At 67.2% G+C, this 56,049-nt stretch carries 52 protein-coding genes and 2 pseudogenes (1 of these 54 only partly in view); 42 read left to right on the forward strand and 12 right to left on the reverse strand.

Annotation, left to right across the window (positions count from 1 at the left end):
• The first annotated feature begins 243 nt into the window (after positions 1 to 243).
• From pyrH to DIE22_RS20295, 14 genes are all read left to right on the forward strand, one after another.
• Positions 244 to 957, forward strand: a complete 714-nt coding sequence (gene pyrH / locus DIE22_RS20230) for a UMP kinase (RefSeq protein WP_124500030.1) — start codon at positions 244 to 246, stop codon at positions 955 to 957.
• 102 nt (positions 958 to 1,059) lie between these two features.
• The gene (gene frr / locus DIE22_RS20235; RefSeq protein ID WP_124500031.1) at positions 1,060 to 1,620 is read left to right on the forward strand and encodes a ribosome recycling factor; all 561 of its coding nucleotides are present in this window, start codon (positions 1,060 to 1,062) and stop codon (positions 1,618 to 1,620) included.
• A 49-nt stretch (positions 1,621 to 1,669) separates the two neighbouring features.
• Complete coding sequence (uppS, locus tag DIE22_RS20240; protein WP_124500032.1) at positions 1,670 to 2,452, forward strand: polyprenyl diphosphate synthase; 783 nt, start codon at positions 1,670 to 1,672, stop codon at positions 2,450 to 2,452.
• Positions 2,446 to 3,267, forward strand: a complete 822-nt coding sequence (locus DIE22_RS20245) for a phosphatidate cytidylyltransferase (RefSeq protein WP_124500033.1) — start codon at positions 2,446 to 2,448, stop codon at positions 3,265 to 3,267. Before uppS ends, DIE22_RS20245 begins: the two co-directional genes overlap by 7 nt.
• A gap of 15 nt (positions 3,268 to 3,282) precedes the next feature.
• The gene (locus DIE22_RS20250) at positions 3,283 to 4,479 is read left to right on the forward strand and encodes a 1-deoxy-D-xylulose-5-phosphate reductoisomerase (RefSeq protein WP_124500034.1); all 1,197 of its coding nucleotides are present in this window, start codon (positions 3,283 to 3,285) and stop codon (positions 4,477 to 4,479) included.
• Positions 4,480 to 4,490: 11 nt separating this feature from the next.
• Positions 4,491 to 5,879 carry an RIP metalloprotease RseP gene (gene rseP / locus DIE22_RS20255; protein ID WP_124605973.1) on the forward strand — a complete coding sequence of 463 codons (1,389 nt, stop codon included), beginning with the start codon at positions 4,491 to 4,493 and terminating at the stop codon, positions 5,877 to 5,879.
• A gap of 64 nt (positions 5,880 to 5,943) precedes the next feature.
• Complete coding sequence (gene bamA / locus DIE22_RS20260; protein WP_059599928.1) at positions 5,944 to 8,250, forward strand: outer membrane protein assembly factor BamA; 2,307 nt, start codon at positions 5,944 to 5,946, stop codon at positions 8,248 to 8,250.
• A 64-nt stretch (positions 8,251 to 8,314) separates the two neighbouring features.
• Positions 8,315 to 8,812: an OmpH family outer membrane protein gene (locus tag DIE22_RS20265; RefSeq protein ID WP_185640656.1), complete on the forward strand. Its 498-nt coding sequence runs from the start codon at positions 8,315 to 8,317 to the stop codon at positions 8,810 to 8,812.
• Between the two features lie 16 nt (positions 8,813 to 8,828).
• Entirely contained in the window at positions 8,829 to 9,923 is a 1,095-nt protein-coding gene (gene lpxD / locus DIE22_RS20270; RefSeq protein ID WP_124605974.1) for a UDP-3-O-(3-hydroxymyristoyl)glucosamine N-acyltransferase, read from the forward strand.
• A gap of 130 nt (positions 9,924 to 10,053) precedes the next feature.
• Complete coding sequence (gene fabZ, locus DIE22_RS20275) at positions 10,054 to 10,521, forward strand: 3-hydroxyacyl-ACP dehydratase FabZ (protein WP_006495559.1); 468 nt, start codon at positions 10,054 to 10,056, stop codon at positions 10,519 to 10,521.
• 67 nt (positions 10,522 to 10,588) lie between these two features.
• The gene (gene lpxA, locus DIE22_RS20280; RefSeq protein WP_124500038.1) at positions 10,589 to 11,377 is read left to right on the forward strand and encodes an acyl-ACP--UDP-N-acetylglucosamine O-acyltransferase; all 789 of its coding nucleotides are present in this window, start codon (positions 10,589 to 10,591) and stop codon (positions 11,375 to 11,377) included.
• A 3-nt stretch (positions 11,378 to 11,380) separates the two neighbouring features.
• Positions 11,381 to 12,550, forward strand: a complete 1,170-nt coding sequence (gene lpxB, locus DIE22_RS20285; RefSeq protein ID WP_124500039.1) for a lipid-A-disaccharide synthase — start codon at positions 11,381 to 11,383, stop codon at positions 12,548 to 12,550.
• Positions 12,547 to 13,200, forward strand: coding sequence for a ribonuclease HII (rnhB, locus tag DIE22_RS20290; RefSeq protein ID WP_124605975.1), 654 nt, complete (start codon positions 12,547 to 12,549; stop codon positions 13,198 to 13,200). Before lpxB ends, rnhB begins: the two co-directional genes overlap by 4 nt.
• 274 nt (positions 13,201 to 13,474) lie before the next feature.
• Entirely contained in the window at positions 13,475 to 14,257 is a 783-nt protein-coding gene (locus DIE22_RS20295) for a TrmH family RNA methyltransferase (RefSeq protein WP_124605976.1), read from the forward strand.
• Positions 14,258 to 14,378: 121 nt separating this feature from the next.
• Here DIE22_RS20295 and DIE22_RS20300 read toward each other — a convergent pair whose 3' ends face one another.
• Positions 14,379 to 15,194 carry a pyruvate, water dikinase regulatory protein gene (locus DIE22_RS20300; protein WP_059450011.1) on the reverse strand — a complete coding sequence of 272 codons (816 nt, stop codon included), beginning with the start codon at positions 15,192 to 15,194 and terminating at the stop codon, positions 14,379 to 14,381.
• A 376-nt stretch (positions 15,195 to 15,570) separates the two neighbouring features.
• Between DIE22_RS20300 and ppsA the strand changes: the two genes are divergently transcribed.
• From ppsA to DIE22_RS20320, 3 genes are all read left to right on the forward strand, one after another.
• On the forward strand, positions 15,571 to 17,970 hold the full coding sequence (gene ppsA / locus DIE22_RS20310; RefSeq protein ID WP_124605977.1) for a phosphoenolpyruvate synthase: 2,400 nt from the start codon (positions 15,571 to 15,573) through the stop codon (positions 17,968 to 17,970).
• Positions 17,971 to 18,093: 123 nt separating this feature from the next.
• Positions 18,094 to 18,528 carry an NfeD family protein gene (locus DIE22_RS20315; RefSeq protein ID WP_124500043.1) on the forward strand — a complete coding sequence of 145 codons (435 nt, stop codon included), beginning with the start codon at positions 18,094 to 18,096 and terminating at the stop codon, positions 18,526 to 18,528.
• A 33-nt stretch (positions 18,529 to 18,561) separates the two neighbouring features.
• Positions 18,562 to 19,497, forward strand: a complete 936-nt coding sequence (locus DIE22_RS20320; RefSeq protein WP_124500044.1) for an SPFH domain-containing protein — start codon at positions 18,562 to 18,564, stop codon at positions 19,495 to 19,497.
• 222 nt (positions 19,498 to 19,719) lie between these two features.
• Here the strand turns inward: DIE22_RS20320 and smpB are convergent, their stop codons facing one another.
• A complete protein-coding gene (smpB, locus tag DIE22_RS20325) occupies positions 19,720 to 20,166 on the reverse strand; it encodes an SsrA-binding protein SmpB (RefSeq protein WP_006478511.1) in 447 nt (148 codons plus the stop codon).
• Between the two features lie 98 nt (positions 20,167 to 20,264).
• On the opposite strand from smpB, the gene DIE22_RS20335 reads away from it, so the two are divergent.
• Positions 20,265 to 20,702, forward strand: a complete 438-nt coding sequence (locus DIE22_RS20335; RefSeq protein ID WP_124500045.1) for a type II toxin-antitoxin system RatA family toxin — start codon at positions 20,265 to 20,267, stop codon at positions 20,700 to 20,702.
• 4 nt (positions 20,703 to 20,706) lie between these two features.
• On the forward strand, positions 20,707 to 21,030 hold the full coding sequence (locus tag DIE22_RS20340) for an RnfH family protein (RefSeq protein ID WP_124500046.1): 324 nt from the start codon (positions 20,707 to 20,709) through the stop codon (positions 21,028 to 21,030).
• A 52-nt stretch (positions 21,031 to 21,082) separates the two neighbouring features.
• Here DIE22_RS20340 and DIE22_RS20345 read toward each other — a convergent pair whose 3' ends face one another.
• The 3 genes from DIE22_RS20345 to DIE22_RS20355 form a co-directional block, all read right to left on the reverse strand.
• Entirely contained in the window at positions 21,083 to 22,066 is a 984-nt protein-coding gene (locus DIE22_RS20345) for a DMT family transporter (protein ID WP_124500047.1), read from the reverse strand.
• 180 nt (positions 22,067 to 22,246) lie between these two features.
• Entirely contained in the window at positions 22,247 to 22,930 is a 684-nt protein-coding gene (locus DIE22_RS20350; RefSeq protein ID WP_124605978.1) for a glutaminyl-peptide cyclotransferase, read from the reverse strand.
• A 30-nt stretch (positions 22,931 to 22,960) separates the two neighbouring features.
• Entirely contained in the window at positions 22,961 to 24,181 is a 1,221-nt protein-coding gene (locus tag DIE22_RS20355; RefSeq protein ID WP_124605979.1) for a helix-turn-helix domain-containing protein, read from the reverse strand.
• Between the two features lie 113 nt (positions 24,182 to 24,294).
• Here DIE22_RS20355 and DIE22_RS20360 point away from each other — a divergent pair, with 113 nt between their 5' ends.
• The 7 genes and pseudogenes from DIE22_RS20360 to DIE22_RS20390 all read left to right on the forward strand — a co-directional run bounded on the left by DIE22_RS20360 (position 24,295) and on the right by DIE22_RS20390 (position 32,392).
• Entirely contained in the window at positions 24,295 to 25,059 is a 765-nt protein-coding gene (locus DIE22_RS20360; protein WP_124500050.1) for a DUF899 domain-containing protein, read from the forward strand.
• A 13-nt stretch (positions 25,060 to 25,072) separates the two neighbouring features.
• A pseudogene (locus DIE22_RS20365) lies at positions 25,073 to 25,847 on the forward strand (DUF2182 domain-containing protein).
• 276 nt (positions 25,848 to 26,123) lie between these two features.
• A complete protein-coding gene (guaB, locus tag DIE22_RS20370; RefSeq protein WP_124500051.1) occupies positions 26,124 to 27,584 on the forward strand; it encodes an IMP dehydrogenase in 1,461 nt (486 codons plus the stop codon).
• Between the two features lie 6 nt (positions 27,585 to 27,590).
• Positions 27,591 to 28,190, forward strand: coding sequence for a hypothetical protein (locus DIE22_RS20375; protein WP_124605980.1), 600 nt, complete (start codon positions 27,591 to 27,593; stop codon positions 28,188 to 28,190).
• 106 nt (positions 28,191 to 28,296) lie between these two features.
• Positions 28,297 to 29,916, forward strand: coding sequence for a glutamine-hydrolyzing GMP synthase (guaA, locus tag DIE22_RS20380; protein WP_124500053.1), 1,620 nt, complete (start codon positions 28,297 to 28,299; stop codon positions 29,914 to 29,916).
• Positions 29,917 to 30,236: 320 nt separating this feature from the next.
• Positions 30,237 to 30,914, forward strand: a complete 678-nt coding sequence (locus DIE22_RS20385; protein ID WP_124605981.1) for a heavy metal response regulator transcription factor — start codon at positions 30,237 to 30,239, stop codon at positions 30,912 to 30,914.
• Positions 30,911 to 32,392: a heavy metal sensor histidine kinase gene (locus DIE22_RS20390; RefSeq protein ID WP_124605982.1), complete on the forward strand. Its 1,482-nt coding sequence runs from the start codon at positions 30,911 to 30,913 to the stop codon at positions 32,390 to 32,392. Before DIE22_RS20385 ends, DIE22_RS20390 begins: the two co-directional genes overlap by 4 nt.
• Here DIE22_RS20390 and DIE22_RS20395 read toward each other — a convergent pair.
• From DIE22_RS20395 to DIE22_RS20405, 3 genes are read right to left on the reverse strand one after another with little or no spacing between them, the layout of a single operon-like run.
• Positions 32,373 to 33,866 carry an efflux transporter outer membrane subunit gene (locus tag DIE22_RS20395; protein WP_124605983.1) on the reverse strand — a complete coding sequence of 498 codons (1,494 nt, stop codon included), beginning with the start codon at positions 33,864 to 33,866 and terminating at the stop codon, positions 32,373 to 32,375. The genes DIE22_RS20390 and DIE22_RS20395 overlap by 20 nt on opposite strands.
• Before the next feature lie 31 nt (positions 33,867 to 33,897).
• Positions 33,898 to 35,253: an efflux RND transporter periplasmic adaptor subunit gene (locus DIE22_RS20400; protein WP_124606005.1), complete on the reverse strand. Its 1,356-nt coding sequence runs from the start codon at positions 35,251 to 35,253 to the stop codon at positions 33,898 to 33,900.
• Positions 35,254 to 35,302: 49 nt separating this feature from the next.
• Positions 35,303 to 38,533 carry an efflux RND transporter permease subunit gene (locus DIE22_RS20405; RefSeq protein WP_124605984.1) on the reverse strand — a complete coding sequence of 1,077 codons (3,231 nt, stop codon included), beginning with the start codon at positions 38,531 to 38,533 and terminating at the stop codon, positions 35,303 to 35,305.
• Between the two features lie 270 nt (positions 38,534 to 38,803).
• On the opposite strand from DIE22_RS20405, the gene DIE22_RS20410 reads away from it, so the two are divergent.
• Positions 38,804 to 39,085: a DUF4148 domain-containing protein gene (locus DIE22_RS20410; protein WP_124500110.1), complete on the forward strand. Its 282-nt coding sequence runs from the start codon at positions 38,804 to 38,806 to the stop codon at positions 39,083 to 39,085.
• 14 nt (positions 39,086 to 39,099) lie between these two features.
• On the forward strand, positions 39,100 to 39,327 hold the full coding sequence (locus tag DIE22_RS20415; protein WP_124605985.1) for a hypothetical protein: 228 nt from the start codon (positions 39,100 to 39,102) through the stop codon (positions 39,325 to 39,327).
• A 491-nt stretch (positions 39,328 to 39,818) separates the two neighbouring features.
• Here DIE22_RS20415 and DIE22_RS20420 read toward each other — a convergent pair.
• Positions 39,819 to 40,026 (reverse strand): annotated as a pseudogene (locus tag DIE22_RS20420) (IS30 family transposase); the annotation flags it as partial.
• Positions 40,027 to 40,326: 300 nt separating this feature from the next.
• On the opposite strand from DIE22_RS20420, the gene DIE22_RS20425 reads away from it, so the two are divergent.
• The 11 genes from DIE22_RS20425 to DIE22_RS20475 all read left to right on the forward strand — a co-directional run bounded on the left by DIE22_RS20425 (position 40,327) and on the right by DIE22_RS20475 (position 50,546).
• On the forward strand, positions 40,327 to 41,547 hold the full coding sequence (locus DIE22_RS20425) for an MFS transporter (protein ID WP_124605986.1): 1,221 nt from the start codon (positions 40,327 to 40,329) through the stop codon (positions 41,545 to 41,547).
• Positions 41,548 to 41,819: 272 nt separating this feature from the next.
• On the forward strand, positions 41,820 to 42,221 hold the full coding sequence (locus tag DIE22_RS20430; protein ID WP_057925390.1) for a DnaJ family domain-containing protein: 402 nt from the start codon (positions 41,820 to 41,822) through the stop codon (positions 42,219 to 42,221).
• Positions 42,218 to 42,799, forward strand: a complete 582-nt coding sequence (gene tadA, locus DIE22_RS20435) for a tRNA adenosine(34) deaminase TadA (protein WP_124605987.1) — start codon at positions 42,218 to 42,220, stop codon at positions 42,797 to 42,799. Before DIE22_RS20430 ends, tadA begins: the two co-directional genes overlap by 4 nt.
• A 108-nt stretch (positions 42,800 to 42,907) precedes the next feature.
• Positions 42,908 to 43,846: a muramoyltetrapeptide carboxypeptidase gene (gene ldcA / locus DIE22_RS20440; RefSeq protein WP_124500061.1), complete on the forward strand. Its 939-nt coding sequence runs from the start codon at positions 42,908 to 42,910 to the stop codon at positions 43,844 to 43,846.
• A gap of 307 nt (positions 43,847 to 44,153) precedes the next feature.
• Complete coding sequence (locus tag DIE22_RS20445) at positions 44,154 to 44,858, forward strand: GntR family transcriptional regulator (protein WP_124500062.1); 705 nt, start codon at positions 44,154 to 44,156, stop codon at positions 44,856 to 44,858.
• Between the two features lie 149 nt (positions 44,859 to 45,007).
• The gene (locus tag DIE22_RS20450; RefSeq protein ID WP_124500063.1) at positions 45,008 to 46,492 is read left to right on the forward strand and encodes an NCS1 family nucleobase:cation symporter-1; all 1,485 of its coding nucleotides are present in this window, start codon (positions 45,008 to 45,010) and stop codon (positions 46,490 to 46,492) included.
• A 10-nt stretch (positions 46,493 to 46,502) separates the two neighbouring features.
• Positions 46,503 to 47,339 carry an aspartate/glutamate racemase family protein gene (locus DIE22_RS20455; RefSeq protein WP_124605988.1) on the forward strand — a complete coding sequence of 279 codons (837 nt, stop codon included), beginning with the start codon at positions 46,503 to 46,505 and terminating at the stop codon, positions 47,337 to 47,339.
• Between the two features lie 150 nt (positions 47,340 to 47,489).
• Entirely contained in the window at positions 47,490 to 48,443 is a 954-nt protein-coding gene (puuE, locus tag DIE22_RS20460; RefSeq protein ID WP_124605989.1) for an allantoinase PuuE, read from the forward strand.
• The gene (gene uraD / locus DIE22_RS20465; protein WP_124500065.1) at positions 48,440 to 48,961 is read left to right on the forward strand and encodes a 2-oxo-4-hydroxy-4-carboxy-5-ureidoimidazoline decarboxylase; all 522 of its coding nucleotides are present in this window, start codon (positions 48,440 to 48,442) and stop codon (positions 48,959 to 48,961) included. Before puuE ends, uraD begins: the two co-directional genes overlap by 4 nt.
• A 62-nt stretch (positions 48,962 to 49,023) precedes the next feature.
• The gene (gene alc / locus DIE22_RS20470) at positions 49,024 to 50,037 is read left to right on the forward strand and encodes an allantoicase (protein ID WP_124605990.1); all 1,014 of its coding nucleotides are present in this window, start codon (positions 49,024 to 49,026) and stop codon (positions 50,035 to 50,037) included.
• Positions 50,034 to 50,546, forward strand: coding sequence for an ureidoglycolate lyase (locus DIE22_RS20475; RefSeq protein ID WP_124605991.1), 513 nt, complete (start codon positions 50,034 to 50,036; stop codon positions 50,544 to 50,546). Before alc ends, DIE22_RS20475 begins: the two co-directional genes overlap by 4 nt.
• A gap of 62 nt (positions 50,547 to 50,608) precedes the next feature.
• Here DIE22_RS20475 and DIE22_RS20480 read toward each other — a convergent pair whose 3' ends face one another.
• A complete protein-coding gene (locus tag DIE22_RS20480; RefSeq protein WP_124500068.1) occupies positions 50,609 to 51,601 on the reverse strand; it encodes a LysR family transcriptional regulator in 993 nt (330 codons plus the stop codon).
• Between the two features lie 151 nt (positions 51,602 to 51,752).
• Here DIE22_RS20480 and DIE22_RS20485 point away from each other — a divergent pair, with 151 nt between their 5' ends.
• Positions 51,753 to 52,157, forward strand: a complete 405-nt coding sequence (locus DIE22_RS20485; protein ID WP_124500069.1) for a RidA family protein — start codon at positions 51,753 to 51,755, stop codon at positions 52,155 to 52,157.
• A gap of 244 nt (positions 52,158 to 52,401) precedes the next feature.
• Complete coding sequence (locus tag DIE22_RS20495) at positions 52,402 to 52,812, forward strand: ACT domain-containing protein (protein WP_124500070.1); 411 nt, start codon at positions 52,402 to 52,404, stop codon at positions 52,810 to 52,812.
• Positions 52,813 to 52,897: 85 nt separating this feature from the next.
• Here the strand turns inward: DIE22_RS20495 and DIE22_RS20500 are convergent, their stop codons facing one another.
• Both DIE22_RS20500 and uraH read right to left on the reverse strand, forming a co-directional pair.
• On the reverse strand, positions 52,898 to 54,091 hold the full coding sequence (locus DIE22_RS20500) for a urate hydroxylase PuuD (RefSeq protein WP_124500071.1): 1,194 nt from the start codon (positions 54,089 to 54,091) through the stop codon (positions 52,898 to 52,900).
• Between the two features lie 52 nt (positions 54,092 to 54,143).
• On the reverse strand, positions 54,144 to 54,497 hold the full coding sequence (gene uraH, locus DIE22_RS20505; RefSeq protein WP_124500072.1) for a hydroxyisourate hydrolase: 354 nt from the start codon (positions 54,495 to 54,497) through the stop codon (positions 54,144 to 54,146).
• A gap of 511 nt (positions 54,498 to 55,008) precedes the next feature.
• On the opposite strand from uraH, the gene DIE22_RS20515 reads away from it, so the two are divergent.
• Positions 55,009 to 56,049 carry the 5' portion of an 8-oxoguanine deaminase gene (locus tag DIE22_RS20515; protein WP_124500074.1) on the forward strand. The gene runs 372 nt beyond the window's last position, so the window shows 1,041 of its 1,413 coding nt (coding positions 1–1,041); it begins with the start codon at positions 55,009 to 55,011; its stop codon lies beyond the right edge, outside the window.

The following is a 56,049-nucleotide window of genomic DNA, read 5'->3' on the forward strand; positions in this document are numbered from 1 at the left end:
GCGCCCACGGCAGAGCCACCCCCCTGCCCCCCTCCCGCCCCTTTGTGCCCCCCAATGTCCCCCCCCAAAACCTTCATAACCCCTAACCCCGCCCGCCATCCCCCGCGGGGGGGGCCCCCCCCCCGGCGCCCGGCGGCGCCGCCGGCCGGCCGGGAAACCCGGTCCGACCGTCGGCGCTTGCCCGAATCAGTATTTCGCCCCTACAGTTCGTGGTTGTCATCCTCTCGTCGCTCGGAAGCCCCTATGTCCAATGCCTATAAACGCGTCCTCCTCAAACTCTCCGGCGAAGCGCTGATGGGCGACGATGCCTTCGGCATCAATCGCGCGACGATCGAACGGATGGTGGCCGATATCGCCGAAGTCGTGCGTCTCGGTACGCAGCTCGCGGTCGTGATCGGCGGCGGTAACATTTTCCGCGGTGTCGCGGGCGGTGCGGCCGGCATGGACCGCGCGACGGCCGACTACATGGGGATGCTGGCGACGATGATGAACGCGCTGGCGCTGCAGGATGCGATGCGCCACGCCGGCATCGTCGCGCGCGTGCAGTCCGCGCTGCGCATGGACCAGGTCGTCGAGCCGTACATCCGGCCCCGCGCGATCCGCCAGCTCGAGGAAGGCAAGGTCGTGATCTTCGCGGCCGGCACGGGCAACCCGTTCTTCACGACGGACACGGCCGCCGCGCTGCGCGGTTCGGAAGTGGGCGCCGAGGTCGTGCTGAAGGCGACCAAGGTCGATGGCGTATATTCTGCCGATCCGAAGAAGGATCCGTCGGCCACGCGCTACACGACGATCAGCTTCGACGAGGCGATCAGCCGCAATCTGCAGGTGATGGACGCGACGGCCTTCGCGCTGTGCCGCGACCAGAAGCTGCCGATTCGCGTGTTTTCGATCAACAAGCCGGGCGCGCTCAAGCGTATCGTGCTGGGCGAGGACGAAGGTACGCTCGTCCACGTGTAAACTCCCGCGGATGCGGGCAAGCGGCGTGGGTCGTCGGCCGCGGCGCGTGGCGCGCCGGGCGGGGCCCGCGTTCTTTGAAGGTTTGAAGGTTCGGAGGTTGAAATGAGTGTCGCTGATGTCAAGAAGGGCGTAGAGCAGAAGATGCAGCGCTCGATCGAAGCGTTCAAGAACGATCTGGCGAAGATCCGCACGGGCCGTGCGCATACCGGTCTGCTCGATCACGTGCAGGTCGACTACTACGGCTCGATGGTGCCGATCTCGCAGGTTGCGAACCTGACGCTCGTCGACGCACGCACGATCGGCGTGCAGCCGTGGGAAAAGAACATGGTCGCGAAGGTCGAGAAGGCCATCCGCGAAGCCGATCTCGGCCTGAACCCGGCAACGGCCGGCGACCTGATCCGCGTGCCGATGCCGGCGCTGACGGAAGAGCGCCGCCGCGAGCTGACCAAGGTGGTCAAGAGCGAAGGCGAAACGGCCAAGGTCGCGATCCGCAACCTGCGCCGCGACGCGAACGAAGCGCTGAAGAAGCTCGTGAAGGACAAGGAAATCTCGGAAGACGACGAGCGCCGTGCGAGCGACGAGGTGCAGAAGCTGACGGACAAGCACGTTGCCGAGGTCGACAAGCTCGTGCAGAGCAAGGAAGCCGAGATCATGACGGTCTGACGACCGTCCTCGCGCGCCGCCTTCTTCCCGCATTACTGTCTCAACGGCCATGACCTATACCAGCTCTACCGTTCGCGTGCCTGACGTCGGCGCCGTGCCGCGTCATATCGCGATCATCATGGACGGCAACGGCCGTTGGGCGACCGAACGCCGCTTGCCGCGCGTCGCGGGGCACACCCGCGGCGTGGATGCCGTGCGGGCAGTGGTCGAAGGTTGCGCGCGCGCCGGCGTCGAATACCTGACGCTGTTCGCGTTCAGTTCGGAAAACTGGCGCCGGCCGAACGACGAAGTGTCGTTCCTGATGCGGCTGTTCATCACCGCGCTCGAGCGCGAGATCGGCAAGCTGCATGCGAACGGAATCCGCCTGCGGGTGATCGGCGATCTCGAGCGCTTCGAGCCGCGCATCCGCGAACTGATCCGCCGCGCCGAAACCAAGACGGCGCGCAACACCCGCCTGACCCTGACGATCGCCGCGAACTACGGCGGCCGCTGGGACATCCTGCAGGCGACGAAGAAACTCGTCGAGCAGGCCGTGCGCGAGGGCCGCGAGGTCGACGTGACCGAAGACGCGTTCGCGCCGCACCTGGCGATGGCCTACGCGCCGGAGCCCGATCTGTTCATCCGCACCGGCGGCGAGCAGCGCGTCAGCAATTTCCTGCTGTGGCAGCTCGCGTACGCCGAATTCTATTTCACCGACAAATACTGGCCGGACTTCGACGGCGCGGCGCTGGCCGACGCGATCGCATCGTATACCGAGCGCGAGCGCCGTTTCGGGCGCACCAGCGCGCAGCTCGAGCCTCAATCGCAGAACGTCGATTCCCTTTCATGCTGAAGACCCGTGTGATCACGGCGGTCGCGATGCTGGCAGTGTTGCTGCCGGTGACGCTGTTCGCGCCGCTTGGCGGCTTCGGCGCGCTGATCGGCGTCGTGCTCGTGTTCGCCGCATGGGAATGGGCGCGCCTGCTGAAGCTCGGCACGGCCGGCTCCGTCGTCTATGCAATCGTCGCAGCGCTGGCGCTCGCGGCGACCGCGCCGCTCGGCATCGACGCAACTTCATCCCGCCCCCTTTTCATGGCGGCCGGCGTGTTCTGGCTGCTGGTCGGCCCGTTTTCGCTGCAGCGCAAGCCGGAACTCGCGGGCGGCGTATGGCGGCCGTTCCTGCTCGCGGCCGGGCTGGTGGTGTTCGCGGCCTGCTGGCACGCGGTCGTCGCGGCGCGTGCGCAGGGTGTTCCGTTCGTGCTGTCGCTGCTTCTGGTCGTCTGGCTGGCCGATATCGGCGCATACTTCGCGGGCAAGGCCTTCGGAAAGCGTAAACTGGCCATTACGATCAGCCCCGGCAAGAGCTGGGAAGGCGCGATCGGCGGCTGGCTCGCGGTGATGGCGGTCGCGGGTGTCGCGATGGCCGCGCACTGGTTCGAGCCGACCCTGTTTTCCGCATTCGCGACCCGCTACGGGATGCCCGGCGCGTGGGCCGCGCTGACGCTGCTGGTGGCCTACAGCGTGATCGGCGACCTGTTCGAGTCGCTGCTCAAGCGTCAGGCGGGCGTGAAGGATTCCAGCGGCCTGCTGCCCGGTCACGGTGGCGTGCTCGACCGCGTCGACGCGCTGCTGCCCGTGCTGCCGCTCGCAATGCTGCTGCTTGGTTAAACCACTATTTCTGTTATGCAAAAACGTCTGACACTGCTCGGTTCCACGGGCTCGATCGGAGACAGCACGCTCGACGTGGTCGCCCGCCATCCCGAGCGTTTCTCGGTCTACGCGTTGACCGCGCACCGCAACGGCGACAAGCTCGTCGAGCAGTGCCTGCGCTTCGCACCCGAAGTCGCGGTGGTCGGCGATGCGAACACGGCTGCACACGTCGAGGCCAAGCTGCGCGCGGCGGGCAGCAAGACCACGGTGCTGTACGGGCCGCAGGCGCTCGTCGACGTGTCGAAGAGCGACGGCTGCGACACGGTCGTCGCGGCGATCGTCGGCGCGGCCGGCCTCGCGCCGAGCCTCGCGGCCGCGCGCGCCGGCAAGCGCATCCTGCTCGCGAACAAGGAATCGCTCGTGATGTCGGGCGCGATCTTCATGGACGCCGTGCGCGACCATGGCGCGATCCTGCTGCCGGTCGACAGCGAACACAACGCGATCTTCCAGTGCATGCCGCGCGACGCGAACGAGCACGGCGGGATCTCGAAGATCATCCTGACCGCGTCGGGCGGCCCGTTCCGCACGCGCGAGCCGGCCACGCTCGTCGACGTGACGCCGGACGAGGCCTGCAAGCACCCGAACTGGGTGATGGGCCGCAAGATTTCCGTCGATTCCGCGACGATGATGAACAAGGGCCTCGAGGTGATCGAGGCGCACTGGATCTTCGGCTTGGCCGGCGACCGGATCGATGTGCTGATCCACCCGCAGAGCGTGATTCATTCGCTCGTGTCGTATCGCGATGGCTCGGTGCTCGCGCAGCTCGGCAACCCGGACATGCGCACGCCGATCGCGCACGCGCTGGCGTTCCCGGAGCGCGTCGACGCGGGTGTCGACCCGCTCGACCTCGCGCAGATCGCGCAGCTGTCGTTCGAGAAACCCGATTACACGCGTTTCCCGTGCCTCGCGCTCGCGCTGAAGGCGCTTGAAGAGGGCGGCATCGCGAGTGCGGCGTTGAACGCGGCGAACGAAATCGCGGTCGAAGCGTTTCTCGAGCGCCGGATCGGCTTCATGGCGATCGCGGCGACGGTCGATGCGGTGCTCAACGCACTGCCGAACCGCAACCCGAACGGGCTCGACGACGTCCTTGCGGCGGACGCCGAGGCACGCCGCCTCGCCGCCGAGATCATTGCGAAAGCGCCTGCGCCACGCGTGGAGCGCATTGTCTGAATGAGGTGCTCATGAACGTGCTGGTCGAACTGGTCGCGTTTGCGGTGGCGATCGGGGTGCTGGTCGTCGTGCATGAGTACGGACATTATCGCGTCGCGCGCTGGTGCGGCGTGAAGGTGCTGCGTTTCTCGATCGGCTTCGGCCAGCCCGTCGCACGCTGGGTCAGCCGCAGGACCGGCACCGAATGGACGCTCTCCGCGCTGCCGCTCGGCGGTTACGTGAAGATGCTCGACGAGCGCGAGCCGGGGCCGGGCGTGAAGCCCGAGGAGCTCGGCCAGGCGTTCAACCGGCAATCGGTGTTCAAGCGCATCGCGATCGTCGCCGCCGGCCCGATCGCGAACTTCCTGTTGGCAATCGTCCTGTTTTCCGCCGTATTCGCAACCGGCGTGACCGAACCGGTCGCGGTGCTCGCGCCGCCCGCCGCCGGCACGGTGGCGGCGCGCGCGGGCTTCGACGGCAGCGAGACGATCGTATCGATCCGCGACGTACGCGCAGGCGATGCCGAGGGCGGCGAGGCCGTGCCGGTGCGCTCGTGGTCGGACCTGCGCTGGAAGCTGCTGTCCGCCGCGTTCGATCATCGCGAGGTCGTGCTCGGCGCGCGCGACGGCGGCGCGTCGACGTTCGACTTCCGCGTCGACCTGCGCAACGTGCCCGAAAGCGAGCTCGACGACGATTTCATGACGCGCCTGGGCTTCGAGACCGGCGGCGGCACGCTGTCGGTGGCGTCGGTGCAACCCGGCAGCGCGGCCGAGCAGGCCGGCCTGAAGGCCGGCGACAAGCTGCTCGCGCTCGACGGCAAGCCCATCGGCGGCGCATCGCGCTTCATCGACGCGGTGAAGCACCACGCAGGCCAGGCGCTTGATCTGCGGGTCGAGCGCGGTGGCGCCACGCAGACGGTGTCGATCGTGCCGCAGGCGCAGCGCGACGACGAAACGGGGCAGCAGGTCGGCCGTATCGGTGCGGCGCTGTCGATGCATACGCCGTCGGTCGACGTGCGCTACGGGCCGATCGAGAGCCTGCAGCTCGGTGCGCACCGCACATGGGACATCGCCGTGTATTCGCTGAGGATGTTCGGGCGGATGATCACGGGCAACGCGTCGCTGAAGAACCTGTCCGGCCCGGTGACGATCGCCGACTATGCGGGCAAGAGCGCGCGGCTTGGTCCGTCGGCCTTCCTGTCGTTCCTCGCCCTTGTCAGCATTAGCCTCGGGGTGCTGAACTTGCTGCCGATTCCCGTTTTGGACGGGGGGCATCTGTTATATTATCTGGTTGAAGCCGCGACCGGGAAAGCCGTCTCGGAGCGCTGGCAGCTGATTCTGCAAAGAGCCGGGTTGATCTGCATCGTCGCATTGTCGGCGATCGCGCTGTTCAACGACCTGGCTCGGTTAATCCATTTCTGAAGCGTCAGGCGGCGGCCAGTCGGCCGCCGCCTGATTTGATGCAGCTAAATATTGGGGATGCACGTTGTTCAAACCTCATCGCTTTGTACCTAAGACAGTTGCAGCGGCCGCGCTCGCCGCGCACGGCCTCGCGGCGCATGCAGCGGCACCGTTCGTGGTGCAAGACATCAAGATCGAGGGGTTGCAGCGCGTCGAAGCGGGTTCGGTGTTCGCCTACCTGCCGATCAAGCAGGGCGATACCTTCACCGACGACAAGGCATCCGAAGCAATCCGCGCGCTGTACGCGACGGGCTTCTTCAACGACGTGCGCATCGCCACCCAGGGCAACGTCGTGATCGTGCAGGTGCAGGAGCGTCCGGCCATCGCGTCGATCGACTTCACCGGCACGAAGGAATTCGACAAGGACAACCTGACGAAGGCGCTGCGCGCGGTCGGTCTGGCCGACGGCCGCTACTACGACAAGGCGCTCGTCGACAAGGCGGAGCAGGAGCTCAAGCGCCAGTACCTGACGCGCGGCTTCTACGCGGCCGAGGTCAAGACGACGATCACGCCGGTCGACGCGAACCGCGTGTCGATCCTGTTCGCGGTCGCCGAAGGCCCGAGCGCGAAGATCCGCCAGATCAACTTCATCGGCAACAAGGCGTTCAGCACCAGCACGCTGCGCGACGAGATGCAGCTGTCGACGCCGAACTGGTTCTCCTGGTACACGAAGAACGACCTGTACTCGAAGGAAAAGCTGACGGGCGACCTCGAGGCCGTGCGCTCGTACTACCTGAACCGCGGCTACCTCGAGTTCAACATCGAGTCGACCCAGGTGTCGATCTCGCCGGACAAGAAGGACATGTACCTGACGGTCACGCTGCACGAAGGCGAGCCGTACACGGTGTCGGGCATCAAGCTGTCGGGCAATCTGCTCGATCGCGAAGCCGAACTGAACAAGCTGATCAAGATCAAGCCGGGCGATCGCTTCTCGGCCGAAAAGCTGCAGCAAACGACCAAGTCGATCGTCGACAAGCTCGGCGAATACGGCTACGCATTCGCGACCGTCAACGCGCAGCCGGACATCGACCAGGCGAACCACAAGGTGAACCTGAACCTCGTCGTCGATCCGAGCCGCCGTGTGTACGTGCGCCGCATCAACGTGGTCGGCAACACGCGTACGCGCGACGAAGTCGTGCGCCGCGAAATGCGCCAGCTCGAAAGCTCGTGGTTCGATTCGAACCGCCTCGCGCTGTCGAAGGACCGCGTGAACCGTCTCGGCTACTTCACCAACGTCGACGTGACGACGGTGCCGGTCGAGGGCACGAACGACCAGGTCGACGTGAACGTGAAGGTCGACGAAAAGCCGACCGGCGCGATCACGCTGGGCGCGGGCTTCTCGTCGACGGACAAGGTGGTGCTGTCGGCCGGCGTGTCGCAGGACAACGTGTTCGGCTCGGGCACGAGCCTGTCGGTGAACGTCAACACCGCGAAGAGCTACCGCACGCTGACCGTCACGCAGGTCGACCCGTACTTCACGGTCGACGGCATCAAGCGGATCACGGACGTCTACTACCGCACGTACCAGCCGCTCTACTATTCGACGAGCTCGAGCTTCCGGATCATCAGCGCGGGCGGCAACCTGAAATTCGGCATTCCGTTCTCGGAAGTCGACACCGTCTACTTCGGCGCGGGCTTCGAGCAGAACCGTCTCGACGTCGACTCGAACACGCCGCAGAGCTACCAGGATTACGTGAACGAGTTCGGCCGCGTGTCGAACACGGTGCCGCTGACCGTCGCGTGGTCGCGCGACGCGCGTGACAGCGCGCTGATCCCGAGCCGCGGCTACTTCACACAGGCGAACGTCGAATACGGCGTGCCGGTCGGCAAGATCCAGTACTACAAGGCCGACCTGCAGGCGCAGTACTACTATTCGTTCTCGCGCGGCTTCATCCTGGGCCTGAACCTGCAAGGCGGCTACGGTAACGGCATCGGCAACCCGTACCCGATCTTCAAGAACTACTACGCGGGCGGTATCGGCTCCGTGCGTGGCTACGAGCCGAGCTCGCTGGGCCCGCGCGACACGAAGACGAACGACCCGATCGGCGGTTCGAAGATGTTGGTCGGCAACATCGAGCTGACGTTCCCGCTGCCGGGCACCGGTTACGACCGCACGCTGCGCGTGTTCACCTTCCTCGACGGCGGTAACGTATGGGGCAACGCGCCGGGCGGCACGAGTACCGGCGCGAACGGCCTGCGTTACGGCTACGGTGTGGGTCTCGCGTGGATCTCGCCGATCGGCCCGCTGAAGCTGAGCCTCGGCTTCCCGCTGCAGAAGCATGAAGGCGACCAGTACCAGAAATTCCAGTTCCAGATCGGGACGGCGTTCTGACCGAACGCATGACAACAGCAACGAGAGGGTAATTTTGCTAACCGGTAAGTTTTCGAAACGAGTGATGTGTGCGCTGACCGTTGCGCTGGCCTTGGGCGCGGCGACGGCACATGCTCAGGACGTCGCCCGCATCGCGGCGGTCAATTCGGATCGGATCCTGCGCGAGTCGGCGCCTGCCAAGGTGGCGCAGACGAAGCTCGAAGCCGAGTTCGCGAAGCGCGACAAGGATCTGCAGGACCTCGCGGCGCGCCTGAAGTCGATGTCCGATTCGCTGGACAAGAACGGTGCGTCGCTGTCGGCGGCCGACCGCGCGCAGAAGCAGCGCGATCTCGCGCAGCTCGATACCGACTTCCAGCGCAAGCAGCGCGAGTTTCGCGAAGACCTGAACCAGCGCCGCAACGAGGAGCTCGCGGCAGTGCTGGAGCGTGCGAACAAGGTCATCAAGCAGATCGCCGAGCAGCAGAATTACGACCTGATCGTGCAGGAAGCCGTGTACGTCAGCCCGCGCATCGACATCACCGACAAGGTGCTCAAGGCGCTCGCGTCCGGCTCGACGAACTGAACGGAGCAGACGACGAATGGCATTGACGCTCGAGGCACTCGTAAAGCGGTTCGGCGGCGAGATCGCCGGCGACGCCCAGTGCAAGGTGAGCGGCCTCGCGCCGCTCGACCAGGCAGGCCCCCAGCAACTCGCGTTTCTCGCGAATCCGAAGTACCTGTCGCAGGTCGAGACGACCCGCGCCGGCGCGGTGCTGATCGCGCCGAAGGATCTCGAAAAGCTGGGCGCGGCCGCTAGTGGCCGGATGGCCGGCCCCCGCAACTTCATCGTGACGCCGAATCCGTACGCGTATTTCGCGCGCGTCGCGCAGATGTTCATCGATCTCGCCACGCCGCCGCGCGCGGCCGGTGTCCATCCGAGCGCGACGATCGATCCGGCCGCGCAGGTCGCCGCGAGCGCGGTGATCGGTCCGCACGTGACGGTCGAAGCCGGCGCGGTGATCGAGGACGGCGTGCAGCTCGACGCGAACGTGTTCGTCGGGCGCGGCACGACCATTGGCGCGGGTTCGCACCTGTATCCGAACGCATCGGTGTACCACGGCTGCAAGATCGGCCCGCGCGCGATCATCCACTCGGGCGCCGTGATCGGCTCCGACGGGTTCGGCTTCGCGCCGGATTTCGTCGGCGACGGCGATACGCGCACCGGCAGCTGGGTCAAGATTCCGCAGGTCGGCGGCGTATCGGTCGGCCCGGACGTCGAGATCGGCGCGAACACGACGATCGATCGCGGCGCGATGGCGGACACCGTCATCGAGGAATGCGTGAAGATCGACAACCAGGTCCAGATCGGCCACAACTGCCGGATCGGCGCCTATACGGTGATCGCCGGCAGCGCGGGCATCGCGGGCAGCACGACGATCGGCCGCCACTGCATGATCGGCGGCGCGGCGGGCATCGCCGGCCACGTGACGCTCGGCGACTATGTCATCATCACCGCGAAGTCGGGCGTGTCGAAGTCGCTGCCGAAGGCCGGCATCTACACGAGTGCGTTCCCGGCCGTCGACCACGGCGAATGGAACCGGAGCGCCGCGCTCGTGCGCAACCTCGACAAGCTGCGCGACCGCATCAAGGCGCTCGAAACCGCGCTGGCCGCCCAGGGCGGCACGGACGCCTGACCGACACCATGCGAGACCACGAACCGGGCACGGCCAGCGCATCCGGCCCGGTTCGCCAGACTGGGCCGCGCGGCGGCCCGCTTCAGCCTTTGCATCACCACCGCGCAGCCTTTGCGTGAGACGAACCATCATGAGCACTGAAAAAATCAATCTCGACATCCACAAGATCCTCACGCTGCTGCCGCATCGCTACCCGATTCTGCTCGTCGATCGCGTGCTCGAACTCGAGCCCCACAAGGGAATCAAAGCGCTGAAGAACGTGTCGATCAACGAGCCGTTCTTCCAGGGGCACTTCCCGAAGCGGCCGGTGATGCCGGGCGTGCTGATCCTCGAGGCGCTCGCTCAGGCGGCCGCGCTGCTGACGTTCGCGGAAGAGCAGCCGAAGGATCCGGAAAACACGCTGTACTACTTCGTCGGGATCGACGGCGCGCGCTTCAAGCGCGTGGTCGAACCGGGCGACCAGCTGATTCTGAACGTGACGTTCGAACGCTACATCCGCGGCATCTGGAAGTTCAAGGCGGTGGCGGAAGTGGACGGCAAGGTGGCGGCGGAAGCCGAACTGATGTGCACGGTCAAGACGGCCGACGCGGCGCCCTGAGCGACGCGGCACGCATGGGTAACGTAACGCGAGCAACGCGACACATCACATCGAGAGGCAACGGCGCATGACCAGGATTCATCCTACCGCGATCGTCGAACCGGGCGCGCAGATCGACGAGTCCGTCGAGATCGGGCCGTACGCGATCGTCGGGCCGCACGTCACGATCGGCGCGCGTACGACGATCGGCTCGCACAGCGTGATCGAAGGTCACACGACGCTCGGCGAGGACAACCGCATCGGCCATTACGCGTCGGTCGGCGGTCGTCCGCAGGACATGAAGTACAAGGACGAGCCGACCCGGCTCGTGATCGGCAACCGCAATACGATCCGCGAATTCACGACGATCCACACCGGCACCGTGCAGGATGTCGGCGTGACGACGCTCGGCGACGACAACTGGATCATGGCCTATGTGCACATCGGTCATGACTGCCGTATCGGCAACAACGTGGTCCTGTCGAGCAACGCGCAGATGGCCGGTCACGTCGAGATCGGCGACTGGGCGATCGTCGGCGGGATGTCGGGCGTGCACCAGTTCGTGCGCATCGGCGCGCACTCGATGCTGGGCGGCGCCTCGGCGCTCGTGCAGGACGTGCCGCCGTTCGTGATCGCGGCCGGCAACAAGGCCGAGCCGCACGGCATCAACGTCGAAGGCATGCGCCGGCGCGGTTTTTCACCCGACGCGATCTCGGCGCTGCGCAGCGCGTACCGCCTGCTGTACAAGAACGGCCTGTCGCTCGAGGAAGCGAAGGTGCAGTTGCGCGAGCTGGCGGCCGCGGGCGGTGAAGGCGACGCGGCGGTTACCGCGCTCGTCGAGTTCATCGACGCGTCCCAACGCGGCATCATCCGCTAAGCGATGTCGCTCCCGACCAATCAGCTCCGGCTCGCGATGGTGGCCGGCGAGCCGTCGGGCGATCTGCTCGCGGCGTCGCTGCTCGGCGGGCTTCAAGAGCGGTTGCCCGCGTCGACCCGGTATTACGGGATCGGCGGGCAGCGGATGCTCGCGCACGGCTTCGACTCGCACTGGCAGATGGACAAGCTGACGGTGCGCGGCTACGTCGAGGCGCTGGGCCAGATCCCCGAGATCCTGCGGATTCGCGGCGAGTTGAAGCGGCAGCTGCTCGCGGAGCGGCCCGACGCGTTCATCGGCGTCGACGCGCCCGATTTCAATTTCAACGTGGAGCAGGCCGCGCGCGACGCGGGCATCCCGTCGATCCACTTCGTGTGCCCGTCGATCTGGGCGTGGCGCGGCGGGCGGATCAAGAAGATCGCGAAGTCCGTCGACCACATGCTGTGCCTGTTCCCGTTCGAACCGGCGATCCTCGACAAGGCGGGCGTCGCGTCGACGTATGTCGGCCATCCGCTGGCCGACGAGATTCCGCTCGAGCCCGACACGCACGGCGCGCGCATCGCGCTCGGCCTGCCGGCAGACGGCCCGGTGATCGCGGTGCTGCCGGGCAGCCGGCGCTCGGAGATCGGACTGATCGGCCCAACGTTCTTCGCGGCGATGGCGCTGATGCAGCAGCGCGAGCCCGGCGTGCGGTTCGTGATGCCGGCGGCGACGCCTGCGCTGCGCGAACTGCTGCGGCCGCTCGTCGAAGCGCATCCGCAACTGGCGCTGACGATCACCGACGGCCGCTCGCAGGTCGCGATGACGGCCGCCGACGCGATCCTCGTGAAGAGCGGCACCGTCACGCTGGAAGCCGCGCTGCTGAAGAAGCCGATGGTGATCTCGTACAAGGTGCCCTGGCTGACCGGGCAGATCATGCGCCGGCAGGGCTATCTGCCGTACGTCGGCTTGCCGAACATCCTGGCGGGGCGCTTCGTCGTGCCCGAGCTGCTGCAGCATTTCGCGACGCCCGAGGCGCTCGCCGATGCGACGCTCACGCAACTGCGCGACGACGCGAACCGCCGCACGCTGACCGAAGTCTTTACCGAAATGCATCTTTCGCTGCGGCAGAACACGGCCGCGAAGGCCGCCGAAGCGGTCGTGCGCGTACTCGAGCAACGCAAGGGGCGCGCATGACGGCAGCCCGTGCACCACGCCGCCGCGCGTCGACCGACGTGCAGGACGGTTTCGACTTCAGCCGGCCCGACGAGATCGTCTGCGGCGTCGACGAAGCGGGCCGCGGCCCGCTCGCGGGGCCGGTCGTGGCAGCCGCGGTGATCCTCGATCCCGCGCAGCCGATCGACGGGCTCGACGATTCGAAGGCGCTGTCCGCGAAAAAGCGCGATGCGCTGTACGACCTGATCGTCGCGCGTTCGCGCGCGTATTGCGTCGCGTCGGCGAGCGTCGACGAGATCGACACGCTCAACATCCTGCACGCGACGATGCTCGCGATGAAGCGGGCCGTCGAAGGCCTGTCGGTGCTGCCGACGCTGGCGCAGATCGACGGCAACCGCTGTCCGAAACTGATGGTGCGTGCCGAGGCGATCGTCAGCGGCGACGCGCTCGTGCCGAGCATCTCGGCCGCGTCGATTCTCGCGAAGGTCACGCGCGACCGCATGCTGGTCGACCTGCATGAACGCTTCCCGGTGTACGGCTTCAACGTGCACGCGGGCTACGGCACCGCGAAACATCTTGCCGCGCTGCGCGAGCACGGCCCATGCGAAGCGCATCGGCGCTCGTTTGCCCCCGTGCGCGCGGCGCTCGACCTGAGGGCCTGTTCCCGCTAATAACGGGCTTGCGCTGGCCGCCAGAAGGGCCGAGCGCAAGGAATGGGCCGCGGCGAATACCTGGCGTATTCGCAAGGAGCATGACGCCGCGATCGGCCCTTCTGGCGACCAGCCCCTGGAAAGGGATTTTTTAGTTTCGGGAACGTGTCTTGCCGGCCGCATTGCGGCGTCGCGCGTCACTTGTTTGGCTCGGCCAAACGGCGCTCCTTGCTTCTTGCACTGCGACCGGCAAGGCACGTTCGCAAGCCCGTTATTAGCGGGAACAGGCCCTTTGATGAAAAGCATTACTTCCCGCGACAACCCGCTGTACAAGCGCCTGAAGGCGCTCGCGGGCTCGACGTCCCAGCAGCGCCGCGGCGGCCAGGCGCTGCTCGAAGGTTTCCATCTCGCCAGCGCGTATCTCGATACGGGTGCGGTGCCCGAGCTGTGCGTCGCGACCGAAGGCGCGCTCGCGCATGCCGAAGCGCAGGCGATCATCGCGCGCGTCGATTCGCAGCGGGTCGTCACGCTGCCCGACGCGCTGTTCGGGCAACTGTCGAACGTAGTCAGCGGCGTCGGTTTCCTGCTGCTCGTCGACCGTCCGGCGCAGCCGCTGCCCGAGCGCGTCACGCATACGTCGGTCGTGCTCGACGGCGTGCAGGACGCCGGCAACGTCGGCTCGATCCTGCGCAGCGCGGCGGCGGCCGGCGTGCGGCACGTGTTCTGCGCGCCGGGCACCGCCTATGCGTGGTCGTCGAAGGTGCTGCGTTCGGGGATGGGTGCGCATTTCCTGCTGTCGATTCACGAGGACGTTGACGCCGCCACGCTCGCCGAACGCCTCGACGTGCCGGTCGCGCTGACCGATTCGCACGGCGCGCAGGCGATCTACGACTGCGACCTGGCCGGGCCCGTCGCATGGGTGTTCGGCAACGAGGGCGCCGGCGTGTCGGCGTTCTGGCGCGACGCGGCCACGCATCGCGTGACGATCCCGCAGCCGGGTGGCATGGAGTCGCTGAACGTCGCGGCGGCGGCGGCGGTGTGCCTGTTCGAGCAGGTGCGGCAGCAGCGACGCGCGTGACAGACTACGTGACGCACGGCGTCGACCGCGCGTCGTATCCCGCACCATGAAAAAAGGCCGCGTTCGACGCGGCCTTTTTGCTTCTGGCGGCGGCCTGGCGGCCGGCCCGGCGGGCAAATCGTCAGTACGACTGCCGGTCGAGTCGGATTTCCTGCAGGATCGTCGTCGCGATTTCCTCGATCGACTTGTGCGTCGACGACAGCCACTTGATCCCTTCGCGGCGCATCATCGCCTCGGCCTCGTTGATCTCGTAGCGGCAGTTCTCCGGCGCCGCGTACTTGCTGCCCGGGCGGCGCTCGTTGCGGATCTCCGACAGGCGCTGCGGGTCGATCGACAGCCCGAACAGCTTGTCGCGATGCGGCGACAGCGCCGACGGCAGCTTGCCGCGCTCGAAGTCTTCCGGAATCAGCGGATAGTTGGCCGCCTTCACGCCGTACTGCATCGCGAGATACAGGCTCGTCGGCGTCTTGCCGCTGCGCGACACGCCAACCAGGATCACGTCGGCTTCCGACAGGTTGCGGTTCGACTGGCCGTCGTCGTGCGCGAGCGAGAAGTTGATCGCCTCGATCCGCGTCTTGTATTCCTCGGTATCGGCGTTCTGGTGGCCGCGGCCCATCGCGTGGCTCGACTTCAGCTCCAGTTCCTGCTCGAGCGGCTCGACGAAGCGCTGGAACATGTCCAGCACGAGCGCGTTCGAGCGCTTGACGATGTCGTTCGACTCGCTGTCGACGAGCGTCGTGAACACGATCGCGCGGCGGCCGTCGTGCACGGCGGCCTCGTTGATTTTCTCGACGGTCGCAAAGGCCTTGTCGAGCGAGTCGACGAACGGCAGGCGCACGAGGCGGAACTTCTGGTCGAACTGGGAGAGGATCGAGTGCGCGAAGGTTTCGGCAGTGATCCCGGTGCCGTCGGAGACGATGAAAACGGTAGGCAGCATGAATCTGGGCGTCGAGCGTGAAGGGCGGTTGCGCGGGCGGCTGGAGGTTCGCCTCCAGACGCAGTGACAAGGTCGCGCCACATCCGGCAGCCGGCACGGTAGAATAGCGGCAACCTGTTGGATAAGCAATTGCGGGGGCAGGGGTGCGGACGGCATCCCGGGTTTGGCCGTTCGATCGAAAATTCCCGGCAAGTTCGGCGATTCGTCTGAGTATATCGCCCTTCTGCCGGGATTTTTGCAAGTCGGGTCGGAAGATTTTCCGCCGCTGCGATTGTTTTTCCAACAGGTTGCGCAAGACGCGCCGCGCCTTTTTGCAAGCGCCCGCGTCCGAGCCCACTTGCGCAATCGAGCATTTTTTTCACACTTAGGGGCTTGTATGACTAACGCAGCAAACGTCGCAAAGGACCAGGCGTATGTAATCCCGTTCGAGCAGTTGCGGATGACCGATGTGGAGATCGTGGGCGGCAAGAATGCGTCGCTCGGCGAGATGATCAGCCAGCTTTCCGAAGCAGGCGTTCGCGTACCCACCGGTTTCGCCACGACCGCGCTCGCTTTCCGCGATTTCCTCAAGCACAACGATCTGACCGATCGCATCGCCAAGCGTCTCGAGTCGCTCGACATCGACGACGTGAAGGCGCTCGCCGAAGCCGGTGCCGAAATCCGCAAGTGGATCGTCGACGCGCCGATGCAGGCACGTCTCGAGGAGGAAATCCGTGCACAGTTCGAAATCCTGAAGAACGGCTCGCCGGGCGAACTGTCGTTCGCCGTGCGCTCGTCCGCGACCGCGGAAGACTTGCCCGATGCTTCGTTCGCCGGCCAGCAGGAGTCGTATCTGAACGTCGTCGGCATCGACGACGTGCTCGACCGCATGAAGCACGTGTTCGCGTCGCTGTACAACGACCGCGCGATCTCGTACCGCGTGCACAAGGGCTTCACGCACGCCGAGGTCGCGCTGTCGGCCGGCGTGCAGCGCATGGTCCGCTCGGACGTCGGCGCGGCCGGCGTGATGTTCACGATCGACACCGAATCGGGCTTCAAGGACGCCGTGTTCATCACGTCGAGCTACGGCCTGGGCGAAACCGTCGTGCAGGGCGCCGTGAACCCGGACGAGTTCTACGTGTTCAAGACGACGCTCGCACAGGACAAGTACCCGATCATCCGCCGCTCGATCGGCTCGAAGCTGATCAAGATGGAATTCACGCAGCCGGGCGAGCCGGGCCGCGTGAAGACGGTCGACGTGCCGCACGAGCAGCGCAACCGCTACTCGATCACCGACGAAGACGTGATCGAGCTCGCGAAGTACGCGGTCATCATCGAGAAGCACTACCAGCGTCCGATGGACATCGAGTGGGGCAAGGACGGCCGCGACGGCAAGATCTTCATCCTGCAGGCACGTCCGGAAACGGTGAAGAGCCAGGCGAACGGCAAGGCCGAGCAGCGCTTCAAGCTGAAGGGCCAGTCGCAGGTGCTGGCGACGGGCCGTGCGATCGGCCAGAAGATCGGCGCGGGCCCCGTGCGCGTGATCCAGGATCCGTCGGAAATGGAACGCGTGCAGCCGGGCGACGTGCTGGTGGCGGACATGACCGACCCGAACTGGGAGCCGGTGATGAAGCGTGCGGCGGCGATCGTCACGAACCGTGGCGGCCGGACCTGCCACGCGGCGATCATCGCGCGTGAGCTCGGCGTGCCGGCAGTCGTCGGCTGCGGCGACGCGACCGACGTGCTGAAGGACGGCGCGCTCGTCACCGTGTCGTGCGCGGAAGGCGACGAAGGCAAGATCTACGACGGGCTGCTCGAGACGGAAGTCACGGAAGTGCAGCGCGGCGAGCTGCCGGAAATCCCGGTCAAGATCATGATGAACGTCGGCAACCCGCAGCTCGCGTTCGACTTCTCGCAACTGCCGAACGGCGGTGTTGGCCTCGCGCGTCTCGAGTTCATCATCAACAACAACATCGGCGTGCACCCGAAGGCGATCCTCGAGTACCCGAACATCGACCAGGACCTGAAGAAGGCGGTCGAGAGCGTCGCGCGCGGCCACGCGTCGCCGCGCCAGTTCTACGTCGACAAGCTGACGGAAGGCGTCGCGACGATCGCCGCGGCGTTCTATCCGAAGCCCGTGATCGTGCGCCTGTCCGACTTCAAGTCGAACGAGTACAAGAAGCTGATCGGCGGTTCGCGCTACGAGCCGGACGAGGAAAACCCGATGCTGGGCTTCCGCGGCGCGTCGCGCTACATCGCCGAAGACTTCGCGCAGGCGTTCGAGATGGAATGCCGCGCACTGAAGCGCGTGCGCGACGAGATGGGCCTGACCAACGTCGAGATCATGGTGCCGTTCGTGCGGACCGTGAAGCAGGCGGCGCGTGTCGTCGGCCTGCTCGAGAAGTTCGGCCTGAAGCGCGGCGAGAACGGCCTGCGCCTCGTGATGATGTGTGAAGTTCCGACCAACGCGATCCTGGCCGAAGAGTTCCTCGAGCACTTCGACGGTTTCTCGATCGGTTCGAACGACCTCACGCAGCTCACGCTCGGCCTCGACCGCGACTCGGGCATGGAACTGCTGGCCGTCGACTTCGACGAACGCGACCCGGCCGTCAAGTTCCTGCTCAAGCGCGCGATCGACACCTGCCGCAAGATGGGCAAGTACGTCGGCATCTGCGGCCAGGGCCCGTCCGATCACCCGGACTTCGCGCAATGGCTGGCCGACGAAGGCATCGTGTCGATCTCGCTGAACCCGGACACGATCATCGATACGTGGCAGGCGCTCGCCAACCGGAAGTAACGGCCGGTAATGCAACTTCGACGAAAGGGCGGCCCGCCGCTCTTTCGCTGAAGGCAAAATGCAAGGTTCATGCTATAAACACCCCGGTAGGCACCGGGGTGTTTTTGTTTGCAGGAGACCACAATGATGTCGGGGCATCTGTTCTGGTGGGTCGGGGTTGGCGTGCTGGTCGTGGCCGAATTGCTGACCGGCACGTTCTATCTGCTGATGATCGCGCTCGGCTTTCTCGCGGGCGCGCTGCTGCAGCTCGCGGGCTTTGCGCCGCACGTGCAGATCGGCGCGGCCGCCGCGGTCGCGATCACGGCGATGATCGTGCTGCGGCGCTCGGGGCTCGGGCGCAAGCAGAAGCGCGACACGTCGACGAATCCGGACGTCAATCTCGATATCGGCGCGACCGTCACGGTCGACGCGTGGCATGACGGCCGCGCACGCGTGCAGTATCGCGGCGCCGACTGGGACGTCGAGCTCGCGGCCGGCGAGCGCGACGATGCGCGCGTGTATCAGGTGAGAGCCGTGCGCGGCAACTGTCTGGTCGTCGTGGCGAAACCCGCTGGCTGATCGTCCACCGATAAAACAAGGAGGGAATACTTCATGGATTCGCTGATCATCTGGGTCGTCCTGCTCGTCATCGCCATCGTGATCGTATCGAAGACGGTGAAGATCGTGCCGCAGCAGCATGCGTGGGTGCTCGAGCGCTTCGGGCGCTATCACGCGACGCTGTCGCCCGGTCTCAATATCGTGCTGCCGTTCGTCGACCGGATCGCCTACCGGCACGTGCTGAAGGAAATTCCGCTCGACGTGCCGAGCCAGGTCTGCATCACGCGCGACAACACGCAGCTGCAGGTCGACGGCGTGCTGTACTTCCAGGTGACCGACCCGATGAAGGCGTCGTACGGGGCGAGCAACTTCGTGCTCGCGATCACGCAGCTTGCGCAGACGACGCTGCGCTCGGTGGTCGGCAAGCTCGAACTCGACAAGACCTTCGAGGAGCGCGACTTCATCAACCACAACATCGTGTCGGCGCTCGACCAGGCCGCCGCGAACTGGGGCGTGAAAGTGCTGCGTTACGAGATCAAGGACCTGACGCCGCCGAAGGAGATCCTGCATGCGATGCAGGCGCAGATCACCGCCGAGCGGGAAAAGCGCGCGCTGATCGCCGCGTCGGAAGGCCGCAAGCAGGAGCAGATCAACCTCGCGTCGGGCGCGCGCGAGGCCGCGATCCAGAAGTCCGAAGGCGAGCGGCAGGCCGCGATCAACCAGGCGCAGGGCGAGGCGGCCGCGATTCTCGCCGTGGCCGAAGCGAACGCGCAGGCGATCCAGAAGATCGCGAACGCGATCCAGTCGCAGGGCGGGATGGATGCCGTGAACCTGAAGGTCGCCGAACAGTATGTCGGCGCGTTCTCGAACCTCGCGAAACAGGGCAATACGCTGATCGTGCCGGCGAATCTGTCGGATCTCGGCACCGCGATTGCGTCGGCGCTGACGATCGTCAAGAACGCGGCGCCGGCCGCGGGCGGGAAGGGCTGAGCGAACGCGCGGTTGGCCGCGTCGGCGGCCGTTGCGTGCGCCCGGCATGCGGCGAATCGTCGCGCCACGGAATCGCGCCCCGTTTGCATCGCGACGGGCGGCGCAGGGTTTCATCCGGGACAGTGAGCGGCTGCTCGATCGGCGCTCGCGCAAATCAAGCTGTTTAAAGCGACACGGCCCGCTTCGAGCGGGCCGTGTCGTTTGCGATGCGGGGCGTGCGTGTCAGGTGCCGGCGCGCATGATGCGGGCCTTTTCGCGTTCCCAGTCGCGCTTCTTCTCGGTTTCACGCTTGTCGTGCAGCTTCTTGCCCTTCGCGAGCGCGATGTCGCATTTCACGCGACCGCCCTTGTAGTGGAAGTTCAGCGGCACGAGCGTGTAGCCGCGCTGCTCGACCTTGCCGATCAGTTTCTTGATTTCCTCGCGGTGCAGCAGCAGCTTGCGCGTGCGGACCGGATCGGGCTTGATGTGCGTCGAGGCTTCGGGCAGCGGGCTGATGTGGGTGCCGATCAGGAAGATCTCGGCGTTCTTGACCACGACATAGCCTTCCTTGATCTGGCCGCGCCCGGCGCGCAGCGCCTTGACTTCCCAGCCCTCAAGCACGAGCCCCGCCTCGTAGCGTTCCTCGATGTGATAATCGAAGTGCGCTTTCCTGTTGTCGATGATGCTCATGAAAGGATTGGGCCAACTCGTTTAAAATCACGATTTTAGCAAAGCGGGGCGGGAATCGCCCGGCTTGCGTTCTCACCTCGAGCGATGCCGCGCGATTTATGGCAGATGTCCAGAAAACCGTATTGATCCGTCATTCGGCGGAACAGATGTTCGACCTCGTCACCGACGTGGCCGACTACCCCAATTTCCTGCCCTGGTGCGGCGGCGTCGAGATTCGCCGTCAGGACGACAGCGGGATGGAAGCGCGCATCGACATCAACTTCAAGGGCATCAAGCAGCATTTCGCGACGCGCAACACGCAGCAGCGCCCGACGCGGATCGACATGGAGTTCGCGGACGGCCCGTTCAGGAAGTTCACGGGCTCGTGGCGCTTCATTGCGCTGCGCGCCGATGCGTGCAAGATCGAATTCGCGCTGCACTACGAGTTCTCGAGCATCCTGCTCGAGAAGATCATCGGGCCGGTGTTCAGCCATATCGCGAACACGTTCGTCGATTCGTTCGTCAAGCGCGCCGACCAGCGCTACGGGAAGGGGTGACGCCATGCTGTCGATCGAAGTCTGCTACGCGCTGCCGGATCGCCAGACGCTGATTCCGGTGTCGCTGCCCGAAGGCGCGACCGTGCGCTCGGCCATCGACGCGAGCGGCGTGCTTGCGCTGCACCCGGAGATCGATCTCGCGCAGGCGAAAACCGGGGTGTTCGGCAAGCTCGCGCCGCTCGACGCGGTGCTCGCCGATCACGACCGTGTCGAGATCTATCGTCCGTTGATCGTCGATCCGAAGCTCGCGCGCCAGCGGCGCGTCGACAAGACTCGCCGCGAAGGCTCCATCGAGGGCCGCAAGTGGATGCACAAGGACGCGCGCTGACGCGTCGCTCCAGCGCTTCCGGCCCGATTCGTCGGACCAGGCACAGCCGCGTTCAGTGAGTCGTGACGTTCGCGCTCGCGGCCGCGCTGCCGGGGGTATCGCCGCCCGCGTGCGTGTCGCCGTGCCGGCGCACCGCCCCGTAGACGCCCGCCAGCAGCAGCGCGAGCGCCGCGATCTCGAGCACGCGCGGCATCCGGTGGTCGTAGACGAACGCGTAGAGCATCGCGAACACGGTTTCGAACACGATCAGCTGGCCCGACAGCGTGAGCGGCAGCCGCTTCGACGCCGCATTCCACAGTCCGTTGCCGAGCCACGACGCGCCGATCGCGAGCACGAGGTTCAGCAGCCAGAACAGCTGCCAGCGCGATGCCGGGAGGGCCGCCTGCACCGTGCCGGCCGGCAGTGCGAGGATCGCGAGCCAGCAGAGCCCGCCGATTAGCCCCGTCACGACACCCCACAGCACCGACCACTCGTTGCCGCCGAAATGGTGGTGGCGCTGCAGGTAGCGCGCGTTCGCGACCGCGTACCAGGTCCAGTTGGCGAGCGCGCCGCTTGCGCAGGCGATGCCGGCCAGCTTCTGGCCGAGCGTCGTCGCATGCGCGGCTTCCGACGTGAAGAGGTCGACGTTGATGCAGACGATGCCGGCGATCACCAGTGCGAGCGGGGCGGCGAGGCGCCGCAGCGGCACTGCGCCGCGGTCGCCGAGGCCTGCGAGCGTGACGGTCACGGGCAGCACGCCGACGATCAGCGAGCTGGGCGCGATGCCGATCAGGTGCACGGCGCCCGACAGCAGCATGTAGTACGCGACGTTGCCGATCAGCGCGAGCTGCGCGAGCGCGACCAGGTCCTCGCGGGTCAGCCGCGCGAGCAGCGAGCGGGCGGCCGGCAGTGCCGCCGCCAGCGACACGAGGCCGTACATCGCGTAGCGGCCTGCGCTCAGCAGCAGCGGCGAGAAGTCGGACATCAGCCGCGGCACGAGAAAGACCATGCCCCACAACGCGCCTGCGAGGACGCCATACACCACACCGCGCTGCATCGACTGCTCCGGGCGAAAGACTGACGAGCGCGCATCTTAGCGACGGCGGCGCGACCGCGTCTTGTTCATTCCTGCACTCGGGAGCGGGCGGGATTCGGGATCGGCCGCGAGAGCCGCCGCGATCCGTTCCTGTTTACCGGGGATCGCGGCGGGCCGGACCGCCCTTCGACGATCAGCGGATCAGCCCTCGACCGGTTCGGCCGCCGCCGCACTGTCGCCCGCCGCGGCTGACCGCGCGGGGCGGCGCACGGCGCGCAGCTTGCCGCTGTTGCCGCCGCCGCAGTAGAACGTGTCGCGACCGTCGGACTCCAGCCCCGACACGCCGACGCCCGGCGGCATGTCGACCTGCTCGAGCACCTGCCCGGTGCGCGGGTCGATCCGCCGCAGTTCGCTCTCGTCCGCTTCCCAGGTGCCGTGCCACAGCTCGCCGTCGACCCACGTGACGCCGGTGACGAAGCGGTTCGATTCGATCGTGCGCAGCACGGCACCCGATTGAGGATCCACCTGATGAATCTTGCGCTCGCGGTACTGGCCGACCCACAGCGTGCCTTCGGCCCAGGCGAGCCCGGAATCGGCGCCGCCGCCTGGCGCGGGGATCGTCGCAAGCACGCGGCCCGATTCCGGATCGATCTTCTCGATGCGGTCCTCGACGATCTGGAACAGGTGCCGCCCGTCGAACGCGGTGCCCGCGTGCGCGGCGACGTCGAGTGTGCGCACGGTCGTGCCGCGTTCCGGGTCGAGCGCGTTCAGCTTGTCGCCGGATGCGAACCACACGTGCTGCCCGTCGAACGTGACGCCGTGCACGCCGTCGCCGCCCGGAAACGGGCCGTATTCGCGGAGAATGTCTGCGGTGGAGCGTTTCATGTCTGTCGCCTCGTGGTTGGTATCCCCATCCTAGTCGCCCGGCAGCGGCGCGGGGAGTAACAAGGTCGTCGCGAATCCGGGCAGCGGCGGCGTCATCCAGCGGCGCGCGCGGCCGCGGCCGAGCGCCTGCACCTTGTCCGCTTCGGCGAGCGTGTCGAGCGCCCGCTGCACGGTGCGCTGGCTCGCGCCGAGCGCGAGGGCCAGTGCGGAGCTCGACCATGCCTCGCCGTCCGCGAGCAGCGCGAGCACGGCCGCGTGACGGTCGTCGACGGGCCGCGCGAGCACGACGGTTTCGCGCGGGCCGAGCGGTTCGAGCGCGAAGCCGCGCGGCGTCGCGGTAATGTTCGCGAGCGGCCGCAGCATCGCGCGCAAGCGGCCGATCTCGACCCGCAGGCGGGCGCGATGCGATTCGTCCGCATGCTTCGCGCGAAACGCCGCGGCGACGAGCGCGTTTCTCGACACGTCGGCGGGCCAGGCCTCGCCGAGCATGCGGGCGAGCGCGAACAGCACCGGGCGGCGCGCGAGCGACACGGTCGTGCGCGCGTCGCGCACTGCGTGGCGGCACGCATCGACGACCAGCGTGTTCGATTCGAGCAGCGCCTCGACCTCGTCGAGCAGCACCAGCCGCGACGCACCGCGCGCGACGAGTCGCGCGGCCGGCGTATCGAGCACGCGCGCGGCCGTGTCGACTTCGGCCGTCAGCGCGGCGATGCCGGCGTCTTGCGCGGCCGCGCGCGCGCGGGCGACGGCCAGGCGCGCCGCGTGCGGCCGGATGCGGCGCATTGCGATGCCGGCCGCGATCAGTTCGTGGGCCGCGCGCGATGCGGCCGGCAGCGGCGCGGGGTCGAGGCTTGCGAGCCGCCGCTCGGCGTCGTCGACGTGCCCGATCAGCAGCAGGCGGCGCACGCCGAGGTAGCGCGCATGCGCGGCGTTCGCGCGGTCGCCGTGCGCGTCGAGCGTCGCGCAGGCGGCGTCGAGTGCGCGCGACGGCCAGCCGAGGTCGCGCGACGCCAGCGCGATCTCGGCTTCCGCGACGACGCAGCGCGCCCGCGCGACGGCTTCCCTTGCGCCGAATGCGCGTGCCGCACCGCGCACGAGCGCCCGCGCGCGCTCGAAATCGCCGAGCTGCGCCATCGCGATGCCGCGCAACGCGAGCGCCGGTGCGTCGTCGCGCAGCGCGACGCGGTTCAGCGCGCCGAGCGGGTCGCCCGCCGCGAGCGCGCGTGCCGCGGCCGTGATCAGCGAATCCATCCGAATCCCGACACAGTTGTCACTCCCTCCGGTCCGATGCCCGGCCCTAATCTAGCACCACGCACACGGCAGAGGCGCCGTGCCCGGATCCCTGACGAAAGGAGGAACCCGCAATGACGAACCATCTCACCGGAACCCGCGACGAATGGCTGGCTGCGCGCCGCGCGCTGCTCGACGCGGAAAAGACGCTGACACGGCAGAGCGACGAGCTCGCGCGGCGGCGCCAGGCGCTGCCGTGGGTGCGCGTCGACAAGGCCTACCGGTTCGATACCGAGGACGGTCCGGCGACGCTCGACGATCTGTTCGGCGGCCGCTCGCAGCTACTCGTCTATCACTTCATGTTCGGCCCCGACTACCAGGCCGGCTGCCCGTCGTGCTCGGCGCTCGCCGACGGCTTCGACGGCTTTGCGGTCCACCTCGCGAACCACGACGTGACGCTCGCGGCGGTGTCGCGCGCGCCGCTCGCGAAACTGCTCGCGTACCGGCAGCGGATGGGCTGGCACTTTCCGTGGGCGTCGTCGGACGGCGGCGCGTTCAATTTCGACTTCAACGTGTCGTTCACCGAAGCGCAGCAGCGCAGCGGCGACGTCGAATACAACTATGCGCGGGCCGGCCACGCGATGGACATGGACCCGCCGCCGGCCGCCGTCGCGCAGTTCGCGGCGACCTGCGGCACCGACGCCGCCACGTACGCGCGCGACCGGCCGGGGATGAGCGCGTTCGTGCGCGAGGACGGCGTCGTCTATCACACGTATTCGACCTATGCGCGCGGGCTCGACGGGCTGTGGGGGATGTACCAGTGGCTCGATCGCGCGCCGCTCGGGCGCAACGAGACGGGCGTGTGGTGGCGCCGTCATGACGAATACGCGCGCGGTTGAGTGCGGGCCGGCGATGAGCGTCGCGACGAAACCTGCCGCGACCGGCGCCGCGGGCGGCGGCCGGCGGGCGTTCGGCGCCGCGCTTGTCGCGGTGTTCGCCGCCGCCTTGTGGGCGACGCTCATGCAGCACGCATCGATGGACGCGATGGGCGGCATGCCGATGGCGGGCAGGGCGCGCGTTCACCGCGTTCGCCGGCATGTGGGGCGCGATGACGGTGACGATGATGATGCCGGTGCTGGCGCCGGTGCTGTGGCGATATCGGCAGAGCCTCCGCCCGGTGGGCGGCGCGCGTGCGGCATGGCTCGTCGCGATTGCGGGCGCCGGGTATTTCTCGGTGTGGATGGCGGTCGGCGCGGCAGCGTTTCCCGCCGGCGGTGCGTTGGCGGCGGCCGCGACGCGGCTGCCCGCGCTCGCTGCCGCGATGCCGTTTGCCGCCGGCGCGGTCATGCTTGGCGCCGGCATGCTGCAGTTTTCCGGCTGGAAGATGCGCCGGCTTGCCTGCTGCCGGCACGCGCCGGACGACGAAGGTGCGCGGCGCTCGGGTGCCGGCGCCGCGTGGCGGCACGGCGCGCGGGCCGCCACGCGTTGCGGCGCCTGCTGCGGGAACCTGATGGCCATTGCATTGGCGGCCGGCGTGATGGATCTGCGGGTGATGGCCGTCGTGACGATGGCCATTGCCGCCGAGCGGCTGGTTCCGGCCGGCGAACGCGTCGCGCGGATCGTCGGGGGCGTCGCGATCGGCGCCGGCGCAGCGATGATCGCGTGCGCCGCGGCCAGGCTGGCCTAGCGGCGCTCGAGGCTGCCGGCACGGATTGAACGGGGCCGGCGGAGGCGCCGCCGTCCGGTCCCGCATGGTACGGCAACGACGTGCGATCGGCCTGCTTCCGGCCGGCTGCGCGAACGGGGCGATGCCGGGGTGAAACGAAAGGCGATCGAAAACGAACCGAACCGCGAACCGAACGATTCGGCCCCCGAACGCTTGAAAACGGCTAACCCGTTGTTCGTGTTGTGAAAATTCGCGGCGCTTCGCGTATAATTCGCTTTTGCGCCCATAGGATTTGCCATGCGTCTGATCCAAAAAGCACTCACTTTCGATGACGTGCTCCTCGTTCCCGCCTTCTCCGACGTTCTCCCGCGCGACACCAGCCTGAAGACCAAGCTGACCCGCAACATCTCCCTGAACATGCCGCTCGTGTCCGCCGCGATGGACACGGTCACCGAAGGTCGCCTCGCAATCGCGATGGCGCAGCAGGGTGGTGTGGGTATTGTCCACAAGAACCTCACGCCGGCCGAGCAGGCCCGCGAGGTCGCGAAGGTCAAGCGTTTCGAATCGGGCGTCGTGCGCGACCCGATCACGGTCCCGCCGCAGATGAAGGTGCGCGACGTGATCGCGCTGTCGCGCCAGCATGGCATCTCGGGCTTCCCGGTCGTCGAAGGCCCGCAGCTCGTCGGCATCGTCACGAACCGCGACCTGCGTTTCGAATCGCGTCTCGACGAACCGGTCAAGTCGATCATGACACCGCGCGAGCGCCTCGTCACGGTCAAGGAAGGCACGCCGCTCGCCGAAGCGAAGGCGCTGATGCACAGCCACCGCCTCGAGCGCGTGCTGGTCGTCAACGACGCGTTCGAACTGCGCGGCCTGATGACCGTCAAGGACATCACGAAGCAGACCGAACACCCGGATGCATGCAAGGACGAACACGGCAAGCTGCGCGCAGGCGCGGCGGTCGGTGTCGGCCCCGACAACGAAGAGCGCGTCGAGCTGCTGGTGCAGGCCGGCGTCGACGTGATCGTCGTCGATACCGCGCACGGCCACAGCAAGGGCGTGCTCGAGCGCGTGCGCTGGGTCAAGCAGAACTTCCCGCACGTCGAGGTGATCGGCGGCAACATCGCGACCGCAGCCGCCGCGAAGGCGCTCGTCGAATACGGCGCGGACGCGGTCAAGGTCGGCATCGGCCCGGGCTCGATCTGCACGACGCGGATCGTCGCGGGCGTCGGCGTGCCGCAGATCAGCGCGATCGCGAACGTCGCGGAAGCGCTGAAGGGCACCGGCGTGCCGTGCATCGCCGACGGCGGCGTGCGTTTCTCGGGCGACGTGTCGAAGGCCCTCGCGGCCGGCGCGAACGCGGTGATGATGGGCAGCATGTTCGCGGGCACCGAAGAGTCGCCGGGCGACGTGTTCCTGTACCAGGGCCGCCAGTACAAGTCGTACCGCGGCATGGGCTCGGTCGGCGCGATGAAGGACGGCGCGGCGGACCGCTACTTCCAGGACAACTCCGCGAACATCGACAAACTCGTGCCGGAAGGCATCGAAGGCCGCGTCGCGTACAAGGGCTCGGTCAACGCGATCCTGTTCCAGCTGGTCGGCGGCGTGCGTGCGAGCATGGGCTACTGCGGCTGCCGCACGATCGACGAGCTGCACGACAAGGCCGAATTCGTCCAGATCACCGCGGCGGGCATGCGCGAGTCGCACGTGCACGACGTGCAGATCACGAAGGAAGCACCGAACTACCACGTGGACTGATCGCCGATGAAACCGCTGCTGCGAGCCGTGCTGATCGTCGACGCCGTGCTGTTGCTGGCGTTCGGCGTGCTGTTCGTGCTGACACCCTGGCAGGCGCTGTTCAATGCGCTGCAACTGGCGAACATCCAGCCGGCGATGCTCGGCCAGGCGTTCGGCATCGCGCTGCTCGGGCTCGCATGGCTCGCGTTCCATGCGGCGGTCAACGGCGATCTCACGGCGCCCGTTGCACGTGCGGTCGGCCATGTGAACTGGCTGATCGGCGTGTTGGCGGTCGTGTGGTCGTTGGGCACCGGCAACGGTCCCGCGCTCGCGGCCGCCGGCCGGGTGCTGTCGGCGATGGCCGGGGTCGCGCTGATCGTGCTCGGTCTCGGTGGCGTGCGGCTTGCATCGGCCGTGCGGCGGCGCGAGAAGGCACAGGCGCTCGAGGCCCGGGACGTGCAGCGTCCGGCCGAACCGGCGCCGGCCTCCGCCACGCCGCAGCGGGTCGAGCCGGTCGTCGGCCGTCCGGCGGCGCCTTCGGCGCCGGCCGCGGCAGTCGCGCCGGCTGTATCCGATCGCGTGTCAGGCAGCGTCGCATTCGACGCGCGCCCGCCGTCGCAGGATTGACCGGCGTGCGTCGCGCGAGCCGCCTGCCGCCCGACGCCGTTGTCCATGCTATTGACGCAGCGCTTCATGCGCTGCTTTTCTTATTCTCTTCATCCCGTCCGCAGCCATGCACGACAAAATCCTGATTCTCGACTTCGGTTCGCAAGTCACCCAACTGATCGCGCGGCGCGTGCGCGAAGCGCACGTCTACTGCGAAATCCACCCGAACGACGTGTCCGACGACTTCGTCCGCGAGTTCGCGCCGAAGGCGGTGATCCTGTCGGGCAGCCACGCGAGCACGTACGAAGACCACCAGCTGCGCGCGCCGCAGGCCGTGTGGGATCTCGGCGTGCCGGTGCTCGGCATCTGCTACGGCATGCAGACGATGGCCGTGCAGCTCGGCGGCAAGGTCGAGTGGAGCGACCATCGCGAATTCGGCTACGCGGAAATGCGCGCGCACGGCCACACGCGCCTGCTCGACGGCATCGAGGATTTCAAGACGACCGAAGGCCACGGCATGCTGAAGGTCTGGATGAGCCACGGCGACAAGGTGGCCGAGCTGCCGCCAGGCTTCGCGCTGATGGCGTCGACGCCGAGCTGCCCGATCGCCGGCATGGCCGACGAGGCGCGCGGCTACTACGCGGTGCAGTTCCACCCGGAAGTCACACACACGGTGAAGGGTCGCCAGATCATCGAACGCTTCGTGCTGCAGATCGCCGGCGCGAAGCCCGACTGGATCATGAGCAACCACATCGAGGAAGCCGTCGCGAAGATTCGCGAGCAGGTCGGTGACGAGGAAGTGATTCTCGGCCTGTCGGGCGGCGTCGATTCGAGCGTCGCGGCCGCGCTGATCCATCGCGCGATCGGCGACCAGCTGACCTGCGTGTTCGTCGACCACGGCCTGCTGCGCCTGAACGAAGGCAAGATGGTGCTCGACATGTTCGAGGGCCGCCTGCATGCGAAGGTCGTGCACGTGGACGCGTCCGAGCAGTTCCTCGGCCACCTGACCGGCGTGACCGATCCGGAAGCGAAGCGCAAGATCATCGGCCGCGAATTCGTCGAGGTGTTCCAGGCCGAAGCGAAGAAGCTGTCGAAGGCGAAGTGGCTCGCACAGGGCACGATCTATCCGGACGTGGTCGAGTCGGGCGGCACGAAGACGAAGAAGGCGACGACGATCAAGAGCCACCACAACGTCGGCGGCCTGCCGGAAACGCTCGGCCTGAAGCTGCTCGAGCCGCTGCGCGACCTGTTCAAGGACGAAGTGCGCGAACTGGGCGTCGCGCTCGGCCTGCCGCCGGAGATGGTGTATCGCCATCCGTTCCCGGGCCCGGGTCTCGGCGTGCGGATCCTCGGCGAAGTGAAGCGCGAATACGCGGACCTGCTGCGTCGCGCGGACGCGATCTTCATCGAGGAACTGCGCGGCACGACCGCCACCGCGCAGGACGCGGCAGCCGGCCTGTGCGGCGAGGCCGACGTCGGCAAGACCTGGTACGACCTGACGAGCCAGGCATTCGCGGTGTTCCTGCCGGTGAAGTCGGTGGGCGTGATGGGCGATGGCCGCACGTACGACTACGTGACGTCGCTGCGTGCGGTGCAGACCACCGACTTCATGACCGCGCACTGGGCACACCTGCCGTACGCGCTGCTCGGCCGCGCGTCGAACCGGATCATCAACGAGGTGCGCGGGATCAACCGTGTGGTGTACGACATCTCGGGCAAGCCGCCGGCGACGATCGAGTGGGAGTGATCCTGACTGCTCTCCGGTCGTTCCGGGAGTTTCGTTTTTCCCTGTTTTTCCGTTAAAAAAAACAGGGGGTATTGTTCGCCGGAATCCTCTGCGATCCGCGCAATACCATGTGGAAATGTCGGTACCGTCGACGGTATCGATGTTTCCTCCTCGGACGGCATTGTCCGACACCGTCACGTCGGTTTGACGGTATCGGCCGGCACTGACCCGCTGATTACAATTTCGTCATCAAGCCGAGCCGCCCGACCGCGAAGTCTTTCCCACGGCCGTTTTCCCGGTAACATCGCCGCATCTCCCAAACGAATGCGATGGAGCCAATCATGCGCATCCTGATAGTCGAAGACGAGCCGAAGACGGGCGCGTATCTGAAGAAAGGGCTCGAGGAATCCGGCTTCAGCGTCGATCTCGCGAAGGACGGCGCGGAAGGGCTGATGCTCGCGCAGGAAGAGCACTACGACGTGATCGTGCTCGACGTGATGCTGCCCGTGCTCGACGGCTGGGGCGTGCTCAAGCGCCTGCGCGACACGCATGCCACGCCCGTGCTGTTCCTGACCGCGCGCGACGATGTGCAGGACCGCGTGCACGGTCTTGAACTCGGCGCCGACGATTACCTCGTGAAGCCGTTCGCGTTCGTCGAACTCCTCGCTCGCATCCGCACGCTTGCCCGCCGCGGGCCCCCGCGCGAGACCGAGCGCATCGTGGTCGGTGATCTGGAAATCGACGTCGTGCGCCGCCGCGTGAAACGCGGTACGGTGCGGATCGACCTGACGCCGCGCGAATTCTCGTTGCTGCAACTGCTCGCGCGCCGGCAAAGCGAGGTGCTGAGCCGCACGCAGATCGCCTCGTACGTGTGGGACATGAATTTCGACAGTGACACCAACGTCGTCGAAGTCGCGATCCGGCGGTTGCGCGCGAAGATCGACGACGCGTTTCCGATCAAGCTGATCCATACGGTGCGCGGCGTGGGCTACGTGCTCGAACCGAAGGGCGGTGCATGACGCCCGGTCGGTCGCTTGGCGCGACGCTCGCGCTTTCGTTTGGCGCGACCATGCTTGCGGTCTTCGCGCTCGTCGGTACGTACGTGTACACCGGCCTCGCGCGGCAGGTGAGCACGCAGGACGACCTGGACATCGTGCTTGCCGCACGACACACGCGCCGGCTTGCGGGCGAACTCGATTCGGTCGACGCCGTGCGCGCGCACGCGGACCGGCTGACGAGCCAGGTGCTCGGTAACACGGCCCTGTCGATGGCCGTGGTCGACGCTCGGGGCAATGTGCTCGCAAGGCACGACGTCGGGCGCAACGAGCGCGACGATCAGCCGGCGGTGGCATCGGGCACGGCGTCGCCGGCGCCATCCGTGTTGCACGATGCCGACCTGTTTCCGCCTCATGCGATGCCCGTGCCGGCGGCCGAACGCATTACGGCTGATCGGATCTTGACATGGAGCGTCGATGGCGGCACGCCCGTACGTGGCGTCGTCACCGACGCCATGCTGCGCGACGGTACGCGGATCCGGATTGCGATCGCGCGCAATATGGGCGATCGCGCCGAGCTGCTCGACGGCTATCGCGACAAGCTGAAGATTGCCGGCGGGCTGGGTGCGCTCATCGCGATGCTGCTCAGCTACGGGCTGATCCGCACGGCACTGGTACCGCTGCGCGAGATCGTCGCGAACACCGGCCGGATCACCGTCGACAAGCTCGACGCGCGGCTCGACGCCGCACGCGCGCCGCGCGAGCTGCGCGCGCTCGTCGATGCGCAGAACGCGATGCTCGGCCGCCTGGAGCAAGCGTTCGGGCATCTGTCGCAATTCAGCGCCGATCTCGCGCACGACCTGCGCACGCCGCTGAACAACATGCGTGGCGCGACCGAGGTGGCACTTGCCCGACCGCGTTCGCCCGACGAATACCAGGCGCTGCTCGAGTCGAATCTCGAGGAATACGACCGTCTCGCGCGGATGATCGAGAACGTGCTGTTTCTCGCGCGTGCCGAACACCCGTCCTTCGTGACGCGGCAGCGCGCGTTCGACGTGCATGACGAGCTGGCGCGCATCGCCGAATACTTCGAAGGGCTCGCCGATGAAGCAGGCTCGACGCTGCGTGTCGAAGGGCATGGCCAGCTGACCGCCGATGTCGAGCTGTTCCGCCGCGCGGTCGGCAACCTGCTCGCGAATGCGTTGCGCTATACGCCCGCGGGCGGCGTCATCGCACTGAGCGTCGCCGAAACGGCGGACACGGTACGCGTCGTCGTCGAGAATCCCGGTGAGCCGATCGATCCCGCGCTGCTGCCGCGCATTTTCGACCGGTTCGTGCGCGGCGATCCCGCGCGCAGCGGCGGCGTGCCGGGCGGCACGGCCGGGCTTGGCCTCGCGATCGTCCTCTCGGTGATGGAGCTGCACAGCGGCACCGCGCGCGTCGAAAGCGACGCGGCGAGCACGCGGTTCATTCTGACGTTCGTCAAGCCCCCTGCGTCCTGATCGCCGTGCCTGGCGCGGCGGCGCTCGCGGCGCTTTCCGCGCCCGCGTGCCAGCCGCCGCCCAGCGCCTTCAGCAGCCCGACCGAAGCCGCCATCCGGCGTGCGGCGATCTGGTCGGTCTGGCGCTGATTCGTCAGTGCGATCGTCTGCGCGGTCACCACGTCCAGATAGCTGACGGCGCCCGCGTTGAAGCGATTCGTCGTCAGCCGCAGTGACAGGTCGGCCGCGGCGGTCGCACGCTGCTGACTGGCGGCTTCGGACGCAAGCGCATCGAGCGTGGACAGTTGATCCTCGACTTGCTGGAAAGCGGCCAGCACGGTCTGACGATAGTCGGCGACGTCGCCATCGTACTGCGCGTGTGCGCCGCGCAGCGTCGCGCTGCGGCGTCCGCCATCGAACAGCGTGCCGACGAGTTGCGGACCGAGCGACCAGAACAGGCTTGGCGCGGTCAGCCACGGCGCGAAGAACCCGCTTTCCAGCCCCGCGCTCGCCGATAGCATGAGGTCGGGGAAGAACGCGGCGTGCGCTTCGCCGATCTGCGCGTTCGCGGCCGCGACACGGCGCTCGGCCGCCGCGATGTCGGGCCGTCGCTCGAGCAGTTGCGACGGCACGCCGGTTGGAATGGCAGGCACGTCGAACGCTTGATCGCGCGGAGGCAGTGCGAACGTCGATGCGCTTTCGCCGACGAGCGTCGCGATTGCATGCTGGAGCTGCGCACGCGACGCGTCGATGTCGGTGTCCTGCGTGCGGGTCGATTCCAGTTGGGTTTCGGCTTGCGCGACGGCGGACGCGTCGATCGCGCCAGCGGCGAGCTGCTGTTGCAGCAGTTTCAGCGCATCCCCATACGCGTGCACCGTATCGTCGAGCAGCCGCTTTTGCGTATCGAGCGAGCGCAGCGCGAAATAGTCGGTCGCGAGTTCGGCCGTGACCGACAGCTTGACGGCCTGCAAGTCGGCCGCGCTCGCGTCGGCGTTCGCCTGCGCACCCGCCACCGCGTCGCGCACACGGCCGAACACGTCGGGTTCCCAACTCGCAGCCAGACCGACCTGATGGTCGGGTGTCGTCTTGCCCGCGAGCGACGCGCCGAGCTTGTTCCGCGACAGGCGCGAACGGCTTTGCGCCACCCCGGCCGTGACGGTCGGCAGGAGCCCCGCATGCTGGTAGCTGACCTGCGCGCGCGCCTGCTGCAGATCGGCGACGGCTTTCTTCACGGTCTGGTTCGACACGTCGACGCGCGCTTCGAGCGCGTTCAGATCCGCGTCGTCGAACACGGTCCACCACGCGCCGCGCGACGCGGCATCGGCCGGCACTGCGACATGCCAGCCCGGTTGCGCGGCCGGTGCGCCGGCATAGTGCGCGGGCACGGCGACAGCCGGCGGCGAATAGGGCGGCAGCGTCGAGCAAGCGGCCAACGCGGCGGCAACGCCGAGCGCGACGACGCGGCGGGCGAACGGGAGCAGGCGAAGGAGACGCATGGCGGGGATCTCGCGGGTAGGCATGGACGGGTCAGGTGCGGGCGTTCGCCGACGACGTAACGGGCGTCGAAGCGGGCATGGGCGGTGCCGTGCGTGACGCTGTCGGGATATCGGCTGCCGAATCCGGTTGCGCTGCCGGCATCGCACCGTGCTCGACCGACATGATCTTCACGGCTTCGCCGCTTGAGATCGAATCGCCCGGGTTGTCGATCACGCGATCGGTCGGGGCGAGTCCCGCGACGATCTCGACATGCGTGCCGAAATCACGCCCGATCCGCACGGTTTTCAGCGCCGTGCGGCCGTTCGCGCCGACCGTTGCGACGGTCACGCCGTTCGACCGGAACAGCAACGCACTGACCGGCAGCTCGAACGCCGGCGCCGTGCTCGCCACGAGCAGATGTGCCTGGGTATACGCGCCGGGCAGCAACGCGCCATCGCGATTGTCGACGTCGATCTCGACACGCAGCGTGCGCGTCACCGGATCGATCGCGCCCGCACTGCGCGCGACGTGCGCGGCGAAGCGCCGCCCGGGATACTGCTGCGTGGTCAGGTAGACGGACGTGCCGGTCGATACGCCGGCCGCGCTGTCCTGAGGCACGTCGACGAACACGCGCAGCGTGTCGGTTTGCTCCAGATGGAACAGTTCGCCCGACAGCCCGGCGCTGCCGGGCGTGCCGCCGGCCGTCACGAGCGTGCCGACGTCGACGTTGCGCGCGGTAATGACGCCGTCGAACGGCGCGGTCACCGATTCGTACGACACGAGTTCGTTCAGATGCGCGGCATTGGCCTGCGCGGATGAGAGCATCGCGCGCTTCGCGTTCATGTCGGCGACCTTCGTGTCGGTGTCCTGCTGCGACACCGATTGCGTCTTCAGCATGTCCTGCCAGCGCTGCGCGGTCGATTTCGCATAGTCGTAGTTCGCCTGCGCGGTCGCCGCGTCCGCGCGCGCCTGGCGCAACTGCGCGTCGAGGTCGGGTGCCGTGATCTGCGCGAGCGTTTGCCCGGCCTTCACATGCGTGCCGATGTCCGCGCTCCAGTGCTCGATGTAGCCGCTCGTGCGCGCGTAGATCGACGCTTCGGCATACGGCATCACCGCGCCTGGCAGCGTGAGCGTCTGGTCGGCCGGCGCGGTGCCGGGCTGGATCACGGTCACCGGCAGCGCCTGCTGCGCGGCCACCTGCTGGCGCTGCGCGGCGCGCGCGTCGACGCGCGGCACGATGCCGATCGCGAGCAGCGCGGCGGCGACCCCAAGCGCGGCGAGCGGGACCGCCAGCTTGCGGCCGTGCCGGGGCGGCGGCGTTTCCGGCGCCGCGCCATGCCCGGCAGGTGGCATCGTTTCCGGTTCGGCAGCCAGCGGCGGGGCGAGAGGTTCGGTCGTGTCGTTCATGATGGTTTCGAAGTCGGGCGAGTCGAGGGAAATCGGCATGCGTTCGCGATCAGGGCACCACCGGCATGTCCTGTGCGCGGCGGGCGGCGGCCGCCGCGCGGCGTCGGTCGAGCCACGCGTGAATGAATCCGAACAGGATGGGCACGAACAGCAGCGTCGACAGCGTGCCGAACGCCAGCCCGCCGATCACGGCACGGCCAAGCGGGGCGTTTTGCTCGCCGCCATCGCCGAGGCCGAGCGCCATCGGCAGCATGCCGATCAGCATCGCGAGCGCGGTCATCACGACGGGACGGAAGCGGCTGAATCCCGCGTCGAGCGCGGCCTGCCACGGCGGCGAACCGCCCGCGATCAGCTCGCGCGCCGCGTTGACGACGAGGATGCTGTTCGCGGTCGCGATGCCGATGCACAGGATCGTGCCGGTCAGCGCAGGTACCGACAGCGTGGTGCGCGTGACGAACAGCATCCATGCGATGCCGGCGAGCGACGCGGGCAGGCCGCCGACGATCGCGAGCGGATCGAGCCACGACTGGAAATTGACGACCATCAGCAGATAGACGAGGGCGATCGCGAGGGCAAGTCCGCCGAGCAGGCCGGCAAACGATTCGTGCATCGCCTGAACCTGGCCGCGCAGCACGATCGACGAACCGGGCGGGAGTTGCGCACGCGCATCGTCGACGAGCTTCGTCACGTCTGCCGTGACGCCGCCGAGGTCGCGGCCCTGTACCGACGCGAAAATGTCGAGCACGGGCTGCACGTTGTAATGCGACACCACGGCCTGCTGCGTCGCGCGTGAGAATGCGCCCAATGCGCCGAGCAGGTTCTGTGCGGGCGCGCCTGCGGCCGGGCCGCCGACGGGCGTCCGCGGCGAGCGTGTGCCGTCCGTCGGCAGCGGTATGTTCGCAAGGGCCTGCAGCGAGTCGACCGAATACTGCGGTGCCTGCACGATCAACGGGTAGCTGACGCCGTTGCGCGGATCGAGCCAGAAGTTCGGCGTCGTCTGCGAACTGCCCGACAGCGCGATCAACAGGTTCTGTGCGACGTCGCGTTGTTCGAGGCCGGCCTGGATCGCTTTCGTGCGGTCCACGTCGACGTTGATCGCAGGTTCGTCGCCGGGCTGCTGGATGCGCGTATCGACGAGGCCGCGTACGCCGCGCAGTTTTGCGAGCAGCGCGTTCGCCACCGCACGGTTCTGGTCCAGCTTGTTGCCGACGATCTGGATGTCGATCGGCGCGGGCAGCCCGAAATTGAGAATCTGGCTGACAATGTCGGCCGGCAGGAACGCGAACGTGACACCCGGGAACGACTGCGCGAGCACGTTGCGCAGCTTCGCGACATAGGCTGCCGTGGGCGCGTGGTTCGGCTTCAGCGAGATCATCACGTCCGCGTCCTCGGTGCCGATCGGGTCGGACGAGTCGTACGTGAGGTTGATCCCGCTCACCGGCACGCCGATGTTGTCGAGCATGCCCGCCAGTTCGTTCGCCGGAATCACGGTCCGGATGCGCGCTTCCACTTCGTCGGTGAGGCGTGCGGTTTCCTCGATCCGCGTGCCGGTCGGCGCGCGCAGATGCAGGCGGATCTCGCCCGTGTCGACCGACGGAAAGAAATCCTGGCCGGCGAACGCGAACAGGCCGGTCGATGCGGCGCACGCGAGCAGGAACGCGGCCGCAAAACGGCGACGGTGCGCGATCGCTGCCGACAGCAGCGCGCGATAGCGCAGCCGGACCGCCTCGAAGCGACCTTCGAACGCGGCCTGGAATCGTGCGATGCGCGCGAACGCGCCACGCGGCGGCCGGCCGTGACCCTTCGCGCGCATCAGTACCATTGCGAGCGTCGGTACCAGCGTGCGCGAGAAGAAATACGACGCGACCATCGCGAAGATCACGGCCTCGGCCATCGGCACGAACAGGTAGCGCGCGACGCCCGTCAGCATGAACATCGGCACGAACACGATGCAGATCGACAGCGTTGACACGAAGGTCGGCACGGCTATTTCACCCGCGCCGGTCAGGATGGCGTCTTCCAGGGGCGCACCTCGTTCCAGATGATGCGTGATGTTCTCGATCGCGACGGTCGCGTCGTCGACGAGTATCCCGACCGCGAGCGCGAGCCCGCCGAGCGTCATGATGTTGATGGTCTGGCCGAGCGCGCCCAGCGCGAGCAGCGACGTGAGCACGGCCAGCGGAATCGATACCGCGATGATCAGCGTCGCGCGCCAGCTGCCGAGGAACAACAGGATCATCAGCGCGGTCAGGCAGGCCGCGATCAGCGCCTCGCGCACGACACCCTGGATCGCCGCTTTCACGAACACCGACTGATCGCCGAGCGCGGAAATGTGCAGCGCTTTCGGCAAGCCGGCTGCAATCTTCGGCAGCATCGCCTTGACCTGGTCGATGATCGTCAGTGTCGACGCGCTGCCGGTCTTCTCGACGGTCAGCAGTGCCGCGCGCTTGCCGTCGATGCGCACGATGTTGGTCTGCGGTGCGTAGCCGTCGCGAACGTGCGCGACGTCGCGCACATAGACCACGTTGCCGTCGATCGTCTTGACGGGCAGATTGTTGAGCGCGGCGACCGTCTGCGTGCTGCCGTTCATCTGCACGTTGTACTCGCGCGTGCCGATCTTCGCGGTGCCGCCCGGCAGGATCAGGTTTTGCGCGTTGATCGCGTTCACCACGTCGATGGGCGCAAGGCCCTTCGCCTGCAGCGCGCGCGTGTCGAGGTCGACGACGATCTGGCGGATCTTGCCGCCGAACGGCAGCGGCACCGCCGCACCCTGCACGGTCGCGAGCTGCGTGCGGATGAAGCTGTTGCCGAGGTCGTACAGTTGCTGTTCGGCAAGCGTGTCGCTGGACAGTCCGAGTTGCAGGATCGGCACCGTCGATGCGTTGTACGTGATGATGTTCGGCGGCAGCGTGCCGGGCGGCAGGATCCGCAGGATCGACGCGGAATTGCTCGCGGCTTCCGCGATCGCGCGATTGATGTCCGCGCCGGGGTGGAAGAAGATCTTCACGACCGAAACGCCGTTCAGCGATTGCGATTCGATGTGCTCGATGTCGTCGACATCCGACGTCAGCGCACGCTCGTAGTTCGACGTGATCCGCTTGGCCATGTCCTCGGCGGAGAAGCCGTTGTATGACCAGACGATGCTGACGACCGGAATGTCGATGTTCGGGAAGATATCGGTCGGCGTGCGCAGGATCGCGAGCGGCCCCGCGATGAAGATCAGCAGCGCGAGCACGACGAATGTATAAGGCCTGCGCAACGCCAGCCGGACGATCCACATGATGTTGTTCCTCGAAGCAGGGCATGGGTACCGCATTCGATGCGGCAGAGCATGCAGTCTGCTGGCGCGGCGCTGACCCGACTCTGACTCGAAGATTACGAAACTGTTATCGGTGCGCGGGACGAGGATTTCAAAATTGTCATCTACCGGTCAGCGTCGGGTACGGGCCGATCGCCAGAATGGAGGTGTCAGGCGGCGAATCGCGATTGCGGTCACGCCGGCGGCGCATCGACGATGCGTCTTCATCGAACCGTTCTCAGGAGTTTCATCATGAATCGCAAACTGATCGCAGCCGCACTGCTCGCCGTCGTCGTCGGAACGCCGGTCGCCGCTTTCGCACAAACGTCGTCGTCCGGCGTAACCCGCGCCGACGTGATCGCCGATCTCGTTCAGGCACAACGCGATGGCACCGTGCCCACGTCAAACTCTGACTATCCGCCGAGCGCGGCGACGGTCGCACGCAATCGCGAGCTCTACGCGATCGCGCACGGAGAACAGCGCACCGCCACGGCCGCTGCTACAACGTCCGTATCGACCGCGAGTGCGCAATGAAGCGGAGGCGCGCGATGAAGCTCCATTCCCGGCTGGGCGTCGCGGCGTTGCTCGCGGCGACGGCCGCGCTGGCCTTTGCGCGCGGGCAGCCGAATTTGCCGAGCGACGACGGCGGTCGTGCCAGTGTGCTCCGCGAGCTTCATCCGACGTGGGCGTCGGATGACTCGCGGTCGCGGACCGCATCCGCCTCGTCGAAGGACGTCGGCAAGACGGACAGGCACGCCGCGACATGGCGAATCTGAGACTGGTCGTCACGGGTTGAATTGCCGATGTATGGCCCGGATTGGATGCTTGGTTGACTTGCCACTCCGAATTGCGGATTGGGCGCGCCTGAGATCCTTTCAAAGTACGTATATCGGGGTCCGCGCGACCATAAGAAGGCTGTTGCTGCATGCGGACTGCGCTCGAGTGCGGCAACGGCGCCCCGTTATCGAACCATTTTTCAATGCGTTTATTAAGTATTCTTTACCAATCCATACGCCAGATCGAACCATCTGAACCGTCGATGCTCAATTTCCCGGCAGAAGGCGCCACATCGCGTGGCGCTTTTTCCGCATGGATGCCGCTTACGCTGCTTTCCCCGCAGCAGATGTTGAATTCCTTCAAAATCCCTAATCGGGTCCGTAGGTTGTCGCTTCATCAATCTGATTCCCATTACATCTGATGGGAATCAGATTGTCCGTGTCGCACCCTCACGACAGACGGCAGATATCACTTTGAACGGCGCTTGCCGAGGCCCGGAAATTTCACGGCCATCAGCGTCGCGAACCTTGCTCTCCAAACCGTCTTGCGCATAGCGGCGCAGCCGTAGGTCAGTCACCAGTTTCCACGGTTTGGGTCTTTTGACAAATCAGTTCCGCCTTCCACTGCGCAACCGAAGCCCGATACTCGAGCTGGCCGCTACAAGTTGCAGCGTTACGTGTCAGTTCCCTGGCGACCGTTGTGCGCATGGCGGACCAGGCCGGACGCTTCCGGGCCGAGGTGTCCGTCGCGGGGCGGCCGCTGGACAGCCGCTGGACAGCGACCGCGTGCCCATCACGCCGAATCGGCCTGACGCATGTCGGGCGCATCGTCGCCGGCAGCCGGACCTTCGCGCGCGCTTGTGCCGCGCGTGTCGATTTCCCGCTACGTCGTTCGTCGTATTGATATCGACCGGGCTGACCGGGCGCCCGCGCCCGCGCGCGGCCGGAGCCCGGTTTTCCCCATCGATGCCGGTACGACGCAGAGAAAGGAGATGCCAGATGCCTGATTCCCGCTATCGCTGGGTGATTGTCGCTGCCGGCGGCCTGATGGGCTGCATCGCGATCGGCGCGATGTTTTCGCTGCCCGTGTTCCTGCGGGCCATCGCACGCGACACCGGCTGGTCGATGACCGGCATTTCCGCCGCGATGACGCTCGGCTTCATTGCAATGGCGTTCGCGAGCATCGGCTGGGGCAGCCTGTCGGACCGCATCGGCACGCGCGCGGTGGTCGTGACGGGCGCCGTGCTGCTGTCGGCGAGCCTGGCGCTCGCGAGCCGTGCGCCGTCGCTGCTCGCGTTCCAGCTGATGTTCGGGCTGGCCGTCGGCGGCGCGACGGCCGCGGTGTTCGCGCCGATGATGGCATGCGTGACCGGCTGGTTCGACACGCACCGCAGCCTCGCGGTATCGCTGGTGTCGGCGGGCATGGGCATGGCGCCGATGACGATGTCGCCGCTCGCGGCCTGGCTCGTGTCGGGCCACGGCTGGCGCACGTCGATGCTGTTGATCGCCGCGCTGGCCGCCGTCGTGATGATTCCGGCGTCGCTGCTCGTGCGCCGTGCGCCGGCGCTCGACGGGCCGCACGTCGAGCCGGCGCCTGCAGGTGGGCCCGCGACCGCGCCGCTGTCGGTCGGCGGCGCGCTGCGTTCGCCGCAGTTCATCGTGCTGCTGCTGACCAACTTCTTCTGCTGCGCGACGCACTCCGGCCCGATCTTCCATACGGTCAGCTACGCGGTGACCTGCGGGATCCCGCTGATCGCGGCTGTGTCGATCTACAGCGTCGAGGGGCTCGCCGGCATGGGCGGGCGCATCGCGTTCGGACTGCTGGGCGATCGCCTCGGCGCGAAACGCATGCTGGTGGCGGGGCTGCTCGCGCAGGCGCTCGGCGCGCTCGGTTACTACTTCGTGCGCACGCTCGACGGGTTCTACGCGGTCGCGACGCTGTTCGGCTTCATCTATGCCGGCGTGATGCCGCTCTACGCGGTGCTCGCGCGCGAGAACTTCCCGCTGTGGATGATGGGCACCGTGATCGGCGGCTGCGCGATGGCCGGCAGCCTCGGGATGGCGGCGGGGCCGGTCGCCGGCGGCCTGATCGTCGATGCGCTGGGCAGCTACGGCTGGCTGTACCTCGGATCGTTCGCGATCGGCATCGGCGCGTTCCTCGTCGCGATGATGTTCCGGCCGTTTCCCAAGAAGGAGCGGTCGCAGCCGGTCGCCGCATGACCCGGCGGCGACGAAACGGCGATTTCGGCGAAACGACGTGCGCCGATCTGCCCGGACGAAAATAAAAAACGGGGTCGGACATCGCCCGTTCAAACCGCGCCAGATCCTCGCTGAGCCTGCTGCGGCGCAGCACAGCGGCAAGTCGCGGCGTTCGGCACGCATGCGCATCGATTCGGCCCCTAAAAAAACCGATGTCGAGCAACCCTTCGAAGGGCCTGTCATCCGCGCGTCACCCTGCTAGAATTCGGCTGCCGCATTGTTCCGATTGACTGATGAGACTGCTTGACGCACTGGTCGAACAACGAATTGCCGCCGCCGCCGCGCGGGGCGAGTTCGACGATTTGCCGGGTACCGGCGCGCCGCAAGCGCTGGATGACGACCTGCTCGTACCCGAGGAGGTGCGGGTGGCTAACCGTATCCTGAAGAATGCGGGCTTCGTGCCGCCGGCCGTCGAGCAACTGCGCGCGCTGCGCAACCTGCAGGACGAACTGCAGGCGGTCAGCGACCGCGCCGCACGCTGTCGGCTGCAGGCGAAGATCCTTGCCCTCGACATGGCGCTCGAATCGCTGCGCGGCGGCCCGATGGTGATGCCGCGCGACTATTGCCGGCGCATCGCGGAACGTCTGTGCGAGCGCGGGCTCGACGACGTGCCCGCCGAAGCGGGGCCGATGTGAGCACCGACGCGCTGCACGATGCGGCAGCCGAATCCGCTGCCGCTTCCGATTCTCCCGTTCCCGAAGCCGCGCCCGTGTCGGCGCGCGACCTGCACTTCATGCGTCTCGCGCAGGCCGCCGCCGAAGAGGCGCGCGCGGCCGGCGAAGTGCCGGTCGGCGCGGTGCTCGTGCGCGGCGACGAGGTGATCGCACGCGGCTTCAACCATCCGATCGGCGGGCACGACCCGTCGGCCCATGCGGAAATGGCGGCGCTGCGCATGGCCGCGCAGCATCTGCAGAATTACCGGATGCCCGGCTGCGAGCTGTACGTGACGCTGGAGCCGTGCCTGATGTGCGCGGGCGCGATCATGCACGCGCGCATCGCGCGGGTCGTCTACGGCGCCGCCGACCCGAAGACGGGCGCGTGCGGCAGCGTGATCGACGCGTTCGCGAATCCGCAGCTCAACCACCACACCGACGTGACCGGCGGCGTGCTCGCCGACGAGTGCGGCGCCGCGCTGAAGTCGTTCTTCGCGGCGCGCCGCCGCGCGTTGCGTGAAGCACGGCGCGCCCGCGACGCCGAATCCGGCGCGTCATAAGCGTTGCCGCCGCGCCCGTCGCCCGGAGCGGGGCGGCCCGCACGGTTCCGTGAACCGGAGACGGTTCGGACCCTCTAAGCAGGTTTGACGACCCCGATACCTTTCGCCATGTCCTTCCAGTCCGCCGCGTCGTACACCATCCGCCTGCTGGCACCGTCCGGTTATCCGCATGATCCCGATGCGATCAATCGTGCGCTTGAACGCCTGAGCGGCGCGCAGCATCGGATCGAGAACATCGAGGCGACGCAGCGCCGCTTTCAGCGTTTCGGCGGGACCGACGGCGAGCGGGCCGGCGACCTGAACCGCCTGGCGGATCCGGAGCGCGCGCTGCCGGACATCGCGCTCGCGGTGCGCGGCGGCTACGGCGCCGCGCGCATCCTGCACGGACTCGACTATCGCGGGCTCGAGCGCCGCCTGCGCGACCAGCCGATCGTGCTCGTGGGTCACAGCGACTTCACCGCGGTCCAGCTCGCGCTATACGCGAAGGCGCGCATCAAGACCTTCGGCGGCCCGATGCTGTCGGCCGACTTCGGCGCGGAAACGCCGAGCGACTTCACGATGCGGCACTTCTGGCAGACGCTGTCGCAGCCGACCACGACGATCATCGCCGAAGCGCCGCAGGTGCAGACCGTGAACGTGACGGGCACGCTGTGGGGCGGCAACCTCGCGATCCTCACGTCGCTCGTCGGCACGCCGTACATGCCCGATATCGAAGGCGGCATCCTGTTCGTCGAGGATGTGAACGAACAGCCGTTCCGGATCGAACGGATGATCTACCAGCTGCACCTGTCGGGGCTGCTCGCGCGCCAGCAGGCGCTCGTGCTCGGGCAGTTTACCGGCGCGCGGCCGTTCGAGTACGACAACGGCTACGACATGCAGGCGATGATCGACCAGGTGCGCTCGGTGGTCGGCATCCCGGTCGTCACGGGGCTGCAGTTCGGTCACGTGCCGGACCTGCTGACGCTGCCGTTCGGCGCGCAGGCGCAACTCGTCGCGAATGCGCACGGCTTCCGGCTGACGCTGTCGGACTATCCGCATCTCGGCTGAGCCGGGCAGGTACCATCGAAAGGCGGGGTTTCCCGCCTTTTTCTTCAAGTAAATGTGCAACTAACGGTCAGAAATTTTCGTCGGCATCAATCGGATGGCGTCGTCGCATGCACCATTTTTGTCAACAAAATGACCGGGAGGGTATACACCGTGAGCCGCCTTGGATAAGCATGGGAGCCTTGATGTGCCTGGATTTCGTGCGCCGCGCACGGATCTGGTACGACGGGGTGCACACCAATTGTGCGCATTTCCGGAAAAGAATTGTTGACAATCTTTATGTCCATCCTAGGATGAGGACCATCACACGATGCAGATCATGAACGAGCCCGATTCCCATCCGTCCGGCACCGCCGGTCCCGAAGCGATCGCCGAGCGGATTCGCACCGCGATCCTCGAGCATCGGCTCGCGCCCGGCGCGAAGCTGACGGAGGCGCAGCTCTGCGACGTGTTCGGCGTGAAGCGCGGGACGATCCGGCAGGCGCTCGCGCAGCTCGCGGCCGACAAGCTGGTCGATCTCGAGCCGAACCGAGGGGCATTTGTCGCGAGTCCGACGCTGCAGGACGTGCACGAGGTGTTCGAGATGCGCAGGATCATCGAGCTGGCGGTCGTCGAGCGGCTCGCGACGGGACCGGGCGCGAAGCGGCTGAAGGGCGTCGCCGCGCTGATCGACAAGGAACGCAAGGCGTTCGAGCGGCACGACTTCGCAGCGTGGATCCGCCTGTCGGGCGAATTCCATACGGCGCTCGCGGCGCTGATGGGCAACGCGACGCTCTGCGAGTGCCTCGACGGGCTGGTCGCACGCTCGACGTTGATGTCGGCACTGTACGAATCGCACGGGCGCAGCCCGTGCTCGTTCGACGATCACGACGAGATCCTGACCGCGCTGGAGGCGGGGGATCCGAAGCGGGCGGCGGCGCTGATGGCGCACCACCTGCAGCATGTCGAACTGAAGATGCTGGACCGGCCCGCGCAAGGGCAGGTCGATTTGCGCGAAGTGTTCGGCGGCGCCTGAGCGGCGACGCGAACCGGCCCGCGCGCCATACGACGAGAGCAATGCAGGCCGGCGGTTCGCGCCGCCGGCCGCCAGTCCGACTCCGGGAAACGATCCGGAGCGATATCGATGGCGGTGGAGCGGCCGTTCGGCCGCGTCAAGGAGAAGTCATGGCTCAGTTCAGTGTGGCGCACGACAGCGCGTATCCGGCGGAAGAAGGCGGCGAGGGCGGCGGCCCCGCGATGCCTGACGGTTACAGTCAACGTTTGTATAACGAAGATTTGGCACCCCTGAAGAATCAGACATGGGGGGCGTACAACATCTTCGCGTTCTGGATGTCGGACGTGCACAGCGTCGGCGGCTACGTGTTCGCGGGCAGCCTGTTCGCGCTCGGGCTGACGAGCTGGCAGGTGCTGATCGCGCTGATCGTCGGCATCACGATCGTGAACCGGCTGTGCAACCTGATCGCGCGGCCGAGCCAGCAGATCGGCGTGCCGTATCCGGTCGCGTGCCGCGCGACGTTCGGCGTGCTCGGCGCGAACGTGCCGGCCGTGATCCGCGGGCTGATCGCGATCGCGTGGTACGGCATCCAGACCTATCTCGCGTCCAGCGCGCTCGTGATCGTCGTGCTGAAATTCTTTCCGCAATGGCTGCCGTATGCGGACGTCCATCGCTACGGTTTCCTCGGGCTGTCGGCGGTCGGCTGGGCCGGCTTCATGCTGCTGTGGGTGCTGCAGGCGTTCGTGTTCTGGAACGGGATGGAGACGATCAAGAAGTTCATCGACTTCGCGGGCCCGGCCGTCTACGTCGTGATGTTCATCCTGGCCGGCTACATGGTGTGGCGCGCGGGCTGGCGCAATATCGGCCTCAACCTCGGCGGCGTCAAGTATCACGGCGCGGAAGTGATTCCGGTGATGATCACGGCCGTGTCGCTCGTCGTGTCGTACTTCTCCGGGCCGATGCTGAATTTCGGCGACTTCTCGCGCTACTGCCGCTCGTTCGGCGAGGTGAAGCGCGGCAACTTCTGGGGGCTGCCGGTCAACTTCCTCGCGTTCTCGCTCGTCACGGTGATCACGACGGCCGCGACGCTGCCGGTGTTCGGCGAACTCATCACGGACCCCGTCGAAACGGTGGGCCGCATCGACCATCCGACCGCGGTGATTCTCGGCGCGCTGACGTTCACGATCGCCACGATCGGCATCAATATCGTCGCGAACTTCGTGTCGCCCGCGTTCGACTTCTCGAACGTCGCGCCGCGGCTGATCAGCTGGCGCGCGGGCGGGATGCTCGCGGCCGTCGCGTCGATCTTCATCACGCCGTGGAACCTGTTCAACAACCCGGCCGTGATCCACTACACGCTCGACGTGCTCGGCGCATTCATCGGCCCGCTGTACGGCGTGCTGATCGCCGACTTCTACCTCGTCAAGCGCGGCCGGCTCGTGCGCGACGACCTGTATACGATGTCGGAGCGCGGCACCTACTGGTACACGGGCGGCGTGAACCGTCGGGCGCTCGCCGCGCTGCTGCCGGCCGCGGTGATCGCCGTCATCTGCGTGATGGTGCCGGGCTGGCAGGCCGCCGCGAACTTCTCGTGGTTCATCGGCGCGGGGCTCGGTTTCGTGTTCTACCGGCTGCTCGTGAGCACGAAGGCCTGAGGCGCGCGCGATGAAGATCAAGCTGATCAATCCGAACACGACGCAGCGGATGACCGATGCAATGGGCCGCTGCGCGCGCGAAGTCGCGGCGGCAGGCACGGAGATCGTCGCGGTGAGCCCGCCGATGGGGCCGCCGTCGATCGAAGGCTATTACGACGAGGCGCTGGCGACGCCCGGCCTCTTGGCCGAGATCGCGCAGGGCGAGCGCGACGGTTGCGATGCGTACGTGATCGCGTGTTTCGGCGATCCGGGCCTTTATGCGGCGCGCGAGGTCGCGCGCGGGCCGGTGATCGGGATCGCCGAGGCGGCGATGCACGCGGCGAGCGTGCTCGCGCCGGGCTTCTCGGTCGTCACGACGCTCGCGCGCACCTGCGGGATGGCATGGCATCTCGCCGAGCGCTACGGGATGAAGCGGTTCTGCCGCAACGTGCGCGCGACCGACGTCGCGGTGCTCGAGCTCGACCGGCCAGGCTCGGCCGCGCGGCGGATCATCGTCGACGAATGCCGGCGCGCGCTCGACGAGGACGGCGCCGACGCGATCGTGCTCGGCTGTGCGGGGATGGCCGAATTCGCGCACGAGATCGAGCAGCAGATCGGCGCGCCGGTGGTGGAAGGCGTGACGGCAGCCGTCAAGTGGGCCGAGGCGCTCGTGGCGCTGCGCCTCGCGACCGCGAAGCGCGGCGACTATGCGCGGCCGCTGCCGAAGCGCTACGACGGCGAATTCGAGCGTTTCAGCCCGCCGGACGACGCCTCGGCGGCCGTGCCGGGGGCCGCCCCGGCGCGCAGCGGGATCGCCGCACCGGAACCGATCCCGACTTTGCCGCAACCGCACATACACGCCGTCTGACATGCACTATCTGCGCGGCTGTATGGGCGCGTATGCACCTTTTCGCTACACTGGGCCGTCATCGCATCGGCCCGCGCGGCCGGCCTCCGGCACCCGCGCGGGCCGATGCGAACCCATTATCCCAGCAAGCTATCGCCGCACTTCGAACCCATGTCACTCGATCCCAACTATCCTCGCGACCTGATCGGCTATGGCCGCCATCCCGTGCAGGCGAACTGGCCCGGGCGTGCCCGCGTCGCCGTGCAATTCGTCCTGAACTACGAGGAGGGCGGCGAGAACTGCGTGCTGCACGGCGACCCGGGCTCCGAGCAGTTCCTGTCCGAAATTGTCGGCGCGGCCGCGTATCCGGACCGCCACATGAGCATGGAGTCGATCTACGAATACGGTTCGCGTGCCGGCGTGTGGCGCATCCTGCGCGAATTCGAGAAGCGCGGGCTGCCGCTGACGGTATTCGGCGTCGGCATGGCGATCGAGCGCCATCCGGAACTCGCGCGTGCGTTCGTCGAGCTCGGTCATGAGATCGCGTGCCATGGCTGGCGCTGGATCCACTACCAGGGCATGACGCCCGAGCTCGAGGCCGAGCACATGCGTCTCGGGATGGAGGCGATCGAGCGCGTGACGGGCGAGCGTCCGCTCGGCTGGTACACCGGCCGCGACAGCCCGAACACGCACCGTCTCGTCGCGGAATACGGCGGCTTCCTGTACGACTCGGACAACTATGGCGACGACCTGCCGTTCTGGATGGACGTCGAGGTGTCGGGCGGCGGCACGTCGCCGCAGCTGATCGTCCCGTACACGCTCGATACGAACGACATGCGCTTCGCGACGCCGCAGGGCTTCAACACCGGCGATCACTTCTTCGATTACCTGCGCGACGCGTTCGACGTGCTGTACGCGGAGGGCGACGAGGCGCCGAAGATGCTGTCGATCGGCATGCACTGCCGTCTGCTCGGCCGTCCGGGACGTTTCCGCGGGCTGCAGCGGTTCCTCGACCACATCGAGAAGCACGATCGCGTATGGGTGACGCGCCGTGTCGATATCGCGCGTCATTGGCGTGAGCATCATCCGTATCAGCCCAATCATCGAAACGAAGGGAAAGCATGAAGGCGATGCGTTACACGTTGGATCAACTGAACACGATGGCGCCGAGCGCATTCGTCGCGGCGCTGTCGGGGATCTTCGAACATTCGCCGTGGGTGGCCGAGGTTGCCGCGGGCGAGCGGCCGTTCGCGAGCATCGACGCGCTGCACAAGACGATGTCGAATGCGGTCGAGACGGGCGGCGAAGTGCGCCAGCTCGCGCTGATCAACGCGCACCCGGAGCTGGCCGGCAAGGCCGCCGTGCGCGGCGAGCTGACGGCCGAGTCGACGCGCGAGCAGAGCGGCGCGGGTCTCGGCCAGTGCACGCAGGAAGAATTCGACAAGCTGCTGACGCTGAACCGCACGTATCGCGAGAAGTTCGGCTTCCCGTTCATCCTTGCGGTGCGCGGCTATGACCGGCACGGCATCATCGCGAACTTCGAGTCGCGCGTGAATCATTCGCGCACCGAGGAACTGCGCACGAGCCTCGACCAGATCTACCGGATCGCGCGCTTCCGCCTCGACGACCTGATCGACGCCTGACCCCGCAACACGGCCTGCTGCATCGCAGCGGCCCGATCGCTTTACTGAAACAAGGAAACATCATGGCTGTTCCGCTTCTCGATCCCGATGCACCCGATTTCACGCGGCGCTACGTGAACCTCGCCGACCCGCGTCTCGGCGCGCAGGCGCTCGAGGCCAGCGACGACTTCTTCGCGCCGAAGGACCGGATGCTGAACCCCGAGCCGGCCGTGTTCATCCCCGGCAAGTACGACGACCACGGCAAATGGATGGACGGCTGGGAGACGCGCCGCAAGCGCACGACCGGCTATGACTGGTGCATCGTCAAGCTCGCGCGGCCGGGCGTGATCAAGGGTTTCGACATCGACACGAGCCACTTCACCGGCAACTTCCCGCCGGCCGCGTCGATCGAGGCCGCGTTCGTGGCCGACGGCGCGCCGACGCATGCGACCGAGTGGGTCGAGATCGTGCCGTCGACTACACTGCAGGGCAACAGCCATCACTACGTCGCGGCGAGCGACGCCCGCGCGTTCACGCACCTGCGGGTGAACATCTATCCGGACGGCGGCATCGCGCGCCTGCGCGTGTACGGCCAGCCGCAGCTCGACTGGGCCGGCGCGAGCGCGACCGAGCGGTTCGACCTCGCGGCGATGGAGAACGGCGGCTACGTGGTGGCCGCGAACAACCAGCACTTCGGCGTCGTGTCGAACCTGCTGCTGCCGGGCCGTGGCGTGAACATGGGCGACGGCTGGGAAACCCGCCGCCGCCGCGAACCGGGCAACGACTGGGCGATCATCGCGCTCGCGCAGCCGGGCGTGATCCGCAAGATCGAAGTCGACACCGCGTTCTTCAAGGGCAACTATCCGGACCGCTGCTCGATCCAGGCCGCGTACGTGTCGGGCGGCACCGACAGCTCGCTGATCACGCAGTCGATGTTCTGGCCGGTGCTGCTCGGCGAACAGAAGCTGCAGATGGACAAGCAGCACGACTTCGAACACGAAATCGCATCGCTGGGCCCGGTGACCCACGTGCGCCTGAACATCATTCCGGACGGCGGCGTATCGCGCCTGCGTCTGTGGGGGACGCTCGACAAATGAAGACGCTTGCCATCGAACCGCTGACCCGGGAAGCGTTCGCGCCGTTCGGCGACGTGATCGAAACCGAAGGCGCGAAGCAGATTCCGATCAACCTCGGCACGACGATCCGCTTTCACGATCTCGCGACAGTCGACGTGACCGACGAAGACGGCCGCACGCTCGTCAACCTGTTCCGCGGCCAGCCGCGCACGCTGCCGTTCGAGGTCAAGATGCTCGAGCGCCATCCGCTCGGCAGCCAGGCATTCGTGCCGCTGAACGACCAGCCGTATCTCGTCGTCGTCGCGCCGGCGGGCGATCTCGATCCGTCGAAGATCCGCGCGTTCGTGACGAGCGGGTGGCAGGGCGTCAACTATGCAAAGGGCGTGTGGCATCACCCGCTGATCGCGCTGGGCGGCGTCAGCGACTTCATCGTCGTCGATCGCGGCGGTGACGGCCTGAACCTGAACGAGCAGGACCTGCAGGAATCGCTGTGGCTCAGCGAGGACGCGCTGGATGCGCTGACGGCCTGAGCGTTCGGCTCGCGCAGTCATGACGGCGTTCGACGAAACCCGCGCACGGTGCGCGGGTTTTTTTATGCACCGCCGTGCCGGATGCGCGCACGACGCGTGCGCGCGCCGGACTTGCCGTGCATGTCGCCGCCGCTGCGGCGCCTGTCGGCGAGCGGCGCATGCTGCGCTGTCAGTTCGGCGATCCAGTCGATGAACACGCGCAGCTTCGCGCTGATGTGCCGGTTCGGCGGGTAAGCCACATACATCGGCATCGGATCGAGCCGCCAGTGCTCGAATAGCGGCACCAGCGCGCCATGCGCACGGTGCCGCTCGGCCATGTAGTCGGGCAGCCACAGGATGCCGAGACCGGCGAGGCCGGCCTCGAGGTACGCGTTGCCGTCGTCGACCGCCAGCACGTAGCGCCCGCGCACGTTGATCCGCTCGCCGTCGAGTTCCATCGCATACGGCAGCGCCTTGCCGGTGCGCGCCCACAGAAAGCCCACGATCCGGTGATGCGTGTCCTCGAGCTCCGCCGGGTGCGATGGCGTGCCCGCGCGCGCCAGGTAGTCGGGCGATGCGTAGACGCCGAGCCGCAGGTCGCCGACGCGGCGCGCGACCAGTGCCTGGTCCGCCGGCTCGCCGCCGCGCACGACGCAGTCGACGTTCTCGCCGATCACGTCCACCACGCGGTCGCTGACGCCCATGTCGAGCTGGATGTCCGGATAGCGCGCGTGGAACGCGGGCAGCGCGGGAATCAGGATCAGCCGCGCGAACGGGCTCGGCACGTCGACGCGCAGCCGCCCGCGCGGCGACGCCGACGCGCCCGACAGGCTCGTCTCGGCGTCGTCCATGTCGGCGAGCAGCCGCACCACGCGCTCGTAGTAGGCGGCGCCGTCGGCCGTGACGACGACCTTGCGCGTCGTGCGGTTGAACAGCTTCACGCGCAGCCGCGCTTCCAGCTGCTGTACCAGCTGCGTGACGGTGGTCCGGCTCATGTGCAGCGTCCCGGCCGCCTTCGTGAAGCTGCCGGCCTCCACCACGCGGGCGAACGCCTGCATCGCGTCGAATCGATCCATCGGGTCTGCGCTCCGCGTCGCTCGGAAATTGTTTGGGTTTCGCAAACAGTGCTGGACACGGTTGCCTGTTTATCGATCAGGCAGCGGTCCTTAAAGTGCCTCCATCGTTGAGACCGGGGCGGTTTGCCCCATCGATGAATGGAGGATTGGCATGACGAAGCGTAGCGCAGTTTTCCCACCCGGGCGCCGGGCGCTGTACGAGCGTAACCGGTATTCACCGGCCGTGAAGTCGAACGGTTTCCTGTTCGTGTCCGGCCAGGTCGGCAGCCGCGACGACGGATCGCCGGAGCCGGAACTCGGCGCTCAGGTGCGGCGCGCGTTCGAGAACCTGAACGCGGTGCTGCGCGCGGCCGGCTGCACGTTTGACGATGTCGTCGACGTGACGGTATTCCTCGTCGATCCCGAAGCGACCTTCGAGCGGATCTGGCAGATCGTTCCCGAGTATTGGGGCGACGCACCGCATCCGACGCTGACCGCCGTCGGCGTGACCTGGCTGTACGGCTTCCAGTTCGAGATCAAGGTGATCGCCCGGCTGCCGGAGACGGTCGACGGGTGAGCCGGGCTCGACCGCGCGATTGCTTGCCGTGTCGGCGGCGCGCCGCGGCGCGACCGGCGGCTCCCGTTCGTCCGCGCGATGCAGCAGCGCGGCAAGCGACGTTGAATCGGACGGCGTCGGCGTGTCGAACCGGCGCACGGCGATCTCCGGCGTCCGCGTGTTCATCACGACGGCGCCGGCCATCACGCGTGCTATCGTGCCCGCATTGCCACCCGACGACGTCCATGCCGGGCGATTCCCGCCGATGAGCCAACCTGAAAACGACCTCGCGACCCTGTTGCGCACGATGCAGCCCGAGCTGCATCCGGGCGCGTATGCGTTCGTGTCGCTGCCGAACGGCACCGACGTATCGTTATCCGAAACGATCGCCACCTTCCAGGAAGCCGAAGGGCTGACGGTGATCGTCAGCGAGGAAACGGCCGCCCGCCGCGGCTGGCCCGTGCTGTTCCGCGCCGCGTGGATCACGCTGACCGTGCATTCCGACCTGCAGGCGGTCGGTCTGACGGCCGCGTTCGCGCAGGCGCTCGGCGCGGCCGGCATCAGCTGCAACGTGATGGCGGCCGCGTGCCACGACCACATCTTCGTCGCATTCGGCGACGGTGCGCGCGCGCTCGACGCGCTGATCGCGCTGCAGCGCGACGCGTCGCGCGGCTGACGCACGCTTCCGCCGCACGCAAAAAAACGGGCCCGTTTCCGGGCCCGCGAACGGAGAGGGGGCCGACGCGCCGGCACGCGGCAGCTTACTTCGTCGCGCCACCCTCGAACCACGCGGCGAGCTTCACGCGCTCGTCGTCGGTCATGTGCGTGACGTTGCCGATCGGCATCGCCTTCAGGCGCACGGCCTGTTCGTAGATACGCTGTGCGTTCTTCGACACTTCGTCCGGCGTGTCGAACATCACGCCGGCCGGCGCGCTGCCCATCAGCGTCGGCTTGGCCGAGTGGCACTCGACGCAGCGCTGCTGCAGGATCGGCATGATGTCGTTGATCACGATCTTCGGCGCGTTCGCCGCCTGCGCTTCCGGCGCGACCGGCTTCGGCATCGTCCATACCAGGGCGCCCGACAGCAGGGCGACGCCGCCGATCGGCAGGTACCACAGCTGCTTGCCGCGGTGGCGCATCACGAAGAACTGACGGATCAGCGCACCGGCCAGCATGATCAGCACGAGCACGACCCAGTTGAACTTGTTCGTGTACGTCATCGCATAGTGGTTCGACAGCATCGCGAACACGACGGGCAGCGTGAAGTACGTGTTGTGCACCGAGCGCTGCTTGCCGCGCTTGCCGTAGATCGGGTTCGGCTCTTCGCCCTTGAGCATCTTGTCGACCATCTTGCGCTGGCCGGGGATGATCACGAAGAACACGTTCGCCGACATGATCGTCGCGAGCATCGCGCCGACGATCAGGTATGCGGCACGACCGGCGAAGATGTGGCAGGCGAGGTAGGCGGCGGCGACGACGTAGAGGCCGACGCAGATGCCGAGCACGCGATCGTTGGTGCCGAGGAGGCGGCACAGCGAGTCGTAGACGATCCAGCCGGCCGCGAGGAAGCCGAGCGCGGATGCGACGGCGACCACCGGGCCCATGTCGAGCACGCTCTTGTCGATCAGGTACGTGTTCGGTGCGAGCAGGTACAGCACGAAGAACAGCGAGAAGCCCGACAGCCAGGTCGTGTACGACGGCCACTTCGACCAGTGCAGGTCATCCGGCATTTCCGGCGGGGCGACCGTGTACTTCTGCATGTTGTAGAAACCGCCGCCGTGGACGTGCCACAGTTCGCCGAACACGCCGCGCTTGCGCTGGTTCGCGTCGGCAGGCGGTTTCAGGCTGTTGTCGAGCGCGACGAAATAGAAGGACTCGCCGATCCACGCAATGGCGACGATGACGTGCAGCCATCGCAGCGCGAGGTTCAGCCAGTCGGTGATGAAGCCTTCCATGAAACTCCTCCAGACTCAGATCGTTGTCTTGATGCGGGCAGCCGATACGGTGTCAGCTGCCGCGATAGGTGCTGTACGACCACGGCGACACGAGCAGCGGCACGTGGTAGTGCGATGCAGTGTCGGCGATGCCGAAGCGCAGCACGACGCGGTCGACGAAGCGGGGTTCGGGTACCTTCACGCCGAGCGACGCGAAGTAGTCGCCCGCATGGAACACGAGTTCGTATTCGCCGGCGGCGAGCGCGGCGCCTTCGAGCAGCGGTTCGTCGCAGCGGCCGTCGCTATTGGTCAGCACGGTCTTGATCGCGCGGCGCGAATCGCCGTCCAGCGCGTAGAGGTCCACCTTGATGGACGCGCCGGGACGGCCGTGCGCCGTATCGAGTACGTGGGTAGTGAGCTTTCCCATTCGCAATTGTCCTTGTGTGAATGCGAGGTTCGGCGGCGACTCGATCCATTGACTGTGCGGCGGATCGAGGCTCCACGTCACGTGGCTACATACCCGTCGGCGAGATTGAAGCGAGCGCCGTGCAGGCATTGTAAAAAGGTTCCCCGCGCAAATACGGGCGCGATATCGAAGATAATGCGCCGCGCATGAGCCGCTGTCGACGGCGTGCCGGGAGCGGTCCGCCGCCCCGGATTCCCGCGCCCGGCGGGCCGCGGGCGGCGTACCATATCGAATCCGTGAAGCACGGTATTGCGGATCGCGCATTGTGCGCCGCGCGCGCTTGGGCGATGCTGCCGCCGTGCGCGTCGGCCTTCGAGCCCGCGCGTACCCCGAAGACGGCATTCACGCCGGGTAACCGGGCCAGCGCGTTCGAACGGACGCAGGCACCGGGGCGTGCCGCGCATCAGCGTTCGAACGGCCTTGTGAGCGTCTCCGGGAGCGGTTCCCGGGGGCAGAACGACGCGGAGAACGCATGAACCTCGAGCAGCACGCCGGCGCACGCGCGCCGCACCCATCCTCATCCCGCCCGAAAACCCTGCTGGTCAAGCACGCCGACGTGCTCGTGACCATGGACGACACGCGCCGCGAACTGCGCGACGCGGGGCTTTACGTCGAAGACAACCGGATCGTCGCCGTGGGACCGAGCGCCGAGCTGCCCGATACGGCCGACGAAGTGCTCGACCTGCGCGGCCACCTCGTGATCCCCGGGCTCGTGAACACGCACCATCACATGTACCAGAGCCTCACGCGCGCGGTGCCGGCCGCACAGAACGCCGAGCTGTTCGGCTGGCTCACGAACCTGTACCGGATCTGGGCGTACCTGACGCCGGAGATGATCGAGGTGTCGACGCTCACCGCGATGGCCGAGCTGCTGCACTCGGGGTGTACGACGTCGAGCGACCATCTGTACATCTACCCGAACGGCAGCCGGCTCGACGACAGCATCGGCGCCGCGCAGCGGATCGGCATGCGCTTTCACGCGAGCCGCGGCGCGATGAGCGTCGGCCAGCGCGACGGCGGGCTGCCGCCGGATTCGGTCGTCGAGCGCGAGCCCGACATCCTGCGCGACGCGCAGCGCCTGATCGAGACCTATCACGACGAAGGCCGCTACGCGATGCTGCGGGTGGTCGTTGCGCCGTGCTCGCCGTTCTCGGTAAGCCGCGGCCTGATGCGCGACGCGGCCGTGCTGGCGCGCGAGCATGGCGTGTCGCTGCACACGCACCTGGCCGAGAACGTCAACGACATCGCGTACAGCCGCGAGAAGTTCGGGATGACGCCCGCCGAATACGCGGAAGATCTCGGCTGGGTCGGTCACGACGTGTGGCACGCGCACTGCGTGCAGCTCGACGACGCGGGCATCGGCCTGTTCGCGCGCACCGGCACCGGCGTCGCGCACTGTCCGTGCTCGAACATGCGGCTCGCATCGGGCATCGCACCGGTGAAGAAGATGCGTCTCGCGGGTGTGCCGGTCGGCCTCGGCGTCGACGGTTCCGCGTCGAACGACGGCGCGCAG

This window comes from Burkholderia sp. Bp9142 (genome assembly GCF_003853415.1).
GTDB lineage: Bacteria > Pseudomonadota > Gammaproteobacteria > Burkholderiales > Burkholderiaceae > Burkholderia.

Bases quoted from the DNA above. Each gene is read 5' to 3' on its own strand.
- pyrH (WP_124500030.1), top strand. From the start codon at position 244: ATGTCCAATGCCTATAAACGCGTCCTCCTCAAACTCTCCGGCGAAGCG.
- frr (WP_124500031.1), top strand. From the start codon at position 1,060: ATGAGTGTCGCTGATGTCAAGAAGGGCGTAGAGCAGAAGATGCAGCGC.
- uppS (WP_124500032.1), top strand. From the start codon at position 1,670: ATGACCTATACCAGCTCTACCGTTCGCGTGCCTGACGTCGGCGCCGTG.
- DIE22_RS20245 (WP_124500033.1), top strand. From the start codon at position 2,446: ATGCTGAAGACCCGTGTGATCACGGCGGTCGCGATGCTGGCAGTGTTG.
- DIE22_RS20250 (WP_124500034.1), top strand. From the start codon at position 3,283: ATGCAAAAACGTCTGACACTGCTCGGTTCCACGGGCTCGATCGGAGAC.
- rseP (WP_124605973.1), top strand. From the start codon at position 4,491: ATGAACGTGCTGGTCGAACTGGTCGCGTTTGCGGTGGCGATCGGGGTG.
- DIE22_RS20265 (WP_185640656.1), top strand. From the start codon at position 8,315: ATGTGTGCGCTGACCGTTGCGCTGGCCTTGGGCGCGGCGACGGCACAT.
- lpxD (WP_124605974.1), top strand. From the start codon at position 8,829: ATGGCATTGACGCTCGAGGCACTCGTAAAGCGGTTCGGCGGCGAGATC.
- fabZ (WP_006495559.1), top strand. From the start codon at position 10,054: ATGAGCACTGAAAAAATCAATCTCGACATCCACAAGATCCTCACGCTG.
- lpxA (WP_124500038.1), top strand. From the start codon at position 10,589: ATGACCAGGATTCATCCTACCGCGATCGTCGAACCGGGCGCGCAGATC.
- lpxB (WP_124500039.1), top strand. From the start codon at position 11,381: ATGTCGCTCCCGACCAATCAGCTCCGGCTCGCGATGGTGGCCGGCGAG.
- rnhB (WP_124605975.1), top strand. From the start codon at position 12,547: ATGACGGCAGCCCGTGCACCACGCCGCCGCGCGTCGACCGACGTGCAG.
- DIE22_RS20295 (WP_124605976.1), top strand. From the start codon at position 13,475: ATGAAAAGCATTACTTCCCGCGACAACCCGCTGTACAAGCGCCTGAAG.
- DIE22_RS20300 (WP_059450011.1), bottom strand. From the start codon at position 15,194: ATGCTGCCTACCGTTTTCATCGTCTCCGACGGCACCGGGATCACTGCC.
- ppsA (WP_124605977.1), top strand. From the start codon at position 15,571: ATGACTAACGCAGCAAACGTCGCAAAGGACCAGGCGTATGTAATCCCG.
- DIE22_RS20315 (WP_124500043.1), top strand. From the start codon at position 18,094: ATGATGTCGGGGCATCTGTTCTGGTGGGTCGGGGTTGGCGTGCTGGTC.
- DIE22_RS20320 (WP_124500044.1), top strand. From the start codon at position 18,562: ATGGATTCGCTGATCATCTGGGTCGTCCTGCTCGTCATCGCCATCGTG.
- smpB (WP_006478511.1), bottom strand. From the start codon at position 20,166: ATGAGCATCATCGACAACAGGAAAGCGCACTTCGATTATCACATCGAG.
- DIE22_RS20335 (WP_124500045.1), top strand. From the start codon at position 20,265: ATGGCAGATGTCCAGAAAACCGTATTGATCCGTCATTCGGCGGAACAG.
- DIE22_RS20340 (WP_124500046.1), top strand. From the start codon at position 20,707: ATGCTGTCGATCGAAGTCTGCTACGCGCTGCCGGATCGCCAGACGCTG.
- DIE22_RS20345 (WP_124500047.1), bottom strand. From the start codon at position 22,066: ATGCAGCGCGGTGTGGTGTATGGCGTCCTCGCAGGCGCGTTGTGGGGC.
- DIE22_RS20350 (WP_124605978.1), bottom strand. From the start codon at position 22,930: ATGAAACGCTCCACCGCAGACATTCTCCGCGAATACGGCCCGTTTCCG.
- DIE22_RS20355 (WP_124605979.1), bottom strand. From the start codon at position 24,181: ATGGATTCGCTGATCACGGCCGCGGCACGCGCGCTCGCGGCGGGCGAC.
- DIE22_RS20360 (WP_124500050.1), top strand. From the start codon at position 24,295: ATGACGAACCATCTCACCGGAACCCGCGACGAATGGCTGGCTGCGCGC.
- guaB (WP_124500051.1), top strand. From the start codon at position 26,124: ATGCGTCTGATCCAAAAAGCACTCACTTTCGATGACGTGCTCCTCGTT.
- DIE22_RS20375 (WP_124605980.1), top strand. From the start codon at position 27,591: ATGAAACCGCTGCTGCGAGCCGTGCTGATCGTCGACGCCGTGCTGTTG.
- guaA (WP_124500053.1), top strand. From the start codon at position 28,297: ATGCACGACAAAATCCTGATTCTCGACTTCGGTTCGCAAGTCACCCAA.
- DIE22_RS20385 (WP_124605981.1), top strand. From the start codon at position 30,237: ATGCGCATCCTGATAGTCGAAGACGAGCCGAAGACGGGCGCGTATCTG.
- DIE22_RS20390 (WP_124605982.1), top strand. From the start codon at position 30,911: ATGACGCCCGGTCGGTCGCTTGGCGCGACGCTCGCGCTTTCGTTTGGC.
- DIE22_RS20395 (WP_124605983.1), bottom strand. From the start codon at position 33,866: ATGCGTCTCCTTCGCCTGCTCCCGTTCGCCCGCCGCGTCGTCGCGCTC.
- DIE22_RS20400 (WP_124606005.1), bottom strand. From the start codon at position 35,253: ATGAACGACACGACCGAACCTCTCGCCCCGCCGCTGGCTGCCGAACCG.
- DIE22_RS20405 (WP_124605984.1), bottom strand. From the start codon at position 38,533: ATGTGGATCGTCCGGCTGGCGTTGCGCAGGCCTTATACATTCGTCGTG.
- DIE22_RS20410 (WP_124500110.1), top strand. From the start codon at position 38,804: ATGAATCGCAAACTGATCGCAGCCGCACTGCTCGCCGTCGTCGTCGGA.
- DIE22_RS20415 (WP_124605985.1), top strand. From the start codon at position 39,100: ATGAAGCTCCATTCCCGGCTGGGCGTCGCGGCGTTGCTCGCGGCGACG.
- DIE22_RS20425 (WP_124605986.1), top strand. From the start codon at position 40,327: ATGCCTGATTCCCGCTATCGCTGGGTGATTGTCGCTGCCGGCGGCCTG.
- DIE22_RS20430 (WP_057925390.1), top strand. From the start codon at position 41,820: ATGAGACTGCTTGACGCACTGGTCGAACAACGAATTGCCGCCGCCGCC.
- ldcA (WP_124500061.1), top strand. From the start codon at position 42,908: ATGTCCTTCCAGTCCGCCGCGTCGTACACCATCCGCCTGCTGGCACCG.
- DIE22_RS20445 (WP_124500062.1), top strand. From the start codon at position 44,154: ATGCAGATCATGAACGAGCCCGATTCCCATCCGTCCGGCACCGCCGGT.
- DIE22_RS20450 (WP_124500063.1), top strand. From the start codon at position 45,008: ATGGCTCAGTTCAGTGTGGCGCACGACAGCGCGTATCCGGCGGAAGAA.
- DIE22_RS20455 (WP_124605988.1), top strand. From the start codon at position 46,503: ATGAAGATCAAGCTGATCAATCCGAACACGACGCAGCGGATGACCGAT.
- puuE (WP_124605989.1), top strand. From the start codon at position 47,490: ATGTCACTCGATCCCAACTATCCTCGCGACCTGATCGGCTATGGCCGC.
- uraD (WP_124500065.1), top strand. From the start codon at position 48,440: ATGAAGGCGATGCGTTACACGTTGGATCAACTGAACACGATGGCGCCG.
- alc (WP_124605990.1), top strand. From the start codon at position 49,024: ATGGCTGTTCCGCTTCTCGATCCCGATGCACCCGATTTCACGCGGCGC.
- DIE22_RS20475 (WP_124605991.1), top strand. From the start codon at position 50,034: ATGAAGACGCTTGCCATCGAACCGCTGACCCGGGAAGCGTTCGCGCCG.
- DIE22_RS20480 (WP_124500068.1), bottom strand. From the start codon at position 51,601: ATGGATCGATTCGACGCGATGCAGGCGTTCGCCCGCGTGGTGGAGGCC.
- DIE22_RS20485 (WP_124500069.1), top strand. From the start codon at position 51,753: ATGACGAAGCGTAGCGCAGTTTTCCCACCCGGGCGCCGGGCGCTGTAC.
- DIE22_RS20495 (WP_124500070.1), top strand. From the start codon at position 52,402: ATGAGCCAACCTGAAAACGACCTCGCGACCCTGTTGCGCACGATGCAG.
- DIE22_RS20500 (WP_124500071.1), bottom strand. From the start codon at position 54,091: ATGGAAGGCTTCATCACCGACTGGCTGAACCTCGCGCTGCGATGGCTG.
- uraH (WP_124500072.1), bottom strand. From the start codon at position 54,497: ATGGGAAAGCTCACTACCCACGTACTCGATACGGCGCACGGCCGTCCC.